This is a genomic window from Comamonas sp. FG99 (assembly GCF_057808605.1).
Window position 1 is genome coordinate 1 of the sequence record NZ_JBMDII010000039.1, and the last position, 53253, is coordinate 53253.

Consider the following 53253-nt stretch of genomic DNA (forward strand, 5'->3'; position numbering starts at 1 on the left):
ACGCTTGCTCACTGCGTGTAGCCGCTGCCCCCTACGCCGGGCGCCCCCGAGGGGGTGCTTTTTGCCTTGGGGCGGCCCGGCGGAAAAAAAGCCCGCGAGCGGGCTTTTGTGCAGAGTTTTGTGCGCGGGGCGGCTTACTGGAAGCTGGCGCGGTCCAACATCTGCTGCACCTTGCCCATGTTGGTGCCGACGGCGCTGATCGGGATGGTTTCGCTCTTGAAGGGCTTGTCTTGCGTCATCGCCTTGAGCGCCGGGTTGTCGGTCTGCACGCCCTTGGCGACCGGCCATTCGTTGTTGCCGTTGGCAAAGTAGTTCTGCGCCGCGGGGCTGGCCAGGTATTCGAGGAACTTGACGGCGTTCTCCGGATGCTTGGCATGGCGGGCCACCGCGCCGCCGGCGATGTTCATGTGCGTGCCCCAGCTGCCCTGGTTGGGGAAGACCACGCCCACCTTCTCGGTGACGGCCACGTCCGCGGGGTTGCTCGAGCGCATCAGGCGCGCATAGTAGTAGCTGTTGGTGATGGCGATGTCGCACTCGCCGGCGGCCACGGCCTTGATCTGGTCGGTGTCGCCGCCCTTGGGCGGGCGGGCCAGGTTGTCCTTCACGCCCTGGATCCACTGCTGGGCCTTGGCCTCGCCCATGTGCTCGGTGATGGCGCCGAACAGGCTCAGGTTGTAGGGGTGCGAGCCCGAGCGGATGCAGATCTTGCCCTTGTTCCCGGGGGCGGCCAACTGCTCGTAGGTCTGCACGTCTTGCGGCTTCACGCGCTCCTTGCTGTAGGCGATGACGCGCGCGCGGGTGGAGAAGCCGAACCACGAGATGCCGCCGTCGGCCGTGGGCTGGCTGCGCAGGTTGGCGGGAATGGCGTCTTCCAGCGCCTTGGAGCGGATGGGCTTGAACAGCTCGTCCTTTTCGCCCCGGTACAGGCGGGCCGCATCCACCATCAGGATCACGTCGGCGGGCGAGGCCGAGCCTTCGGCCTTGAGCCGGGCCACGATGCCGGCGTCGTCCGAGTCCACGCGGTTGATCTTGATGCCGGTGGCCTGGGTGAAGTTGTTGTACAGCGCCTCGTCGGTCGCGTAGTGGCGTGCCGAGTAGAGGTTGAGAACGGCTTCTTCCGCCTGGACGGCGGCGGCGGAGAGCAGGGCGCATGCCAGCGCGATGGCTTTGAATGAAGAGGTCATGAACGGATGTAAAGAAGGTTGAATGTGCCGGGATGATAGCCTGATTGAGAATAATTCCCAATTGCAGAAGGCCGATAGTCATCCAGCCGGTGTGTAGGCAGGCGTTCCCGGGCGGACAGGATCAGTAAAAAAGTGAGCTGTTAGCGTTTGTGTTGATTGGCTTTCCGATATGAATCATATTGAAATTCATATATGGAAAGGGCTGATTGCTATGTTTTTTTGTTAAGTGAATCGCCGGCCACGGCCCAGTGGTTGTCCATGCGGGCATCCGAGAGCAGGCCGGCGTGTGCGTGGCTGGTGGGGGCGGCGGCTTGCGCATGCTGCAGCGAGCGGCCCAGGCCGGCGGCCCACAGCTGCTGGCTGCTGACCGCCAGCGCGCAGACTTCGGGCAGCGGCACCAGGGCCTGCCATTCGCCCTGCGGCGTGAAGGTGGCGATGCCGTCCGCGCGCGGGCAGCTCACCGCCCAGCCTGCGGCCGTGGCCGCCATGCTGCCGCCGTAGCCGCGTACGCGGGCGGCGATGGCCGCTGGCGCAGCCACGCTGCGCAGGCCGCTGCCGTCGAACAGCGCGAGGATCGGGGCTGCATTCTTGTCGGCGGCGTTGTCGTGCTCGGCCTGCAGCGCGATGCCGAGCACCGTGCGGGCGGGGTTCCAGGCCAGGTGGCGCAGGCTCAGGCGCTGGTCGGGCAGGCGCCATTGGCCCAGGAGTTCGCCGCTGCGGCCGTCGAGCCGGACGATGGAGGAGTCCATGGTGTGCAGCTCGCGCTTGACCCGCCCGGTCTCCGGCGCGGTGGGCACGCCGCCGTTGGCGACGATCAGCGTGGGCTGGCCGCCGCGGCGCGTGGCGCTGTCCCAGATGAGTTCGTGCGCATCGATGCCGTGCGTGGGCCATTCGGCCTCGGTCTCCAGGCTGCGCGCGTTGCGCCGCGCCACCAGGCTGGCGCCGGTGTCGATATCGGTTTCGGTGGTGTAGATGTGGTCCCCGCCGGGGCTGGCGAGCACATGGCCGTTGAACGAGCGCGTGGCATCCACCCAGTGCCACACCGGCGCTTCGGCGCCGCCGGGGCGCCAGCGCACCAGCCAGTCGCCGGGGCGGCGCGCGGTGGCGAGGATGCTGCCATCGGGCAGCGGCTGCAGGCCGTGCGCGCGCGTGGGCACTTCGAGCGCGTGCAGCACGCGCAGCGGGCCGGCGCCGCCCAGCGGCGCCGCCAGCAGGCCAATGTGGTAGCTGCCATCGGCTTGTTGCCATGCGGCGGCCAGCCGCAGCGTGGCGGCTGGCGTGGCGACGGCCGCGGCACAGGGCAGGGCGGCCAGGCCGCCCAGCAGGATCAGCGCCTGGCGGCGCGGCAGGCGTTCAGTCACCATCGGCATCCGAGAATCCTATGCTCACCTGCAGCGCGGGCGCGATCTCGGCCTCGGCCAGCCGCTTGAGCGCGGACAGGGCGCGCGCCGCCTGCTGCACCTGGGCGCCGTGGTTCTTGCCGGCCTTGCCAAGCGCGGCGAAGGCGGCGTCCACGGCCTGCGCGCTGTGCACCAGCTGGTCCGCCAGCGGGTTCAGGCCGCGGCCGCGCAAATAGGTCTCCAGCGGCACCAGCGCCTGGCCGGGCGCCGGCATGGCCACCTCGGCTGGCAGCACCGCAAGAGTGCGCAGCGCGCTCCACTCTGCGGCCCAGGCGGCGGCGGTCTGGCCGCTGGCGGCGCGCGGGTAGTCGGGTGCGCGCGTGCCTTGGGCGGCGCGCAGCGGTTTTTCCATATGGGCCCAGCGCAGCCGCTCGATGCCGCCCACCCATTGGTTGATGAATTCGGCCATGGCCTGGGCGGAGCGCTCCTGCTCGTCCTCGGCCGCCCAGTCGGTGGCGGCGGCCTGGTCGAAGGCGCCATGCAGCGCGCTGGCTTCGCGCTCCACGTCGAGCGCGGCTTCCACCGCGTAGCCGCAGGCGGGCGATGCGGGCTGGACGGGCTGCGTCCACAGCAGCCATTCGAGGGCGGGCAGGCCCTTGGCGGGGGTGCCGATGCGCTCGAAGGCTTTGGCGCCCTGGGGCTGGGCCTTGACGGCGCGCTCGATGAGCTGCGGCCGCGCGGGGGCGAAATCGATCTGCCGCTGCGAGCGTCGCGCGATCACCGGGCCCACGGCCACGGCTGCGAGGCTTTCCCAGGCGAGCATGGCGCCGCGCCAGGCGCTGCGCGCGCCGTCGAGCGCGGCTGCGCCCTGCGCGGGCTGGGCAGCGCACAGCGTGCGCAGCGCGGGCGCCAGCGCCCTGGCGGCCTGGTCGAAATCGGCTGCGCGCGGCAGGCCCCAGTGCTGGTACAGGCTCTGCAGCGCATGCGTGGTGTCATAGAAAGGCACGGCTTCGCGCCGCCAGTCGTGCTGGGCATGGGCAGCGGGCGCCAGCAGGGCCGAGGCCAGCAGCGCGGCCTGCAGCAGGGTACGGGAACAGGTCATAGCGACTCCACGAACTTGACCAGGGCCTCGCGCTCGGCCTGGTTCATTTGCAATACATTTTGCTTGGCCGCTTCGGCTTCGCCGCCGTGCCAGAGCGCGGCCTCCAGCACGCCCCGGGCGCGGCCGTCGTGCAGCAGCCGGGTGTGGCCGTTCACATCCTTGATCAGGCCTATGCCCCACAGCGGCGGCGTGCGCCACTGGCGGCCGTTGGCCAGGAAGTCGGGACGGTTGTCGGCCAGGGCCGCGCCCATGTCGTGCAGCAGCATGTCGGTGTAGGGCCAGATGCGCTGGCCCGACAGGGCCTTGCTCGTCAGGCGCGGGAAGGGGCCTTCCTTGGTCACATAGCTGGGGCGGTGGCAGGTGGCGCACTGGGCCTGGGCAAAGAGCGCCTGGCCGCGCAGCACCTGCGCGTCGCTGGCATCGCGGCGCGCGGGCGGCGCCAGCGTTGCCTGGTAGAAGACCACTTCGTCGAAGGTCTTGTCGTCGATCTCCACGCCGGGCTGCCCCAGCGCGCCGGCGCTCCTGCCGCTGGGCGCGGCCAGGCAGTCGTGCTGCGCGGGCGTGCAGGTCTCGTGCGGAAAATGGCGCGAGGTGATGCCCATGTCGCCCTGGAAGGCGCCGCCGGTCTGGTGGGCGATGGTGGCCACGTTGGCCTTCCAGCCGAAGCGCCCGAGCAGGGTGCGGCCCGAGGGCGCATCCCACACGCGGTTGGGCACGCCCTTGATCGGGCCGGGCGCGGCGGCCTGGCTGGCGGCATTGGCCAGGATGTCGGCCTCGCCGATGGCTTCGAGCAGCCCCACGCCGATGAGTTGCGGCGCAATGCGCGGGCTGAGCATGAGCTGCGGGTGCATGGGGCCGTAGCCCAGGTCGGCAAAGCCGTACCGCGGGGCTTGCAGCGTGTAGGGCGTGCCGTCGGCGAACCGGCCCTGGAGCGTCTCGTAGCGCAGCGTGACGCGGCCTTCGGGCTTGACGCCGGCGATGGCCGCATTGTTGAACTGGTCGCCGTACACCGGCTCGTGCCTGGGGCCGCCGTGGGCATCCTTGCCGGGGATGGACAGCCGGATCAGCAGCGCCACCGTCGGGTCCTTGGTGTCGCCCAGGCGGTTGAAGATCTCCGGCGGCTCGCCGCGGCCGTCCTGCACGTGGCAGCCGCCGCACGAGCGCGCGATGAAGTGCGGCCCCAGGCCGTCGCGCGCCTTGGTGGAGGCGGGTGCCTCCACCCAGTTGCGGCGGAAGAACGAGTTGCCGATCACGAAGCGCGTGCGCTCCGCGTCCTCCAGGTTGGCGGCCGGAAACGAAAACGCGTTGCGGCCGGTGGCGTACACCGTGGTGTCGCCGCCGGTTTTCTCGCCCAGCGGATCGGGGTTGGGCTCGGCCCCGAGCACGCCCACGGCCAGTGCGCCTACGGCCAGCAGGCCCGCGCCGGCTGCCGCAAGAGGCCAGCCGTGCCTGCGACCCATGGCTTGCGGCAATCGGCTCAAGGCTGCACCAGGGTCAGCTTGGTGATGCCGATCGCATTGGCGGCGGCGACCAGATCCTTGCTTTGCTGGGTGAGGCTGTCGATGGTCTTCTGGATGCGCTGGCGGCCCGGCGCATCGCTGGCACCGATGATCTCGCGGTCGAACGGCGCCTGGATGCCCTCGGCGGCGGCCACCGAGGCGGCGATCTGGCGGCTGGTCTTCTCGGCCAGCGGCGCGTCTGCGGCGGCCACCAGATCGCGCAGCGAGGCGCCCTGGAGCGTGCTGCCGTCGGCGCGCTGGTAGCGGCCCAGCCAGACGTTCTGGATGCCCAGGGCGTTGGTCACCGCGTCGCGGTGCGTGTTGTCGGAAAAGCAGGAGTGCTCGTCCTCCTGGTCCTGGCTGTGCAGCGCCACTTCCAGGCGCTCGCCAGCGAGCTCGCCGCGCGACAGCGAGCCCAGGCCCACCAGCATCTTGCGCACCGACTCCATGCCGCCGCGGCTGAACTTGGCGCGGTAGTTGTTCGCGGCCTTCGGCTCCCAGGCCTTGACGAGGAAGTTCAGATCGTCGATCAGCAGTTCGGTGGCGACGTTCAGGTACTGGCGGCGGCGGTCGGCGTTCTTGGCGGTGGTGAAGTCCTCGACGCTGCGGTTGCCGGGGCCGGTCTCCGACAGGTCCTGCCCCCACAGGAAGAACTCGATCGCATGCCAGCCCGTGGCGATGTTCTCTTCGCCGCCGCGCTCGTTCTGCGCCGCCAGGTTCTTCTTGTTGATGACGAACTTGCGGTCGTTGACCAGGCCCGAGCCGGGCTTGCCCTCGACGCTGTCCACGTAGGACTCGTCCATGGGCCAGGCGTTGAGCTGGCCTTCCGGGCCGTTGTCGTCATCGATGGGGCCGCCGTAGAAGCGGAAGGCCTCGGTCTGGCCGTAGAACTCGCGCGCGGCGAGCCAGGTCTTGCGCGCTTCGGCCAGCGTCTGCTGCGACGGCTTGGCGGTGAACGCCTTGATCGCCGCCTGCATGGTCTTGGCTGCGGCCAGCGTGTCTTCGTAGTTGGCGTGCACCAGGGCGGCGTACTGGACCACTACCGCATTCGCCGATGCCGCGGCGGCCGGTGCCGCCGCACCCGCCGTGTCCTTGGCGCCAGCCTGCGCAAAGGCTGGCGAGCCCTGGCTGTATGCCGCGGCCAGCATGGCCGCCAGTGCGGCGGTTCGGAAGGTGGTGGACCTCATGTGCTCTCCTCCTGAGATGGAAACGAAAAATGGACGATGCTCCGCGGCCGGCAAGGCCGTGGAGATGCTGGAAGCGGGGATGCCGCCGCCGCCACGAAGCGAGGGCCATGCGGCCAATGTGTCGATTATATGAATGAGACGTATTTTTATTTAATTAAATCAATGGAGATGCAGGGGAATTCGAAGGCAAAGCATGCGGAAGGCTGCTGAAGAGTGGGTGGCCGGGGATGCGGGCACGCACGCATGCTTTTGCGTCCAGCATGTTGTCGCGTCGCAACAAAAAAGCGGAATCTGTTAAATTTTGGTGAAACTAATAATGAGAATCGTTATTATTAATAAATCCCGTGTGGCCAACTGTTGCGAGCTGGATTGGATCTTTTCAATTCAGCTCAATTGGCCTGTGCGCGCCGTTTTCGTTCACTCCGCCTCCTTCTTCCATGACTAATCCCAATAGATATATCAAAAGTCGCAAACATGCCGCCGCCGGCCGCGCCTCTTCGGCCGGCCTGGTGGCTGCAACCGCCATCGCAGCGCTGGGCCTGCCGGCGCAGGCGCAAAATGCGCCTGCGCCCACGGCCACGCTCAAGGAAGTGACGGTCGAGGCAGCACGCGACACCGGCTATGAACCGGGCCAGGTGGCTTCGCCCAAGTTCACCCAGCCGCTGGTCAACACCACCCAGACCATCTCCGTGATCAAGGAGCAGGTCATGCGCGAGCAGGCCGCCACCACGCTGACCGAGGCGCTGCGCAACGTGCCCGGCGTCGGTACCTTCTACGCCGGCGAAAACGGCAACACCAGCACCGGCGACGCCATCTACATGCGCGGCTTCGACACCTCGAACAGCATCTACGTGGATGGCGTGCGCGACGTCGGCGCGCTGTCGCGCGACGTGTTCAACACCGAGCAGGTGGAAGTCACCAAGGGCCCGGCCAGCACCGACTACGGCCGCAGCGCGCCCACGGGCGCCATCAACATGGTGACCAAGCAGCCGAGCATGACCGACGGCTTCGCCGGCTCGGTGGGCTTTGGCAGCGGCAGCTACAAGCGCTCCACCATCGACCTGAACCGCGGCCTCAGCCACGACAACGGCACTGCCTTCCGCCTCAACGCCATGGTGCAGGACTCCGGCGTGGCCGGGCGCGACCAGGTCAAGAACGACCGCTGGGGCCTGGCGCCTTCATTCGCCTTCGGCCTGAACACCGATACGCGCGTGTTCCTGAACCTGCTGCACGTCAAGCAGAGCAATGTGCCCGATGGCGGCGTGATGACCATGGGCCTGCCGGGCTACAGCTCGCCAGACAATGCCAAATACCCCGGCTACCGCGGTTTCCTGACGAACGCGGCGCGGGTGAACAGCAGCAATTTCTACGGCACCGCGTCGGACCACGACGATGTGACCGCCGACATGGCCACGCTGCGCGTCGAGCGCGACATTGCGCCGGGCACCACGCTGCGCAACACCACCCGCTGGGGCCAGACCAAGCAGAACTACCTGCTGTCCGCATTCATGGCCACCGGCTACTCGCAGAACGCCACCACCGGCGCCTGGTCGGCCGGCTCGCTGGTGACCCCCAATCCCAGCGATCCATCCACCTGGACCATGTCGCGCCTGATCAACACCCGCGACCAGGTCAACCGCATCCTCACCAACCAGACCAATCTGAACACCAGTTTCGCCACCGGCTCGGTGAAGCACGAGCTGAGCACCGGCCTGGAACTGTCCCGCGAAGAGCAGCGCAACTACGGCCTGGCCACCACCGGTACCGTGCCCAGCGTGAGCATCTACAACCCGGACTCCAGCGTCTCGCTGCCGGCTTACACGCGCAATGGCGCAGACAGCAAGGGCACCACCGACACCGTTGCGCTGTATGCCTTCGACACGCTCAAGCTCAGCGAGCAATGGCAGGCCAACGTGGGCCTGCGCTGGGACCACTACAAGACCAAGTACAACGCCAGCGCAGTCTGCACCGCCACGTCCACCACGCAGCCCTGCGGCTCCAACCCCACCGGCACGGTGGTGCCCACCACCTCCGACGGCCTCAGCGCCTCGGGCAACCTGCTGAGCTGGAAGATCGGCGCGCTGTACAAGCCCGCGCCCAATGGCAGCATCTACGTGAACTACGCGCTGTCGCAGCAGCCGCCGGGCGGCAGCAACTTCACGCTGTCCGCGGCCACCAATGCTTCCGGCAATTTCAACAATGCCAACAACCCCAACATGGACCCGCAAAAGGCCAAGACCGCCGAGCTGGGCACCAAGTGGGAACTGCTGGACAAGCGCGTGCTGCTGACCGGCGCGTTGTTCCGCACCGAGATTACCAACGAGATCGTCACCAACCCCGACGGCACCGTGGGCCAGACCGGCAAGAAGGTGGTGCAGGGCGTGGAGCTGGGCGCCACCGGCCAGATCACCCCGGCCTGGGGCGTGACCGCCGGCTACACCATCCAGGACACCAAGGTGGACACTGGCGCCAATGTGGCGCAGGACGGCACCAATGGCCTGACCTACACGCCGAAGAACGCGTTCTCGCTGTGGAGCAGCTACCAGTTCTCCTCCGGCCTGACGATCGGCGGCGGCGCGCGCTACTCGGGCGGCCTCAAGCGCGGCACCGACGGCGCGGTGGGCACGCCCAACTACACCGACGCCTACTGGGTGTTCGACGCCATGGCCAGCTATCGCATCAACAAGAACGTGGATATCCAGCTCAATATCTACAATCTGTTCGACAAGGACTATGTGGCGGCGATCAACAAGAGCGGCTATCGCTACTTCCCGGGCATTCCGCGCTCGGCGCGCCTGACCGCCAACTTCCGCTTCTGATCCTGGCGTTTGCCAAGCCGCTGCGGCCCGGGCCGCGGCGGCCATGACACCATGCCCCGCCTTTGCCGGGGCTTTTTCCATGGAGGGACTCCAAGCATGATGCTGCACATCCCCAACGTACTCACGCGGGATGAGGTGGCCGCGATGCGCGCCGCCATCGATGCCGCCGACTGGATCGACGGCCGCGCCACCGCCGGCAGCCAGGGCGCGCAGGTCAAGCGCAACCGGCAGCTGCCCGAAACCTCGCCGGTGGCATTGGAGCAGGGGCGCATCATCCAGCGGGCGCTGGCGGCCAACCCGCTGTTCTTCCAGGCCGCGCTGCCGGCGCGCACCATGGCGCCGCTGTTCAACCGCTATGCCGAAAGCGAAACCTATGGCCTGCATGTGGACGGCGCGGCGCGGCGCGAGCCAGGCATGGCGCAATGGCTGCGCACCGACGTCTCGTCCACGCTGTTCCTGTGCGATCCCGAAGACTACGACGGCGGCGAGCTGGTGGTGGTCGACACCTATGGCATGCACGAAGTGAAGCTGCCCGCGGGCGACCTGATCCTCTATCCATCCTCCAGCCTGCACCGGGTGGAGCCAGTCACGCGCGGCGAGCGGGTGTGCTCATTCTTCTGGACCCAGAGCCTGGTGCGCGACGATGCGCGGCGCGCGCTGCTGTTCGAGCTGGACCAGACCATCCAGCGGCTGCGCGCCCAGCTCGGCGAAACCGAGGAGACCGTCTCCCTCACCGGGCAATACCACAACCTGCTGCGCATGTGGGCCGAGCCCTGATACCCGCCTGCGCAGGCCCATGAAGTTATGTAAATTATTGTTGCCAGGTAAAGTATTTGAAAATGAGATTCATTCTTGTTTTCGCTCATTACAATCCGAGTTTTCCCCAGGTCCGCGCTGGCCAGCGCCGGGCGCAGGGGCACTGCATGCCGCTCCATGAAAGCCACCGCGTCTTCCTCTTCGCAACGAGCCTACTGGCTCAAGACCTTGCATGAATGGCACTGGGTCAGCTCCGCCATCTGCCTGGTCGGCATGCTGTTGTTTGCGCTGACGGGGTTCACGCTCAACCATGCGGGGCAGATCGAGGCCAAGCCCGCCGTGGTCTCGCGCGAGGGTGAATTGCCCGGGCCGCTGCTGCAGGGCCTGCAGCAGGCCGCTGCGCGCCACAAGCAGGCGGCAGGCGGCAGCGAGGCCCTGCCCGCCGCCGTGCAGGATTGGCTGCGCGCCGAATTCGGCGCCGACACCCGCCAGCGCGCGGTGGAGTGGAACGACGACGAGGCCTATGTGGCCATGCCCAGGCCGGGTGGCGATGCCTGGGTGCGCATCGGGCTCAGGGACGGGTTGGCCGAGTTCGAATCCACCGACCGCGGCTGGATCTCGTACTTCAACGATTTGCACAAGGGCCGCCATGCCGGTGTGGCCTGGAGCTGGTTCATCGATATTTTTGCCGGCGCCTGCCTGGTGTTCTGCATCACCGGCCTGTTCATCCTGCAGATGCACGCCGGCCGCCGCCCCATGACATGGCCCATGGTGGGCCTGGGGCTGCTGCTGCCCGCGCTGCTGGCGCTTTTGCTGGTGCACTGAAGCCGATCCGACCCCTTCTTTTACCTGAGGAGAGCACATGACAAGAACCGTTTCCCGATTCACCGTTGCCCTGGGCGCGGTCGCAGGCCTGCCGGCCGTGGCGGCCGGGCTGAATGTGGGCGTGGAGGTGCCGCGCCTGGACGTGGCCGAATACCACCGCCCCTACGTGGCCATGTGGCTGGAGCGTGCCGACGGCTCGGTGGCGGCCAACCTGTCGGTCTGGTACGACGTGAAAAAGCGCGACGCCGAAGGCGCGAAATGGCTCAAGGACATGCGCCAGTGGTGGCGCCGCACCGGCCGCGAGCTGAGCGTGCCCATCGACGGCGTGACCCAGCCGACCAAGCCGGTGGGCAAGCATGCGCTGTCGTTCGCCGAAGGCAGCAATCCGCTGCCCAAGCTGGCGCCGGGCCAGTACAAGCTGCAGGTGGAGGCCGCGCGCGAAGTGGGCGGCCGCGAACTGGTGAGCATACCGTTCGAATGGCCCGCCAAGCAAGCCGCCAGCCTGTCCGCCAAGGGCAAGAGCGAGCTGGGCGAGGTTACGCTCGAACTCAAGCCCTGATCCGCTGGCCACGCCAATTTCGAGCAACACACTTTCGAGGAGATTCACCATGTTTTCTGCCACCCGCATCGCCGCCGCCCTGGCCCTGGCCTGCGCCGCCGTTGGCGCACAGGCCCACAGCGTCTGGATGAAGCCTTCCAGCACCGTGCTGTCCAAGGCCGACTGGGTCACCGTGGACGCCGCGGTTTCCAACGACATGTTCTTCTTCAACCACCGCCCGCTGGCGGTGGACAAGCTGGTGATTACCGCACCCGATGGCAGCACCGTGGAGCCCAAGAACGTGCACAAGGGCGAGCTGCGCAGCGTGTTCGATCTCAAGCCCGAGCAGCAGGGCACCTACCAGCTGGCCCTCGTGAACAGCGGCATCATGGGCTCGTACAAGGACGCGGCCGGCCAGATGAAGCGCCTGCGCGGCAGCGCCGAAGAGATCAGCAAGCAGATCCCGGCCGACGCCAAGGACGTGCGCGTGGTCGAGAGCGCCAGCCGCATCGAGACCTTCGTCACCATGGGCAAGCCCAGCGCGCTGCGCCTGAGCGGCAAGGGCCTGGAGCTGGCGCCGGTCACCCACCCCAACGACCTGGTCGTGGGCGAGGAAGCCACCTTCGCGTTCCACATCGACGGCAAGCCCGCCGCGGACGTCGAAGTGGTGCTGGTGCCCGACGGCAAGCGCTACCGCGACTCGGTCAACGAGATCAAGCTCAAGACCGACGCGCAAGGCCGGTTCAAGGTCAAGTTCCCCACCGCCGGCATGTACTGGCTGGATGCGGATGCCAAGGATGACAAAACCTCCAGCCCCATCGCCAAGGAACGCCGCCTGGCCTATGTGGCCACGCTGGAAGTGCTGCCTTGACGGACCATCGGTGCAGGTGAGGCAGGCACTGGCGGCCATCGGGCCGAAAGCGGGGTCGGCATGAGCACGGCCCCGCGCGTACGCTATGGCGCCGGCATCTGGCAAATACAGGCACGGGAGCAAGGCATGCCGGCCATGGCCGGCCGCACCTTTGCGCCCGCCGCCTGGCGGGCCCCGGCCATGCATGCGCGCCAGGACGGCGGCCTGCACAGCCTGGGCGGCGCCACCATGGGCACCACCTGGTCGCTGCGGCTGGCCAACCCCGGCTACGCGCCGCTGGCGCCGGTGCAGGAGTTGGTGCAGCAGACGCTGGACGCGGTCATCGCCCAGATGAGCAACTGGGAGGCAGGCTCCTGCCTCTCGCGTTTCAATGCCGCCGCCGCGGGCTCCTGGCACCAGCTGCCGCCACAGCTGGCGGCGGTGCTGGATGCCGCGCTGCACTGGGCGCGGGCCTGCGACGGCGCCTGGGACCCGACGGTGGGCGCGCTGGTGTCGCTGTGGGGCTTTGGCCCGCGTGCCGACCCGCAGGCGCCGCACAGCGGCCAGCCGCCCGCGCAGGCCGAGATCGACCGCGCGCTGCGCGCCTGCGGCCACCAGCGGCTGCAATGGCAGCCGCAGCAGCGCCGCCTGCTGCAGCCTGGCGGCCTGCAGCTGGACCTGAGCGGCATCGCCAAGGGCTATGCGGTGGACTGGGTGGCCCAGCGCCTGCGCGAGGCCGGCTGGGAGCATGCGCTGCTGGAGATTGGCGGCGAACTGCGCGCCTGGGGCCAGCGGCCCGGCGGCCAGCCCTGGCGCGTGGCCGTGGCGGGTGTGGCCGGCGATGGCGAGCCGCTGGCCGTAGCCTTGCTGGATGGCGCCTTGGCCACCTCGGGCGACCACTGGCATGTCTTCACGCATGGCGGGCGGCGCTATTCGCATACGCTGGAGCCGCGCACCGGCTGGCCGGTGGCGCATGCGCTGACCAGCGTCACGGTCTTCCATGCCGAATGCATGCATGCCGATGCGCTGGCCACCGCGCTCACCGTGCTCGGCCCGCAGGCCGGCTGGGACTTCGCACTGCGCCAGCGCGTGGCCGCGGTCTTCCACAGCCACCCCGATGCGGCGCGGCCGCAGGGCCTGCGGCGCTGCACGCCGGCCTGGCAAGAGCGCTTTGCGCCGGAATCCTCGGGAGGGTAGGTGCTATGGAAGTCTTTGGCCGACGAGGAATGACGCTAAACCCATGATCGACTGGATATTGAGCCCGGCCCGCCTGGGCGGGGCGGGCGCCTTGCTGGCCGGTTATGCCGCGCTGTGCGCCGGCGTGGCGCGGCGCCTGTGGCGCGAACGCCAGACGGAGCGCCGCGAACGGCAGGCGCTGCAGGCGGGGCCGCGGGACGGGCCGCAGGTGCTGGTGGCCTATGCCAGCCAGACCGGCCAGGCCGAGGCCCTGGCGCGCGAGAGCGCGCGCGTGCTGCATGCGGGCGGCTGCGCGGTGCGCCTGCTGCCGGTGCAGGCGCTGGCGCTGGCCGACCTGCAGGCCTGCTCGCACAGCCTGTGGGCGCTGTCCACCACCGGGGAGGGCGACGCGCCCGACCATGCGCTGCCCTTTGTGCGGCAGGTGCTGGAGCGCGCGGCGGCGCTGCCGGGGCACATGGCCCAGGTGCTGGCGCTGGGCGACCGCGAATATGCGCAGTTCTGCGCCTTCGGCCTGCGCGTGCAGCAATGGCTGCAGGCCCAGGGCGCCAAGGCCGACGTGGTGTGCATGGACAACGGCGATGCGGCCGCGCTGCGCACCTGGCAGGCCGAGGTGGCCGAGCTGCTGCAGGCGCTGACCGGCCGCAGCGCCGAAGGCTGGCGCGAGCCCGAACCCGCGCGGCCCTGGGTGCTGCGCCGGCGCACGCGGCTGAACCCCGGCAGCCAGGGCGGCGCGGTATATCTGCTCGAATGGGTGCCGCAGGCAGGCGCGCTGCCGCATTGGGAGTCGGGCGACCTGGTATCGCTGGCGGTGCCGGCCGATCCGCAGCGCACGCGCGACTATTCGATTGCCTCGGTACCGCAGGACGGCAGCCTGCAGCTGCTGGTGCGCCAGAGCCTGCGCGCCGACGGCTCGCCCGGCCTGGCCTCGGGCTGGCTGTGCGAGGGCATGGCGGTGGGCGCTGCCCTGCCGCTGGGCCTGCGCGCGCACGGCGGCTTCAGGCTGGGCGACAACGCGGCGCGGCCCTTGCTGCTGATCGGCAACGGCACCGGCCTGGCCGGCCTGTGCAGCCATATCCGCGCCCGGGTTGCGCAGGGGCGTTCGGACCAGTGGCTGGTGTTCGGCGAGCGCAGCCCCGAGCACGATGCGCTGCTGGACGGGCAGCTGCAGCAGTGGCTGGCCGAGGGGCGGCTGCAGCGGCTCGACCGCGCCTGGTCGCGCGATGCGGCCGATCCCTGCTATGTGCAGCAGCTGCTGCAGCGCCAGCCGCAGCAGCTGCGCGACTGGGTGGCGCACGGCGCCGCCATCTATGTGTGCGGCAGCCAGCAGGGCATGGCCCAGGGCGTGGATGTGGTGCTGCGCGAGGTGCTGGGCGAGGCCGAGGTCGAGGCGCTGGCGCTGGCCGGGCGCTACCGGCGCGACGTGTATTGAGCGATTGAGCGCCAGCCCACCAAGGCCCGGCTACGGTTGCAGGCCGGTTGTTGGTTTTATGCCAATGCAGGCGCATGCCTTGGGGGTAGAAGCGCCATTTGCATTTCTTTATGTATAGAATAATAACGATTCTTATTTTTAATAAGTTTTACATTTCGTTCTTCCGTATCGCATAACAAGACATTTCAGCGCGCATTGCACGGATTTCCGTTTCTCTGTTTGCCAGGAGTGTTTTGCATGCTGCATTCTTTTTCCCGCCCAACCCTGACTTCGCTCGCCGCTGCAGCGGCCGCGCTGTGCGCCGCAGGCTCCGTCGCGGCCCAGACCGGCGATGCCGCCGTCCATGAGCTGCGCGAGGTGGTGGTATCAGCCTCGGGCTTCGAGCAGGACATCAAGGAGGCGCCGGCCTCCATCACCGTCATCACCCGCAAGCAGCTGGAGCAAAAGCGCTTCAGCAGCCTGGCGCAGGCGCTGGACGATGTGGAGGGGGTGGACACCGCTGGCGCCTCCGACAAGACCGGCGGCCTGAACATCAGCATCCGCGGCATGCCCAGCGAGTACACGCTGGTGCTGATCGACGGGCGGCGCCAGAATGCGGCCGGCAACGTCACGCCCAACGACTTCGGCGGCACCCAGACCAGCTTTTTGCCGCCGGTGTCGGCCATCGAGCGCATCGAGGTCATCCGCGGCCCCATGTCCACGCTCTATGGCTCCGATGCCATGGGGGGCGTTGTCAACATCATCACCCGCAAGCCGGGCAAGACCTGGACCGGTTCGGTGGGCGTGGACTACACGCTGCAGCAGGAGTCCGAGTTCGGCGACACCCGCTCCGGCCGCTTCTACCTGAGCGGGCCGCTCAAGCAGGATCTGCTGGGCCTGACCCTGCGCGGCAGCGCCTTCCGCCGCGATGCCGCCGACATCCGCTACCTGGGGGCCGACGGCAAGGATGTGACGCCCATCATGGGCGCCAATCCGGTGAAGTCGGACGTCGACAACCTGGGCGCGCGCCTGCTGCTCACGCCCAACCGCTACAACGACCTGGTGCTCGATGTGGATCTGGGCCGCCAGACCTACGACAACTCGCGCGGCCAGCTGGGCACGCTGGGCACCCAGGGCGGCTATGGCCCCGAGCAGAAATACAACCGCGATCAGTGGACCATTGCCCATACCGGACGCTATGGCTTCGGCACCTGGGATACGAGCTACATGGTCAACCGCACCGAAACCATAGGCCGCACCATTCCGCCCGGCACCCCGGGCGCGGTGGCGGGCGGCGCGCGCACGCTGGAGGTGCAGAGCAAGGTGCTCGACTCCAAGCTGATGCTGCCCTGGGGCAGCCACCTGACCACCATCGGCGGCCAGTGGTGGGATGCCGAGATGAAGGATGGCGTGGCGCCCGGCAAGTTCAGCTTCACGCAGAAGGCGCTGTTCGCCGAGGACGAGTGGGGCCTGACCGATGCCTTCAAGCTCACGCTGGGCGCGCGCTACGACCGCCACAGCATCTTCGGCGGCAAGCTCAGCCCGCGCGTCTACGGCGTGTGGAACGCGGCGCCGCAGTGGACGCTCAAGGGCGGCGTGAGCAATGGCTACAAGACGCCGCGCGTGGAGCAGCTGGTGCCCGGCATCAATGGCTTCGGCGGCCAGGGCACGATCCCGCTGGTGGGCAGCCCCGGGCTCAAGCCCGAGACCAGCCGCAGCACCGAGTTTGGGGTGTACTTTGACGACGCGCAGGGCTTTGCCGCCAATGCCACGCTGTTCAACAACCAGTTCAAGAACAAGATCACCAGCGGCGTCGGCCTGCCGAACTGCTCGTTCTCCGGCGCGCCGAACCGCCCCGGCTGCGTGAACTTCGGCGACTGGCCCAATGTGGATACCTTCGGCCAGCAGACCAACGTGGACCAGGCCGTCACTCGCGGCTTGGAGCTGAACGCGCGCTACGCCATCAACAAGCAGTGGGCAACCAGCGCCAACTACACCTTCACCAAGAGCGAGCAAAAGAGCGGGCTGAACCAGGGCAAGCCGCTGGCCGACACGCCCAGGCACGCGCTGAACGCGCGCCTGGAGTGGACGCCGTCCGAGCAGTGGGATCTCTGGCTGCGCGCCGAGTACCGCAGCGCCCGCTTCCGCGACCCGGGCACTTCCGTCTCCAATATCGCCGCCGCGGCGGCGCTGGGCGACTACAAGTCCTATGCCCAGTTCCACCTGGGCGGCAGCTACCGGGTGACGCCGAAATTCACCGTCAGCGCCGCGGTCTACAACCTGTTCAACAAGAGCTTCATCGACTACCAGCCGTACTCGTACGCCAGCCGGCCGGGCCAGGCGCCTACGGTGGCCTATGGCAACCGCTACCGCAACCCGCAGGACGGGCGGCGCCTGTGGATTTCGGCCAACTACGACTTCTGAGACGCCGCCTCGGCCATGCGCACCAGCACCAGCAGCGCCTGGTTGACCGGCGTGGCCACGCCCAGCGCCTTGCCGCGGCGCACCACGTAGCCGTTCAGGTGCTCGATCTCGGTGGGCTTGGCCAGCGCCAGGTCCTGGGCGGTGGACGAGCGCTGGCCCGGCATGCTGGCGGCGATGCCGCGCACCGCGGCGTGGATGTCGCCGGGCAGCTGCACGCCGTCCGCGCGCGCCACGGCCAGGCACTCGGCCACCAGGTCGGCGATCACCTCGGTGCAGCCGGGCTGCTGCACCAGCCAGCCATAGGGCTGCTGCACCAGCGCCGACAGCGCGTTGTAGGCGCAGTTGATGATGAGCTTGGCCCACAGCTCGCCGCGCACCTGGCCCGACACCTGGGTGGGTATGCCGGCCGCGCCCAGCTCGCGCGCCACCCGCTCGCTCAGCGGCGATGGCGCGATCACCAGCTCGCCGCGGCCGAAGTGCCGCACATGGCCGGGCCCGGCCATGGCGGTGGCCACGTAGACCACCGCGGCGGCCACCGGCTGCGCGGGGCCGAGCAGCGCGCGCACGCGCTCGTCGTTGTCCACGCCGTTTTGCAGCGTCAGCACCAGCGCGCCGGGCGCCAGGTGCGGCTGCAGCTGCCGCGCGGCGTCTTCGGTGGCGGTGGATTTCACGCACAGCAGCACCAGCTCGGCGCCCTGGGCGGCGCTGGCCTCGGTGCTGGCGGCCAGCGGCACCTGGCTGTCTTCGGCGGCGGTCTGCAGGCGCAGGCCGTGGGCGGCGATGGCCTGCACATGCGCGGGCCGGGCAATCAGTGTGACTTCGTGGCCGGCGCGCGCCAGCAGGGCGCCAAAATAGCAGCCCACGGCGCCCGCGCCCATGACGGCAATGCGCAGGCGCGCGGGGGCGCTCGGGGTGATGGTGCCGGTCATGGCTGGGGTGCCTGGAGTGCCTGGGGTACTTGGACAGGGCGGATCGCGCTCTTGGGGCGGAAGGCCTTGCACACTTCGGCGCGGGTCTCCAGGTAGGGGCCGCCGATCAGGTCGATGCAGTAGGGCACGGCGGCGAAGATGCCGGGCACCAGCTGCTGGCCCTGCGCGTCCTTCAGGCCTTCCAGCGTTTCGGCGATGGCCTTGGGCTGGCCGGGCAGGTTGATGATCAGGCAGCCGCCGCGGATCACCGCGACCTGGCGCGAGAGGATGGCCGTGGGCACGAAGCGCAGGCTGATCTGGCGCATCTGCTCGCCAAAGCCGGGCATTTCCTTGTCGGCCACGGCCAGCGTGGCCTCGGGCGTCACGTCGCGCCGCGCGGGGCCGGTGCCGCCGGTGGTCAGCACCAGGTGGCAGCCGGCATCCACCAGCTCGATCAGGGTGCTGCTGATCAGCGCCTGCTCGTCGGCGATCAGGCGCGGCTCGAAGGCCAGGGGGTTGTGCAGCGCGCGGCCGAGCCAGTCCTGCAGCGCGGGCAGGCCCTGGTCCTGGTAGACGCCGCTGCTGGCGCGGTCGCTGATGGAGACGAGGCCGATCTTGGCGCTATCGAGGTGATCGAGGTTCATGGCTGGGAGTCTGGTTCGGCGCCAGGGGTGTCGCCGCGGCGGGCGTGGGCGGCATCGAGCTGCTCGCGCACCAGCTGGAACAGCTCGCGGTAGGCGCGGCCCTTGCGCGGCGCAAGGCCCTGTGATTCAGCGGCCTTGTCGGGCGGCGGCGCATCCTTGCGCGCCTGGCGCACCAGCGCGCGCAGCTGCTGGATGTCGGTCTGCGCGAACTCGTTGATCCACAGCGACACCGCCTCGTCGTGCACGATCATGCGGTCGCGCCACTGCTCGGCCACGTGCAGCAGCATCTTCTCGGCGGCCGAGCCGTCGCGCTGCTCGGCCAGCGCGGCCTGGATGGCCTCGACCTGCTCGTCCTCGAGCTTGCGCATCAGCTTGCCGATGAACTGCATCTGGCGGCGCTTGCCCTCGAAGTTGGTGATGCGCTTGGCTTCGGCCAGCGCGTCTTGCAGCTTGTCGGGCAGCTGCAGGCGCTCGAACAGGTCGGCGCGCAGCGTGAGCAAGTCCTTGCCCAGCTCCTGCAGCGCATCCATCTCGCGCTTGAGATCGGTCTTGCTGGATTCGGTCGTGCCCTTGAGCTCGGCCTTGAGCTCGAGGTCGAGCTCGCTGCCCTCGGCAACGAAGTGGCCTTTGACGAAATAGCCTTTTTTGGGTTTTCTTGACATGGGTGAGGCGAAAAAACAAACTGGCAGCCGTCCCGGGGGGAGGTGCCGCAGTTCAGTATCATAGCGGCCAGTATGACCAAGACCCGAACCCGTTCCCCGCGCCCGGCCGCGCCCGCGGCGCAAACCGGCTTCAGCTACAGCCGCGCATTCTTTCAAGACCTGGTGGAGCAGGCCCTGGCGCATGCCAAGCACCTGGGCGCCAGCGACGCGGGAGCCGATGCCTCGGAGGGCGCGGGCCTGTCGGTCAGCGTGCGCAAGGGCGAGCTCGAAACCGTGGAGCGCAACCGCGACAAGTCGCTGGGCGTGACCGTGTACCTCGGCCAGCGCCGCGGCAATGCCAGCACCTCGGACTTCTCGCCCGAGGCGGTCAAGCGCACGGTGCAGGCGGCCTACGACATTGCCCGCTTCACCGCCGAAGACCCGATGGCCGGCCTGCCCGACGCGGCCGACATCGTGGCCGCCGGCGAGCAGCGCGACCTGGAGCTGTTCCACCCCTGGAGCATCGACAGCGAGGCCGCCGCCAAGCTGGCGCTGGAGTGCGAGGCCGCGGCGTTCTCGACCGATGCGCGCATCACCAACAGCGAGGGCGCGGGCGTGTCGGCCCAGCAAAGCCATTTCTACAGCGCGCATACGCGGGGCTTCGCGGGCGGCTATGCCAGCTCGCGGCACAGCGTTTCGGTGGCTCCGATCGCAGGCTCAGGCGCCGACATGCAGCGCGATGCCTGGTATTCATCCATGCGTAACGCCAAGGATCTGGCGCCGCCGCAGGTGGTGGGCCGCTACGCCGCCGAGCGCGCGCTCAGCCGGCTCAATGCGCGCAAGATCCCCACCACCGTATGCCCGGTGCTGTTCGAGGCGCCGTTGGCCGCGGGGCTGATCGGCAGCTTCGTGCAGGCCATCAGCGGCGGCGCGCTGTACCGCCACAGCTCGTTCCTGATGAATTCGCTGGGCAAGCGCGTGTTTCCCAAGCACATCCACCTGCTCGAAGATCCGTTCATCGTCGGCGGCAAGGGCAGCGCGCCCTATGACGACGAAGGCGTGCGCGTGCGCCCGCGCAGCGTGGTCGAGGACGGGCGGGTGCAGGGCTATTTCCTGTCGACCTACTCGGCGCGCAAGCTGGGCATGAAGACCACCGGCAATGCCGGCGGCGCGCACAACCTGGTCTTCAGCTCCAGCAAGACCCGGCCCGGCGACGACCTGGCCGCGATGCTGCGCAAGCTCGACACCGGCCTGTTCGTGATCGAGCTGATGGGCCAGGGCGTGAACCCGGTCACCGGCGATTATTCGCGCGGCGCCAGCGGCTTCTGGGTCGAGAAGGGGCAGATCGCCTTCCCGGTGCAGGAGATCACCATCGCCGGCAACCTCAAGGACATGTTCAAGGGCATCGAGGCCGTGGGCGCCGACGTGTACGACGCGGGCTCGCGCGCGGTGGGCTCGATCCTGGTCAACCGCATGAAGCTGGCTGGCAGCTAAAACCATAGCTGCTGGCGCTTTCTGTATAAGGTTTTCAGATATAAAAGTATTTGAAAACATTATAGGTAAAGCGCTGGAAGCTATCAAATTTACAGGGTTCATCCATGTTCACCGGCATCATCCAGGCGGTGGCGCGCATTGCCGCGGTGCGCGACGCCAAGGGCCTGAGGACCTTCGAGGTCGAATTTCCCGCGGGCTTCTGCCAGGATCTGGCGATAGGCGCGAGCGTGTCGCACGACGGCGTCTGCCTCACCGTGACCGAGCTGCTCGGCGAGCGCCGCGCCACGTTCGACGTGATGCAGCAAAGCCTGAACATCACCACGCTGGGCGGCCTGCAGGTGGGCTCGGGCGTCAACGTCGAGCGCGCCGCCAAGGATGGCGCCGAGATCGGCGGCCATCCGCTGTCGGGCCATGTGGACTTCACCGGCACGCTTTGCGCGGTGCGCGAGTTCGACAACAACTATGTGATGCGCATCTCGGTGCCCGAACCGTTTCGCAAATACGTGTTCGCCAAGGGCTATATCGCGATCAACGGCGCGAGCCTGACGGTGGCCGAGGTCAACCGGCGCGAAGGCTGGTTCGAGGTCTGGCTGATACCCGAGACCCGGCGCATGACGGTGTTCGAATCCAAGCGCGTGGGCGATGGGCTGAACATCGAGATCGAGCGCGGCACCCAGGTGGTGGTGGACACGGTGCGCGAGGCGGTGGATGAAAGCCTGGGCGCGCTCAAGCCGGTGCTTGAAGCGCTGCTGCGCGAGAAGGGCCTGTCGCTGGACGAGCTGCTCCAGCCGCCGCAGCTGCCCAGGGGCTGAATCGCCAATTGCTCAGGGCTTGCGCGCGACCCAGCCCCTGAAGGTGAAGGCGCAATAGAAAAGCTCGATGTCCGTGAATCCGGCCGCGCGCAGCAGATCGGCATCCTGGCGGGGTGAAAGTGCCGGTAGCTGTTCCTTGATCGCCGCGATGCTGCCTTCGGCCTGGGCCGCAGGCACGCCGCAGGCCACCGCGAATGCCGCATTGCGCGCAAGCCATCTGCTCCTGGCGGGATCTTCGCTGGCAAAGCTGTGATGCGCCACGACCAGGGGCGCCCCGGGCCTGAGCCGCACGAGCATCTGCTGCAAGGTCCGCAGGCGCTCGGCTGGCGGCAGGAAATGCAGCATCAGCAGGCAGGCCGCGCCATCGAAAGGCCCCGTGGGCGCGCTGTCGATATAGCCTTGGTGCAGGTGCGCGCGGGGCGCCAGGGGGCCGAGGGTGGTGCGGGCGAGTTCGAGCATCTCGGCGGATGGATCGATGCCGTCGAAGCGCCAGCCCGGCTGCATCTCGGCGAAGGCCTTCAGCTCCAGGCCGCCGCCGGCGCCGAGCACCAGCATGCGGGCGTCGCCAGGGGCCTGCTCGGCCAGCAGCACGCCCGCCATCCGGTGCAAGTCCCGCAGGCCGGGCACGAGCCGCGCGACTCTCTCGGCGTAGCCCGATATGGCTGCGGGGGTGGAGAACGGGGTCATCGCGGGCGGCCTTGCGCCGGCACGGCAGCGGTGGTCGTGGGCCAAGGCCGGCATTGCATGCTCAATTCCTCTTGCGTCGTGCAGCCGCCGCCTGCCGCCGTGCACTGTCGGCGGCCAGATCGGCCAGGGTGATTTCCGCGAAGCGCCGCAGCAGCAATGCCTCGGCCTCGGCAATCGCGCCTTGGAGCGCGGCATTCACCGATTGCTCGACCAGACACTCGGGCGCTTCGTTGCGGTTGCTGATGGCAAACATGGCCGGCTCGCCCAGCGCCGCGTGCAGCTGGCGCAGCGTGACGGTGGCGAGGTCTGCCTGGATGCGCCAGCCACCCGCGTGGCCACGGTCCGAGGCGGCGATGCCCGCCTCGCGCAGATACCCCATGGTGCGCCGGACGACGACCGGGTTGGTGCCCAGGCATTGCGCCAGGGCCTCCGAGGTGACGGGGCCGTCCTGCCCGGCCATGTGCAGCAGGGCGTGGAGGACGGAGGACAGGCGGCTGTCGCATTTCATGTAACTAATGATGTTGCATATAGGGGTGCCTGTCAACACCGGTCCGGAGTCCGCCAGGCTATCAGCCTAGCTATCGGCCTAGCGCGTCGCCACGAGGAACAGGCGCGGAAACGGCAGCAGCACCGTGCCGTTGGGCAGGGCGGGATAGGCCTCGCGTATGGCCGCCAGGTACTCGGCCAGGAACTGGGCGCGCTCGTGCTCGCCCAGCGGGGCGAGATAGGGGCGCAGCGCCGATCCCTTGAACCATTCGACCACCGCCTGGTGGTTCTCCAGCGGGTGCATGTAGGTGGTGCGCCATGCATCCACCGTGCTGCACACCGGCTGCAGCAGCGCGTAGTACCAGGCGATGTCGTGCCGCTCGGGATGGCGAACCTGCCCTAGGCGGCCGGCCCAGGGGCCGCTCGCCGCCACCTGGCGCGCCAGCGCGTGGGCGGGCTCTTGCAGATTGTCTGGCGTCTGTATGGCCAGGCTGCCGCCGGCGCGCAGCTGCCGCACCAGGTGCGGGTAGAGGCTGGCATGGTCGGGCAGCCATTGCAGGCTGGCATTGGCCAGGATCACGTCCACCGGCTGCCCGGCGCTCCAGCGGCCGATGTCGGCCAGCTCGAACACGGTCTGCGGCAGGCGTTCGCGGGCCGCGCGCACCATGTCCTCGTCGTTGTCGAGGCCGGTCACCGCGGCCGCGGGGTAGCGCTGCTGCAGCACCTCGGTGGAATTGCCGGGGCCGCAGCCCAGGTCGATGCCGGTATGCACCTCGGTATGGGGAATGGCGGCTACCAGATCGCGCACCGGGCGGGTGCGTTCGGCTTCAAAGCGGCTGTATTGCCGGGCGGACCAGGTCATCGTGTTGCTCCTGTGGTGGGTTCGGGCTGCACTGTAGTGCGCTTTATCCATGCCGACAAATGCGATATAAAAACCATATCCATACTTTTGAGGTATTTCTATATGGAATTGCGGCAGCTGCGTGCTTTCCTGGCCATTGCCGGCTGTGCCAACCTGACCCGGGCCGCGCAGCAGCTGGGCATGCAGCAGCCACCGCTCACGCGCCTGCTGCAGCAGCTGGAGGCGGAGTTCGGCACCAGCCTGATGGAGCGCTTGCCGCGCGGCATGCGGCCCACCGCGGCGGGCCTGGCGCTGGCCGACGAGGCGCGCATCGTGCTGGCGCGCATCGACGGCATCGCCGCGGTGGTGCAGGATGCCGCCCTGGGCGGCAGCGGCCATCTGGCCATAGGCTTCACCAGCTCGGCTGCGCTGCACCCGTTCGTGGCCGAGATGCTCAAGGCCTTCCGTGCGCAGTGGCCGCGCGTCAAGGTCACGCTGGAGGAAGCCGGCTCCGGCGAATTGCTGCAGGCCTTGCTGCAGCAGCGCCTGCATGCCGCCTTCGTGCGCTCGGCCTGGGAGGCCCAGCCCAGCCTGCACAGCCGCAAGCTGCTGGCCGAGCCGATGGTGGTGGCCGGCCCGGCCGAGCATGCGCTGATGCGCTCAACGCGTCCGCTACCGCTGGCACAACTGCGCGGCCAGCCGCTGGTGCTGTACAGGCGGCCCTCCGGCCCGGGCTTGCACGACGGCATCGTGGCGGCCTGCGTTGGCGCCGGCTTTCATCCGCAGGTGGTGCAGGAAGCGCCTCGCCTGACCGCCACGCTGAGCCTGGTGGCTGCCGGGCTGGGGCTGAGCATCATCCCCGCATCGATGCGGCACCTGCGCACCGATGGCCTGGCCTACCGCCGCCTGAGCGGCGCGCCTGGCCTGGTGGCGCCGCTGATCCTGGTCAGCCAGCGCCGCCCCGAGGCCCAGGCAGGCGTGCTGCTGCAGCATCTGGGCAGCATCCTCGATGGCCAGCTGCGCGCGGGCCGTGCTGGCGTTCGCGGCTCTTAGGCGCCCTGCTGCCGCAGCCGCGTGGGCAGCCTGAGCGACACCGCGGCGGCCACGCCCAGCAGCACGGCCGCCGCGCCGAACGCGATCCAGTGCGTGCCGAAGCGCTCGTAGGCCCAGCCGCCGAGCCAGCTGCTGATCATCGCGCCGATCTGGTGGCCCACATAGGCCCAGCCGTAGAGCAGGCCCACCAGCCGGATGCCGTACAGGTCGGCCAGTATGGCCGACGACGAAGCGATCGAGCCCGCCCACACGATGCCGCCGATGGCCGCCACCGCATACAGCTGCCAGTGGTGCACCACCGCCGCCAGCCCCACGAAGCCCAGGCCGCGCACCAGGTAGATCACCGCCAGGATGTAGCGGCGCGGCACCCGGTCGGAGAGCTTGCCCAGCCCCAGCGTGCTGAAGATGGCCACCAGACCGATCAGCCCGATGCCGCCGGCGCTGCTGCCGGCGTCGAAGCCGTGGTCCATCAGCATCGGCACGCCGTGCGTGCCCAGCAGGTTCATGCTGAAGCCGCAGGCGAACAGGCCCAGGAAGATCTGCCAGAACGGCAGCGTGGCCACCGCCTGCGCAAAGCGCAGCGTGGCGCTGGCCGGCATGGCGGCGGTTGCGGCCGACTGGGCCTGGCGGGCCGCGATCTGCTGCGGCAGCAGGTCGGTGTGTTCGGGCGCCTCGTCGCGCACCACCCAGAAGGCCATCGCGGCGACGATGACGGCAAACACCGCGGCAAAGCCCAGCAGCGTGTGCTGCCAGCCCGCATGGCCGATGCTGTAGGTGAACACCGGCGTCATCACCGCGATGCCGGCCATCGAGCCGGTGGACAGGCAAAACAGCGCCATGCCGCGCTGGCGCGTGAACCAGCGGCTGATCATCGGCGTGACCGCCACCGGGCTGGTGAAGGCCAGGCCCAGCGACAGCGCCACGCCATAGGCCCAGAAAAAATTCCACGGCGTGCGCGCGTAGATCGTCCAGATGCAGGCCAGCACCACCGCCACCGCGCCGAACAGCAGCACCGCGCGCGTGCCCCAGCGCGCCACCGACCAGCCGGCCACCGGCATGCCCAGGCCGTAGCACAGCATGCCGATGGCCACGATGGACGACAGCAGGCTGCGGCTGAAGCCCAGGTCTTGCGCCATCGGCAGCATGAACGGGCCTATGCCCATGCGCATGCCGACGGTCAACAGCGTCAGCACCGTGGACGCGGCCACGATGACCCAGCCGAAGTACAGGCCGCCCGCAGGCTGCGGCGCCTGCGGCGATGGGGAGGCGGAGGAGCCCGAGGGCGCGGCAATGGACGTCATGGCGCAGGAGGCGGTGTGGGGGTGGGCATGGGCGAATCGTGGCCGGCGCGGGCTCGGCGAATGGCCTGGATGATAGGCCTGCGGGGCGTGCGCCCCTGTCCCGCGGGCATCAGTGCACACCGGCGTGAGAAGGCCTGGGAGGGGCCGGCCTCTACCATTTTCTTCGTAAATTGCTGCGCAGAATGCAGGGGTCTTACCACTTTTCAGGAAAGAAACCATGCCGGTATTCCCCAGCTTTCGCATTGCCTGCCTGCGTTGCGCGCAGGTGCTGATATTTGCCTCCCTGGCCGCAGCCGCCGCCAGCCATGCCCAGGGCCGTGGCAACCCGCCGCCACCGCCGCCCGAAGCCTATACCGCCTGCCAGGGCAAGACCGAGGGCGCCAGCGTGACGCTGACCATGCCCGACGGCAAGACGATGCAAGGCATCTGCCGCACGCTCAATGGCCAGCTGGTGGCCACGCCCGCGCAGGGCCCAGGAGCCGGCGGCCCGCCGCCCGGGCAGCAGAACTGATCGGTATAGTGCTGCCGTGATCCACCCAGCCACCGCCTTCACCCATCCGCCATGCCGCGACTGAAGCTGCAGAGCAAGGCCTTTCTCGCGCTGGCGGCGCTGCTGGTGGCGCTGCTGCTGCTGTTCATCGGCTTTTCGCGCCTGGGGCTGCAGCGCGGGCTGGGGCCCTACATGGCCGAGGTCGAGCTCGCCGGCATGGACTGGCTGGCCGAGCGGCTGTCGCTCTACCATGCCAAGCAGGGCGGATGGGAGGCGCTGCGCACCAGCCCCGGCGGCTGGCACGAGCTGCTGCGCCCCGGGGGCGGCCCGGCCCCGGGCCCCGAACCTCGGCCACCGGATTTTGGCGCCGAGGCCGATGCGCTGGATGCGCCCGGCGGCCCGCCCGGCCGGCCCCCCTTGGGGCCGCCGCCGGGCGAGGCCCGTGCGCCGCCGCCGGACCGCCAGTTCGGCGGCCCCATGGCGCGCCTGGCGCTGCTCGACACCCAGGGGCGACTCGTGGCCGGCATGGCGCAGCAGCCAGGCGCGGCGCGCCGGCCACTGCGCTCGGCCGATGGCCGGGCCATCGGCACCCTGGTGCTGTCGCCGGCGCAGAACCTGCAAAGCGAACTGGACCGCGCCTTCCTGGCGCAGCAGATGGGCTTCATCGCCTGGACCGGACTGGCCGGGCTGGCGCTGGCGCTGCTGCTCTCGGCATGGCTCACCCGGCGCTGGCTCAAGCCGCTGGGCGCCTTTGTGGACGGCCTGCGCGGCATTGCCGCGGGGCGGCTCGACACCCGCGTGGCCATCGAGGGCGACCAAGAGCTGGCGCGCCTGGCGGACACCTTCAACGACATGGCGGTGCAGCTGGCCGGTATGGAGGCTTCGCGCCAGCGCTGGCTGGCCGACGTGGCGCACGAGCTGCGCACCCCCTTGTCCACCATGCGCGCCGAAGTCGAGGCGGTGCAGGACGGCGTACACCCCATGGACGAGCGCATCGCGCAGCGCCTGCACCGGCAGATCATGCGCCTGATCCGGCTGGTGAGCGACCTGAGGGTGAGTCTGGGCGAGGCGGATGCCGCGCGCGCCGCCAACCATGTGCCGGTGCATCCGCTCGCGCTGCTGGCCGAGGCGCTGGACGGCGTGGTGCCGAGCTTCGAGCAGGCCGGCATCGGCCTGGAGTACGCCAGCGTGGACCGGCTGGGCGCGCTGCAGCCGGCGCCGCTGGTGCTGGGCGATGCGCACCAGCTGCAGCAGCTGTTTTCCAACCTGCTGGAAAACAGCCTGCGCTACACCGCCGCGGGCGGCCGGCTGGAAGTAGCGGCAGAGCTGCTCAGGGAGCAGGGCGGCGGCGTGCTGCAGCTGCGCTGGGACGACACGCCGCCCGGCGTGGCCGAGCGCCACCTGCCGCGCCTGTTCGATCGCCTGTACCGTGTCGATGCCTCGCGTGTGCGCGACGGCGACGGCCTGGGCGGCTCGGGCCTGGGGCTGGCGATCTGCCGCGCCATCGTGCAGGCGCATGGCGGCCGCATCGAGGCATCGGCATCGCCGCTGGGCGGCCTGCGCATCACGCTGCGGCTGCCGCTGCTGGAGAATCCCGCGGCATGAATCCGGCCCGCATCCTCGTGGTCGAAGACGAGACCGACATGGCGGTCATCGTCATCGACTATCTGCGCCATGCCGGCTTCGAGGTCGAGCACCTTCGCCACGGCGGCGAGGCGCTGGCGCGCATGCTGCGCGCGCCGCCGCAGCTCACGCTGCTCGACCTCATGCTGCCGGGCATGGACGGGCTCGACGTGCTGCGCGAAGTGCGCCGCCACAGCGCCTGCCCGGTGATCCTGCTGACTGCGCGCGTCGAGGAGATGGACCGCCTGCTCGGCCTGGAGCTGGGGGCCGACGACTACATCTGCAAGCCCTTCGCGCCGCGCGAAGTGGTGGCCCGCGTCAAGGCCGTGCTGCGCCGCAGCGCCGCCCCCGCGCACGAGCCGCGCCTGGTGCTGCTGCCGCAGCAGGGCCGCGCCGCGCTGGGCGGCCAGGTGCTGCCGCTGACCAAGCGCGAGCTGAGCCTGCTGCAGGCGCTCATGAAGCAGCCGGGCCGGGTGTTTTCCCGGGCCCAGCTGCTGGACCTGGCCTGCGCCGATACGCTGGATGTGAACGAGCGCGCCATCGACAGCCACATCAAGAACCTGCGCAAGAAAATCAAGGCGCTGGACCCCAGCCACGAATGGATCCGCTCCGTGTATGGCATCGGCTTCGCCTTCGAGCCCGAGGGCGGTGGGTGATGGGGGCCCTCGGGGGCAGCGGTCTCAGGATCCGCCAAACAGCCGCTTGATGCGTCCCAGCAAGACACTCCAGGCCAATGCCAAGGCGTTGAGCTTTGCCGCAGGTAGCGGTTCGTCGGCGCTGCGATCGGGGTCCATGCGCAGGCCCACGTTCTTGCCGAATTCCTGGATCAGGCGGCCGACGAAGTCCTTCACCAGGCCCGAGCGCGAGAACTGGGCCAGCGGGCCTTGCAGGCTGAAGCCCAGATTGACGGAGACCCGTGTGCGCCCGGCGTCGAGCGGCTGCACCACATAGGCGATATTGCCGCTGGCGCGCGACTGGCTGAGCGAATCCGTGCCTGCGCCCTTGAGCACGGCGGCGCGATGGGCCTCGTCGCGCTGCAGTCTGGCCGCGCCGTTGAAGGCGGCCGCCATGGGGCCAAACTTGATCGCGACCCGGCCTTTGATGCGCTCGCCTCCGTCGGCTTGCCGCTCGTGCTCGGCCAGTTCCGCGCCCGGCAGACAGGCTGCGACGGCAGGCAGGTCAGCCATGAATGCCCAGACCTGCTCGGCCGGGTAGTCCACGGTAAAGCCGCCTGCGATCACGGTGTCGCCTTCGACCTTGGAGCCAAGGGCGCCAAAGGCATCGCTGCCGAGGGGAGGCTGAGCGGCGTCCGTATCAATCGCATCGGCCGCAATGCCGGTGTCTTGCGGCTCGAAGGTGACGAAGTCGGCCGGGGCTGTGTCTGCCGTAGGCCAGCACTGGCGGCCTGCGCATGCAGCCTGGCGCAGGGCGGCGACCGCAGGCTGCGCGGCGCTGTTCCCGCACTGGCCAAGCACATCCAGAATCGCCGCAACAATGCCTTTGTAGCCGGTACAGCGGCAGAGGTTGCCCGAGAGTTCAAGGCGAACCCTGGCTTCATCCGCATCGGGAAAGCGCAGCACGATATCGCGGGCTGTGGCCAGCATGCCGGGCGTGCAGTATCCGCATTGCAGGCCGTGGTGCCTGGAAAACGCGGGCCGCAGCAATGCCATGACCGGGTCGTCCTGGTAGCCCTCCACCGAGGTGACGGACTTGCCTTCGCAGGCGGGTGCGAACGATAGGCACGAGCGCACCGGCGCGCCGTCCACCAGCACCGTGCAGGCACCGCATACGCCATGCTCGCAGCCCAGGTGGGTGCCGGTCTGGCGGCCTTCTTCGCGTATGAAGTCGCCCAGGTGCGTGCGGTCCTGCACGTCGCGACGCAGGTTGACACCATTCAACTGGATGGTTACTACGCTCATGCGCGTTGCTCCTTTTGTTGGATCGTGGCTGCGGGCGCCCCCAGGGCCTGTTGCAGGCTGCGTGTCACCACGGCCAGCTGCATCTGCTGCTTGACCGGGTCGCCGCCCAGGGGAGCCAGCGCTGCTGCAATCGCATTGCTGCCAGGAATCTTGCCAGAGGATGCGACGAGCCTCGCCAGCTCGGGCAGGGGCCTGGGAGCGCCATCGAGCGCCCCGACCATGATGCGCGCGCGCTTGCGCCGCGGGTCGAAAACGCAGGCACAGCTTGCCTCGGCGAACTCGCCGGTCTTGCGGCAGAACTTGTAGTAGCCCCAGCGGGCGCTCGCGTCGAGCTGTGCAACGGTGATGGCGGCGATGATTTCGCCCTCCTGCAATTCGGTGGTGTACGCGCCCAGCATGAACGAATCCATGGGCACACTGCGCGTTGTGCTGGCCGAGCGCAGTTCGATCTCGGCCGCAAGCGCCGACAGCGCCAGCACCCAGTCGGCGGCGGGATCTGCGTGGGCCAGGCTGCCGCCGATGGTGCCGCGATTGCGCACCGCGCGATAGGCGATGCCGCCTGCCACGTACTGCAGCATCGAGCCGCGCAGCGCCTCGTGGATGCCGTCCTCGATCTCGGCATGGGTGACCGCGGCGCCGATGCGGATGCTGTCCCCTTGGACCTGAACGTCGCGCAGCTCGGGCAGTTGCGAGACATCCACCACCCGGGCCGGGCGTGTGAGCCTCAGGTTCAGCATCGGCCCCAGCGACTGGCTGCCGCCCATGGCCTTGACGGTGCCTTGCCGGTCTGTGGAGCCGGCCAGTGCGTGCAGCGCTGCGTTCAATTGCCCGGGTTGGTGGTAGTCGAATTTGGCGGCCTTCATGCTGCAACTCCTTCCTGCGCCTGGGGGGCCGGCATACTGCGCTGGCTTTGCCTGGCCTCGTGCATGGCCTGCAGCAGCTTGTGCGGTGTGAGCGGCGTGCTGTTCATCTCCACGCCCAGATGGGCGAGCGCATCGTTGACCGCATTGAAGATCACCGCCGGAGGCGCAATGGCGCCGCCTTCGCCCATGCCCTTGATCCCGAACTCCGTGTTCGGCGATGGCGTGACGAAGTGATGGATCTGCATCTGCGGCACCTCGGTCGCCCCGGGCAGCACGTAGTCGGCCAAAGTGGATGCAAGGGGCTGGCCGTTGGAGTCGTAGCGCATCTCTTCATACAGCGCGGTGCCGATTCCCTGCGCGACACCGCCGAAGGTCTGGCCCTCCACCACCAGCGGATTGACCATGACGCCACAGTCTTCCACGATCGCATAGTCGAGGATGTGCACCTGTCCTGTCATGCCATCCACCTCCACCACCACGGCATGGCTGGCATAGGTGAAGGAGCCGGTATCCACCTTGGGCTTGTAGCCCGCGGTGGCTTCCAGGCCGGCGCGATCCACATCGTCGGGCAGCAGCTGCGGGCGCAGGTACCAAGCATTCGCCACGTCGGACAGCGCCAGGCTCTGGCCCGTACTGGCGGCGGTAATCTTGCCTGCGCCGAGGCGGACGTCTTCCACGCCCGTTTTGAGCATGTGCGCCGCAATCGCAAGAATGCGCGGCACCAGCACCTTGCAGGCGCGCGATACCGCGCCGCCCGCATAGACGATGGAGCGCGAGGCATAGGTGCCGGTGGAGAATGGCGTGAATGAGGTGTCGCCGTGAACCACCTTGGTGCGGTAGATGTCCACGCCAAGGATTTCATGGGCGATCTGCGCCAGCGTGGTCTCCATGCCCTGGCCATGCGAATGCACGCCCACGCGGATTTCCGCACCACCATCGGGTGTGAGGCGCACCGTGGCCGAGTCGAAGCCGGGAATCACCGGGGTGCCCCAGGCGGCAAAGACCGAGGTGCCGTGCGCCGACTGTTCCACATAGGAGGCAAAGCCCAGGCCAATGAGCCTGCCTTGGCCTGCCGGCGCATCCGGCGCTGCGCGCGCCTTGCGCTGGCGCTCGCGGATCTCGTCGAATCGGATCATGTCTTTCACCTTGAGCAGGCTGGCGGGATAGTCGCCGCCGTCAAAGTGCTTGTTGGTCACGTTCACATAGGGCATCTGCTGCGCAGTGACCAGGTTTTCCTTGCGCACCAGCCATGCCTCGCGGCCCACTTCGCGGGCGATGGCATCCATCAGCAGTTCGATCGCGAAGCACACGCCGGTACGAGCCACGCCGCGATAGGGAACAAAGCCCGGCTTGTTGGTGGCGACGGCTTCCGTCACGCAGCGATAGCCGCGCAAGGCATAGGGGCCAGGCAGGTTGCCGAGGGCTTGCCCTGGCTCCAGGCCGATGGTGAAGGGCCAGACCGAATAGGCGCCGCCATCGATGGTGATGCTGGCATCGAGCGCCAGCAGCTTGCCGCTGTCGTCCACGTAGGCATGGAGGTCGTAGTGGTGCTCGCGCGAGTTGGCGCCGGCAATCAGGTGCTCGCGGCGGTCTTCGATGAAGCGAAATGGCTTGCGAAAGCGCTTGGCGAGCCATGCCACACAGAGCTCTTCCTGCTGCAGCACGCATTTGTAGCCGAAGGCGCCGCCCACGTCCGGAGCGATCACCCGCACCTGATCCTGCGAGAGATGCAGGCACTCGGCAAGAATGGTGCGGATCATGTGCGGCACCTGCGAGGCGGTGTAGACGACCAGCTGGTCGGCGCGTTCGTCCCAGTAGGCCAGCACTGCCTTGCCTTCCATGGGTACCATGCATTGGCGTGCGAGGTGCATCTTGCGGTGCACGACCCTGGTGCTGCGGGCTGCGAGCTCTTCGAAGCCGATATCGGCCTTGAGGGTGAGAAAGTGATTGCTTGCCCAGTCGTCATGAACGAAGTGCCCTTGTTGCGCACCCGCCTTGGCCGCATCGGTGGTGGCGAAGACCGGCAGGTCGGCATACTCGATCTGCACCAGTTCCGCCAGGTCTTCCGCTTCGGCGCGACTTGCGGCCGCGACCATTGCCACCGGCTCGCCCACGAAACGCACCTTGCCTTTGGCGAGCGGTGGCTGGGCCGAGCGCTGGTAGGTTGGCAGCGTGGAGTCGGCCAGCACGTCGAGTGCATCATCCATGTCCTCACGTACAAACACCCACCGCGCCTCGGGTTGATCCCCGCACGGGCGCTGAATGCCGGCAATGCGCGCATGCGCCATGGCGCTGCGCACAAAGGCCACCTCGCGCAGCTGCGGCATGCTCATGTCGGCGATGAAATTGCCGCGTCCGTTCAGGTGGCGTTCGTCCTCCTTGCGCAGTACGCGCGCACCGACGCCTTGGCCCGGGCGGTCGGCGTGGTCCATATCGGTTGTGATCTGATTGCTTTGCATGGGATTCGCTCCTTCAAGCAGGTTTCTTGCCAGGGGCTTCAGGCCCCTGTCCGGTCAATCGGGGTAGCCGTCCCCCGAGCCAGGATCGCCCGGGTAGCCGTCTCGTATTCCGGACCGGGCGTCGCCACGGGCGCCTTCGACCTGGATTTGGATCTTGTTGAGGTCGAAGTCCTTGACCTTGTGCACATTCGCCGTCACCAGTTGCGGCAGGGCGATCACGAGCACGACCATCAGGATCTGTATTCCAACGAACGGAATCGCGCCACGGTAAATGTCCGAGGTCTTGACCGATTTCGGAGCCACCGAACGCAGGTAGAACAGGGAGAAGCCGAACGGCGGATGCATGAACGAAGTCTGCATGTTGATGGCCAGCAGCACTCCGAACCACACCAGGTCGATGCCCAGCTTGTGGGCAACCGGCGCGAGCAGCGGAACGATGATGAACGCAAGCTCGAAGAAATCCAGGAAAAACGCGAGTACGAACACCATGGCGTTCACCGCTAGCAGGAAGCCAAGCTGGCCGCCTGGCAGATTGATCAGCAGGTGCTCGACCCACACGTCGCCATCGAGCGAGCGGAATACGAGGCCGAATACCGTGGCGCCGATCAGGATGAAGATCGCGAAGCAGGTGAGCTTGGCGGTCTTGTCCATGGCCTGGTTCAACAGGCCGAAGGTCAGGCGGCGGCGGATCAGCGCTAGGATGAGCGCGCCTGTGGCGCCCATCGCGCCTCCTTCGGTCGGTGTCGCGATGCCCATGAAGATCGTGCCCAGCACCAGGAAGATCAGCACCAGTGGCGGCACCAGCGAGGTCAGCACCCGGCCCATGAGTGCCGCGCCATGCAAGGTCCGGGCCTCGGGAGGCAAGGCCGGCGCGCAGGCGGGCTGGAGGATGGACTTGATCAGGACATAGGCTATGTACAGGCCGGTGAGCGTCAGGCCCGGGAGCAGCGCGCCGGCGTACAGGTCACCCACCGAACGGCCGAGCTGGTCGGCCAGCACGATCAGCACCAGAGAAGGCGGGATGATCTGAGCCAGCGTTCCGGATGCCGCAATCACGCCTGCGGCCAGGCGCTTGTCATAGCCATAGCGCAGCATGATGGGCAGCGAGATCAGGCCCATGGATATCACCGAGGCGGCCACCACGCCGGTGGTTGCGGCAAGCAGGGCGCCTACGAAAACCACGGCATAGGCGAGGCCGCCACGGATCGAGCCGAAGAGCTGGCCGATGGTGTCGAGCAACTCCTCGGCCATGCCGCTGCGCTCCAGTATCAGGCCCATGAAGGTAAAGAACGGTATGGCTAGCAATGTTTCGTTGAACATGATGCCAAACACGCGCTCCGGCAATGCCTGGAAGATGGAGGGCTCGATCAGCCCCAGGCCCATGCCGATGATGCCGAAGAGCAGGCCGTTGGCGGCAATGGAGAATGCCACCGGATATCCGATGAGCAGCAGAAGCACCATGCATGCGAACATGATGGGCGCCATATACGCGGTCAGAAACTCAATCATGGGAAGTTCTTATGAAATGGTTTGACGGCACGCGGCCTCAATGGCGCTGGCCGGAGGCGATGCTGGCGGCCAGCTCCTCGGCCATTTCTGCATGTGCTTCACTGCCTATTCCTGGCTGATGGCCTGCGGGGAGACGGCGCAGCTCGTGCAGGTCCTTGATCAGCTCGGACAGTCCCTGCAGCAGCAGCAGTGCGAAGCCGATGGGTATCAGCAGCTTTACCGGCCAGCGGATCAGGCCGCCCGCATTGGCCGATACCTCGCCGCTTTGAAACGCATGCATGAAGGGCGGCCAGGAAAGCACCAGAATCAGCGTGACCACCGGGAGGAGGAACAGTACCGCGCCGATGATTTCCACCCATAGCTGTCTGCGGCGGCTCATGCGCGAATAGAACAAGTCCACCCGTACGTGTTCGCGGTTGAGCAGCGTGTAGCCGGCGCAGAGCAGGAAGACGGCGGCGAAAAGATACCACTGGATTTCCAGCATTGCATTGGAGCTCAGGTTCCAGGCCTTGCGCGAGACGGCATTGCCGGCGCTGATCAGCACGGCCAGCAATACCAGCCAGTAGGCGATTTTTCCCACGAAGCGATTAAGCGCGTCGATGGCATGCGCAATGCGCATGGGCAGCCTGTCAGGCTCGCCGCCGGAGACCGGCGAATGGGGAGGGGCTGTGTGCACGTCTTCTCCTCAGGGGCTGGTCTTGCCATTGGCATTGCCATTGGCGGCCTGGACGGCATGGAAGGTGAAGTTGTCGAGCGGTGTATCCGCCACCTTGAACCAGCTCGCCTCCATCTCACGGAAGGCCTTCCATTGGGGGTAGATCGCCCGGAAGGACTCGCTCTTGCTGGCCAGCTCTTGCATGGTTTCCTCTGCTGCCTTGAACGCCGCGTTCATGACATCGCGTGGGAAATACGACAGCTTCGCCCCTTCGCCGATGAGCTTCTTCAGCGCCGTGGGATTGCGAGAATCGTAATCCGCCAGCATCTTCAGCGTCTGTTCGGTGGCCGCGCATTCAAAAGCAGCCTGGTATGCCTTGGGGAGCGCCTTCCACGCATCTGCGTTCACCATCGCGGTGATGGATGCGCTGCCCTCCCACCAGCCGGGCGTGTAGTAGTGCTGTGCCACGCGGTGCAGGCCGAGTTTTTCGTCGTCGTAGGGGCCGATCCATTCGGCTGCATCGATGGTGCCTTTCTCGAGCGAGGAATAGATATCGGCGGGCGGAATCTGCTGCGGCACCGCACCCAGCTTGGCCAGTACCATGCCGCCAATGCCGCCGATGCGCATCTTCAGGCCCTGCAAGTCGGCGACCGACTGGATCGGCTTGCGGTAGAAGCCCCCCATCTGCACGCCGACGTTGCCGCAGGTGATGTTGACGACGTTGTACTTGGCGTACATCGCGCGCAGCATCCCCAGGCCTCCGCCAAACAGCATCCAGGCGTTGTGCTGACGCGAGTTCAGGCCGAAGGGCAGGCCGGTGTCGAAGCCCACCGCGGGCTCCTTGCCCACGAACATGCTTGCCAGCACATGATTGCATTCCACCGTGCCGTTGCTGACGGCATCGAAGTTCTGCGCCGGCGGCACGATGTCGCCGCCGGCGAAGGCCCGGATCTGGAACTTGTTGCCGGTGAGCTCCGCCACGCGTGCACACAGGTGCTCCGCCGAGCCGTACATCGTGTCCAGGCTCTTGGGCCAACTGGTGGACATGCGCCATTTGACGGCCGGTGAGTCTTGCGCTGCCGCCGCGTGCGCACCTGCTGCTCCCAGAACGGTCAGCGGTGCTGCAAAGCCAACAAACCCTCTTCGTTTCATCCCAGATCCCCTTCGTTGGTTAAGACAAGCTGGAAGCTCGCGCCTGCTGTGGCGCAGCTATGGGAAGTGCATGAATTGCACATAAAAATAGTCAGTATTAGGATTATATTTTTCCATAGGTATTCCACATCAGGGTAAGCACTTAAGTAGTGTATTTCCGTATCCTGTTGATATGTTGTATCAATTCATTGATGCCTGGCAATCCTTGGTTGTTATGGATTCGGGTAATTACTAGTTTTTAGGAGAATTATTGTCAGTACACTGAATATTAAATCAACTCTAGCTGACGAGTCATGACCTGGAAAACCATCGCGACAGTCCACGATGTCGGTGACGATGAGGCATTGGCCTTCGAGCACGGCGGTGCAAAGCTCGCGCTGTTCAAGAGTGCCGGCGCGCTACATGTGACAGACAACATTTGCACGCACCAGTACGCCTTGCTCTCGGAGGGCTACATCGAAGATGGCTGCGTGGAGTGCCCGCTCCATCAAGGGCTCTTCGACCTGGCCACCGGGGAGGCGAAGTGTGCTCCGGCCACGCAGCCGATCCGCGTCTACGCGGTTCGCATGCACGGCGACGAGGTGCAGGCGGACCTGCCATGACAGCTATCGATGCAATGCCTGCACAGCAGGGTGTGCTCATCATCGGCGCGGGGCAGGCCGGAGCAAGCGCTGCCTGCGCCTTGCGCCAGCTTGGCTTCGAAGGCTTGATCACGCTGGTCGGCGAAGAGGATGTCGCGCCCTATGAGCGGCCTCCGCTTTCGAAGGCGGTGCTGCTCGATCCGGCCAGGGAGGCTGAAGCCTTCCTCCATCCCGCAGCCCACTACGCAGAGCGTGGCATTACCCTGCGGCTTGGCGCCAGGGTGGTGGAGCTCGACCCCAAGCGCCACCGCGCGGTGTTGGCAGGCGGCAGGGCTTTGGGCTATTCGAAATGCCTGCTGGCCACAGGCGGGAGGGCGCGCGAACTGACGGGCCATCCTTCGGGGCGATCAGAGCGCCTGCATTACATCCGCACGCTTGCAGATGCTCGTGCGCTGCGCGCGCAACTGCATGCGTTGGCAGCCAGTCCGGCGGCGGCGGATGTTCAGTTGCTGGTGCTGGGGGCGGGATTTCTGGGGCTGGAGCTTGCTTCCACCGCGCTGCAGCTGGGCGTGAAGGCGGTGGTGGTGGAGCCGGGAGCCAGGCTACTGGCGCGCGCGGTCCCGCCCGGGTTCTCCGACTGGCTGGCGCGTGCCATACAAGGCACTGGCGTCGACCTTCGGCTGGGAGTCGGTTGCGATGCGCTTGTGGACTGCGAGCTGGGGATGCAGGCCAGCCTGACCGATGGGGCACGGATCGCCGCCGCCTGTGTCGTGGCTGCGGTTGGCCAAGTGGCCAACACCGCGCTGGCCAGTGAGGCCGGGCTGCAGCTGTGCCCACAGACCGGCGGCATCGTCATCGATGCGCTGGGCCGCACCAGCGCTCCCGATATCTATGCGGCGGGCGATTGCACGACGCAGATGCAGCCGCTGTTGGGCAGGGCGGTGCGCCTGGAATCATGGCACAGCGCCAATGAGCAGGCGCGCATTGCTGCCGCGGCCATGCTCGGCAAAGAGGCGGAGCCCGCCGCGCCCCCCTGGTTCTGGACGGATATGTTCGGCTTGAACATCCAGATGATGGGCATGCCCCAGCCGGGCCTGACCTATTCCTTGCGAGGCGTGATGCCGGAGCCCGGGAGGACCGCTGCAGATGGCGCCGGTCCGCCCAAGTTCCTGATGTTCGGCCTGGACCCTTTGCAGCGTTTGCGCTATGCGCTGGCGGTCAATGCCGGAGGGGAACTGCGTGCGCTGCGTCCGCTGTTCACCGGTGCGGCCACGTGCAGCGGCGACAGCCTTTGCGACGATTCGCGGTCTCTGCGCGACATTGCCCGGCAATTGCAAGCCATGGCGGCCAGTTGATTCCCGGCGCCAGGAAACACCCATATTCCAAGGAGCACTCATGTTCAGTACCCAAGCTGTCATCAACATCACGCCGCTTTCCAAGGATGGCGGTATCCAGGACTGCAAATGGCCCGAAGACGGCCTGCACTACATACCCGATTGGATCTACACCAACCAGGAAGTCTATGAACGCGAGATGAGCCGCATTTTCCGCGGCAGGAGCTGGAACTACGTGGCTTTGGAGGCGGAGATCCCCGGCGCTGGCGACTATAAGCGCTCCTATGTGGGCGACACCCCGGTGGTGGTCTCGCGCGCAGAGGATGGCAGCATCCATGTCTTCGAGAACCGCTGTGCGCATCGCGGTGCCGAATTCTGCCGCCACAGCCGCGGCAACAACACCGAGTTTGTGTGTCCTTACCACCAGTGGTCCTACGACCTCAAGGGCAACCTCCAGGGGGTGCCGTTCAAGCGCGGCGTGAACAAGACGGGTGGAATGCCCAGGGATTTCAAGAATGCCGAGCACGGTCTCAAGAAGCTCTTTGTCACCACGCTCAACGGCGTGATCTTCGCGTCCTACAGCGCCGACATGGAGCCGATCGAAGAGTATCTCGGTCCCGAAATCAAGAAGGATTTCGATGTGGTCTTCAGCGGCAGGAAGCCCAAGATCCTCGGCTACTACAAGAACGAGCTGCCCTGCAACTGGAAGATGTACCACGAGAACCTGAAGGATCCATACCATGCGACGCTGCTGCACTCCTTCCTCGTGGTGTTTGGCCTGCTGGTGGCGGGCAACGACGCCGCGATGATCGCCGACGAGCGGCATGGCCGCCACGGCACCATGGCATCCGCCAAGAAGGAAGACAAGTACGCCGCTGTCAGCGAGGAAAACAAGAAGGAGATGCGCTCCTTCCACGAAGGCATGCGCCTGAAGGATGAGCGCTTCCTGGACTTCATCAAGGAATTCGATTCGCCCTGGTCTGTGACCATGCAGACCATCTGGCCCAACATGGTGGTGCAGCGTGAGATGAACACGCTGGGTGTGCGCCACATCGTGCCCAACGGCCCCAACAGCATGATCATGCTCTGGACCATGTTCGGCTACGAAGACGATACCGAGGAGATGACGCAGCACCGCCTGCGCCAGGGCAATCTGATGGGGCCGTCGGGTTTTCTTGGCCTCGAAGACAACGAAGCCATGAAATTCGCGCAAGAGGGCGTGCGCCGCTCCAGCAGCGAGGTCAACGTGATCAAGCTCGACGCCGATACCGTGGGCACCTCGAAGGGGCTGATCTCCGAGGCCGCCATCCGCGCGATGTACCGGTACTACCGTAAGGAGATGGGGTTCTGATTCGCACGCAGCCGTCTTTTCCCGCCGCTTTTCCTCATGCATGACAACTTAGCTGAACCATGATTGCCGACGTTCAATCCCTCTTCAGGCCCTGCCGCCTGCCTGCCGCCCGCGCCCTTGCCCTGCGCGCCGAGATCGAGCAGTTCAATGCCGAATACTGCGCTGTCCTCGACGCGGGGGATATCGAGCACTGGCCGGATTTCTTCACCAGCGATGCCGTCTATCTCATCACGGCCCGCGAGAACGCCGACCAGGGGTTGCCGGTGGGGCTGGTGTATGCGCAAGGGCGCAACATGATGCACGACCGGGCCGTGGCGATTGCGCGAACGCAGATGTTTGCGCCGCGCTATTGCCTGCACCTGGTGGCCAATACGCGCGTAACCCATGAGTCCGAAGGTGGGGAGATCGAGGCGCAGGCCAACTTTGTGCTCTTGCAAACCCTTGTCGAGGGTGCGACCACGGTCCATATGGCGGGAACCTACTACGACCGCTTTATGCGCGCGGATGGACAACTGCTGCTCAAGGAGCGCAAAGCCATCTACGACTCCAGCCTGATCGCCAACGACCTGGTCTATCCGCTGTGAAAGCCGAGGCTTCGCGCATCATGCATCCCTCCATCGCCGGGACGCAGCGTCTGCACCGCAATTGGCATCGCAGGCTGGCGCAGACCTCAAAACGCGCGCATCGGGCTGCCGTACTGCTGGTTCGCGTCGACAAGAATGGTCATCAGATCCATGAACATGACCTGTTCGGCCGGGCGCAGCGGCTGCAGCAGGCGCTCCTGCGCGCGTGCCATGCCGGAGCGCAGCGCGGAGATCACCACCGAGCCTTCCCCGGTGACGTAGAGCTGCCACATACGTTTGTCGGCAGGGTGCACCTGGCGCCGCAGCAGCCCGCGTTCTTCAAGGCGCTTGACCACGTCGGCGGTCGTGGTGCGATCCAGGCCGATCTCCTTGCCCAAAGAGGTCTGGTCCAGCCCGGGCTGGGACTCGACGACGGAAAGAATGCCGAACTGGATGGGCGTGACCTTGCGGGTCTGGCACTCCTCGAAAAACATCGCGTAGTGGATCTGGTGCAGCCGACGGATCAGGAAGCCCGGGCGCGAAGCCAGGCGCGTGAAGCTGTGATCAATGTCAGCCCCCCCCACGGCAAACAGCGGATCTGTAGCTGCGCCGCCTTGCGCAGCGCCACGGCCGCGAGCTCTGGAGTCACTGGACTCATCTTTGGATTTCTTGGAAGTCGTCATGGCTCCGGAATCTGGCTAATAAAAATATGAGGCCGAAGATGCAGGTATTTCCCCGGCTGACTTATTTCATTCTACGGCCAAAAAGTTAGGCATACAACCTCAATTTTATATGTGCATTTGTCTTTTGCTGTGTGTCTAGCCTCTGAGTTGAGGTATGGCTATATTCGCCGATGAGTTCGATTGGGGAGTCGATTCCGGGATGGAGCAGCCCCATTGGGCTGAGTCATGTAGTTGGTGGTCATTCATGTCTGGTGTGCAGCCAGGATGTGGTGCACGTGGATTTCATTAAAACCCAGGAGAGTCAATGAATACGAAAATACGGAAAATCGCCCTTGAAGAACATTTCATGGCGCCAGGTTTTGAGATTTATTCAAAAGCATTCATTCAACATATTCCGCCAGAGCAGCGTGATAAGTTGTCGGCGGAGCTTGGTGATATTGATGAAATGCGCTTGACGCAAATGGATGCTGCTGGAATTGATTATGTGGTCCTGTCCCAAACAGGCCCTGCTGTTCAGGCAGAAAAAACCATTGATGGCGCAATTTCTCGGGCTCGGGAGAACAACGATTATCTGGCTGGAAAAATATCCAGGCATCCCGCACGATTTGGTGGATTTGCGGTATTGCCGATGCAAGATCCTGAGGCCGCGGCCACGGAACTGGAGCGAGCCGTGCTGGAACTCGGTTTCAAGGGTGCCCTGGTCAACGGGCATACCCATGGCGTGTACTACGACGATCCCCGGTTCGATCCGTTCTGGGAACGCCTGCAGGCGCTGGACGTGCCGTTTTACCTGCACCCGATCGACATGCTGGCCTTGCCGCCGTCGTTTGCGCAGCATCCCGAGCTCAACGGCGCAACCTGGGGCTGGGGAGTGGAAACCGGCACCCATGCGCTGCGCCTGTTGTTTGGCGGCGTGTTCGATCGCTTTCCCAGGGTGAGGGTTATCGTCGGGCACATGGGAGAGGGGCTGCCTTTTCTTCGTTGGCGCTTTGACAGCCGGTTTGCGGCCTATCCGCACGGGGTCAGGCTGGCGCGCAAGCCGTCCGAGTATTTCGGCAGCAATCTGCTCATCACCACGTCTGGCGTGTGCTCGCACCCCGCGCTGATGGGGGCCATCGGAGAGATGGGGGCCGAAGGCGTGATGTTCTCGGTGGACTATCCCTATGAGTCGACAGCGGCCGCAGCCCAATTCATCGACTCCGCGCCCATGGACGACGCCACTCGCGCACTCGTGTGCTACGGCAATGCCGCCCGCTTGCTCAAGCTCGACGCCCGGTGATGCTTCGTACGCCGGCCTTTTCCCACTTTTCTTGGATCCACGCACCATGTCCCACTTCTCCACAGCCTATCGCATCGGCCAAATCGTCCCCAGCTCCAACACGACGATGGAAACCGAGATTCCCGCCATGCTGATGGCACGCCAAGCGATCCGGCCCGAGCGCTTTACCTTCCATTCCAGCCGCATGCGCATGAAGCATGTGAAAAAGGAGGAATTGGCGGCCATGGACAAGGAGTCCGACCGCTGCGCGCTCGAATTGAGCGATGCCAGGGTGGATGTGCTGGGCTATGCCTGCCTGGTGGCCATCATGTCCATGGGCCTCGGCTACCACCGGGAATCGCAAGGCCGGCTGCGCGCGGTGACCGCGGCGAACGATGCCGATGCTCCCGTGGTCTCCAGCGCCGGCGCACTCGTCGATGCGCTGAAGGTGATGGGCGCGAAGAAGATCGCCATCGTCTGTCCCTACATGAAGCCGTTGACCGAATTGGTGGTGGACTACATCCGCCACGAGGGTTTCGAGGTGCTGGACTACTGCGCGCTCGAGATTGCGGACAACCTCGAAGTGGGCCGCCACGATCCGGCGAAACTGCCCGAGATCGTCTCATGTCTGAATACCGAGGATGCCGATGTGATCGTGCTGTCCGCCTGTGTGCAGATGCCCTCGCTGCCTGCTGTTCCCAAGGTGGAGGCGCTTACCGGCAAGCCGGTGGTGACCGCCTCGATAGCCACCACCTACGCCATGCTCAAGGCACTGAATCTGGAGGCGACCGTGCCAGGAGCGGGCCGGCTTCTCTCCGGCGCCTATTGAATTCGGAGGCCGCGGCGATGAGCAATTTTCAGTATGGAATCAACCTGCATGCCAATGGCATTCGCCAGCACGTGCTGCGCTATGGCGGCGCAGGCCGATGCGACGGAGCCCCGATCATTCTCGTTCCGGGCATCACCAGCCCCGCGGTGACTTGGGGCTTTGTCGCAGAGGTTTTGGGCCTGCATTTCGACACTTACGTGCTGGATGTGCGCGGCCGGGGGCTTTCGCAAGGCTCGGACGACATGGATTACAGCTTGGAGGCGTATGCCGACGACCTTCAGGGGCTGGCTGGCGCGCTGGGGCTGGAGCGATATTCCGTGATCGGCCACTCCATGGGGGCACGCATCGGCGCATGCCTGGCAGCCCGCCAGCCCGCGGGGATGGAGCGCCTGGTCATGGTGGATCCGCCTGTTTCGGGGCCAGGCCGGCGCGCCTACCCGTCCAAGCTGCCGTGGTACCTGGGTTCCATCGCCTTGGCGTCCAAGGGCTGCACAGCCGAAGACATGCGCGCGTTCTGCCCCACATGGACCGAGGAGCAGCTGCGGTTGCGCGCCGAATGGCTGCATACCTGCAATGCCCGCGCCGTCGCCGCCACGTTCAACAACTTCCACGATGAAGACTTCCACCAGTACCTGGGTCGGATCCAGGTGCCTTCCTTGCTGATGGTCGCAGGCCGTGGCGACGTGATCCGTGCCGAAGACGAGGTGGAAATGCATGGACTGCTGAAGGACCTGCAGCTCTCGCGTGTACCCAATGCCGGCCACATGATTCCTTGGGACGATGAGGCCGGCTTCTATGCCGCGCTGGGCGACTTTCTTGGCGCCCGCGTGGCAAGGTCCGCTTGAGCGGATTTCCCGTTTTCTGGGTGGCTCCCTTCGCCGCAATATCCACTTCTCTGGAGGACACCATGCCTGTCAGCGACCATCAACTCGTTCAAGCCTGGCGCCAGGTGCTCAGGCTCTCGAAGCTGGAGCAGGGCCAGACGGTGACCGTGCTCACCAGCGCGGCCACCCATCCGCAAAACCTCGCCTGCGCAATGATTGCAGCGCAGGATCTGGGTGCTATCGTCAATCGGCTGGATCTTCCACCGGTCAATGCCGAAAAGGCCTTGAGCCGCGACAGCCTGGCCTACCTGGGCACCACGCCGCTGAGCGGCAACCCGGCCGCCATCGCCGCTCTCAAGGCCAGCGATCTGGTGCTGGACCTGATGACGCTGCTGTTCTCGCCCGAGCAGCACGAGATCCTTGCCGCAGGCACCAAGATCCTGCTTGCAGTGGAGCCGCCGGAGATCCTGGTGCGCATGGTGCCGACGGAGTCCGACCGCGCGCGGGTGCTTGCAGCCACCGACAAGATATCCAGGGCCAAGACCATGCATGTGGCTTCGGCCGCGGGTACTGAGCTGGATTGCCCGCTCGGCGAATTCCCTGCCATTGCCGAGTACGGCTATGTGGATCAAAAGGGGCGCTGGGACCATTGGCCCAGCGGCTTCGCGCTGACCTGGCCCAACGAGGGGCAGGCGCAGGGCACGATCGTCATCGACAAGGGCGACATCCTGCTGCCACAGAAATGCTACGTCAGCGAACCCATCACGCTGACCGTCAAGAATGGCTTTGCGGTCAACATCGAAGGCGGCATGCATGCCGAGCTGCTGGCGCAATACATGGCGTCGTTCAAGGATCCGCAGGCGTACGCGATCTCCCATATTGGCTGGGGGCTGCAGCCGCGCGCCAGCTGGACCGCGCTGGGCCTGTACGACCGGGAGGCCACCATTGGCATGGATGCCCGCGCCTTCGAGGGCAACTTCCTGTTTTCGCTCGGCCCCAACAACGAAGCCGGCGGCAAGCGCACCACGGCCTGCCATATCGACATCCCGCTGCGCCGCTGCTCGGTGCATCTTGACGGGCAGATGGTGGTCCGTGATGGCCAGGTGCTTGATGGCCTCGGCACAAGGTAGGCCATGCTGGCCTGCCATCTGTTTCAACTGAATGCACACCACCGACCATGAGCCACACAGAAACCACTTCCCAAGACAGCCATGCGTACAGCCGCCAGGGCTTTGGCAGGCCGCTGCCGCTCAAGCCCCCGTTCGGCCTGCTGATCGTCGATTTCGTGAACGGCTTTGCCGACCCCGATGCCTTTGGCGGCGGCAATATCCGCCCGGCCATCGAGCGCACCGTGCCGGTGCTCGGGCTGGCGCGCGCGAAGGGCTGGCCAGTGGCGCACACCCGCATCGTGTTCCAGGACGATGATGCCGACCAGAACGTCTTTGCGCTTAAAGTCCCGACCCTGCTGGGGCTGAAGGAGCATCTGCGATCCAGCCAGATCGTCGATGAGCTCACGCCCGTTGCCGGAGAGCTGGTCGTGCGCAAGACCGTGCCGTCCGGCTTCTTTGGCACCAGCCTGGCCGCTTGGCTCAGCTTCCAGGGCGTGCAGACCTTGCTGGTGGCTGGCGCAGTCACCAGCGGCTGCGTGCGCGCCAGCGTTTGCGATGCCATGTGCCACGGCTTTCGCCCGCTCGTGCTTTCGGATTGCGTGGGTGACCGGGCCATCGCCCCGCATGAGGCCAACCTGTTCGACATGGCCCAGAAGTACGCCGCGGTGATGCCGCGCAACGACGCGCTGAAGGCGATTGCCGAGGCAGAGCGGGCCGCGGCAGCCGCGCCAAGCTAGCGCGGGCGCAGGTCTGCCCCCAAGCCGGCTGGGGGCACGGACCACTTCATGAAGCAAACATACGCGCAGCGGCGCGTGAAGCTGCCGCATTGCCATTTGCACAGGCGGTGCCGATCCGCACAAGCATCGTTCACGACACCACATCAGGAGACCAGCACCATGAACACCCTTGATCATGCGCAGCGCAGCGGCGCGCCAGATGCCTCGCCCGGCATGAGCCGGGAGGAGAGGAAAGTCATTCTTGCATCATCATTCGGCGCACTCATGGAGTGGTACGACTTCTATATCTATGCTGCGCTGGCCGCGGTCTTTGGCGCCTTGTTCTTTCCTTCCGGCAACAGCACGGTTGCCTTCCTGGCCAGCCTGGCGACCTTTGGCGCCGGGTTCCTCATACGCCCGGTAGGCGCGCTGCTGTTCGGCCGCCTGGGGGACATCATTGGCCGCAAATACACCTTCCTGGTCACCATCTTGCTGATGGGTATCTCCACCGTCGGCGTAGGCCTGCTGCCCACGTTCGAGCATATCGGCATCGCGGCCACCATTGCACTGGTTGCTCTCAGGCTATTGCAGGGCCTGGCGCTGGGAGGAGAAATCGGCGGCGCCCTGACCTATGTCGCCGAGCATTCGCCGATCCAGCGGCGCGGCCTCTACACCAGCTCGATTCAGACCACGGCTACGCTGGGGTTGCTGCTCTCGCTCATAACCGTGGCGCTGGTGAAGTATTGCGTCACCGATGCACAATTCCTTGCCTGGGGCTGGCGCATTCCTTTCATCGTTTCTCTGCTGATGCTCGTCGTGTCGGTCCATGTGCGCAGCAAACTGCATGAGTCGCCGGTATTCCTGGCGATGAAGAGCCGCAAGCTCATGTCGAATGCCCCCATACGCGACAGCTTCCTGAAATGGGGCAACTTGCGCTACGTACTACTGCTGTTCGTGATTTGCGCGGGCCTTGGCGCAATCTTTGGCACCGGGCACTTCTATGTAATGTTCTTTCTGAACAAGACGCTGCACATTCCGCAATCGACCGTGCACTGGATCATGGGCGGCGTGCTGGCGGTGGCAACGCCCTGCTATCTGCTCTTCGGCTGGCTCTCGGACCGCATCGGCCGCAAGTACATCCTCGTTGGCGCCTGTGTGCTGGCCGCATGCACCATCATTCCGATCTTCAAGGCACTCACCAGCTATGCCACCCCTGAGTTGCAGCAGTTCAATCAAGCCACGCAGGTAAGCATCGTGGCCGATGATTGCCATTTTTCACTGTTCGCCGCACCGGTCACGGCTTGCGACAAGGCCAAGGGCTACCTTACCGATCTGGGCGTGAGCTATGAGCTTCAGGTTCAGCCTGGTGCCGCGCAAGCCGTCATCCGCATTGGCGATGCAGAGATCATCGGCTTTGATCCTTCGGCCATCAGGAAGAGCCTGATGGCTGCAGGATGGCCGCAGGCCGCCAATCCGGGCAGCATGAATCTGCCTGCCGTCCTAGGGCTGGTGCTTCTGCTGGTGCTTTACCTCACGATGATCTATGGCCCGATGGGCGCCATGATGGTGGAGCTGTTTCCCGCGCGCATCCGCTACACATCGCTGTCGCTGCCGTTCAACCTGGGGGCGGGCTGGGTTGGCGGGATGCTGCCGTTCACCGTGTCTGCCATCAATGTAGCCGAAGGCAATGTGTATGCAGGGCTTTGGTATCCGGTGGCGGTTTGCACTCTGGCTGCCATCGTGGGCCTTGTCTTTCTTCCTGAGACCAGGAGCCGGAGCCTGGAAGACTAGGGCGTGCCATCAATTAAATCCCGCGGCGCTGGAGCGGCCATGCGGATGGATGCGCGAAGCGCGGCGCGGCCCATAGTCACCTTGGGGCCCGCTTTAGCCGGCTGTGGCGCGGTCCGGCAACGTTGCGGATTGGAGGCGGCGCAAAAAAGCGCTGCGGCTCGCGCAGCGCCAGGATGGGGTGGGGGAGGGTGAATGCCTACTTCTTCAGGCAATCGCTCATGAAGGCCTTGCGCTCGTCGCCCTTCTTGCCGGCGGCGTCGACGTTGCAGGCCTTCATGCGCTCCTGCTGGCGCTTCTTGCCGTCCGACAGGCAGGAGCTCATGAATTGTTTGCGCTCGTCGCCCTTTTTGCCGGTGGCTTCGGCGTTGCAGGTCTTCATCAGGTTCTGCTGGGCAGACGGCGCCTTGTCGGCGGCAAACGACAGGCTGGTGGCGAAGGCCAGCACGGTGACAGCAAGCAGTTTCTTCATGGTGATGCTATGGGTTAGCGCCGAAGGCCAGCGCGAGCCGATTGAAGCATAGATTGCAGCCGATTTCCAGATGCCGCGATGCAAAGGGTTCGCGCAGCCCTGAGGAGCACATTCTTACTTGAGCAACCGCACTGTGCCCGACAGGCTGACCGACACTTCGGTCTTGCCCGGCTCCAGCGTGACCGGGGCGGCGCTGTCGCTCGAATACATTTCCGCCTTGGCCGCCATCATGCCGCCGCGCGGCATGGGCATGGAGTTGCCGCTTTGCTGCAGCGCGACACTGCCGTATTCGAAGCGCGCAAAGCCCATGGCGGTGGCGGCCACCCTGGCCTTGGCCTCGAACTCCTTGACCGCATCGGCGATCAGCTGGTCCTGCGCCTTCTTGCGTGCCGCGGTGGACAGCGAGAAGCCCGAGCCGGACAGGCGCGCCTTGTCCATCAGCGCGGACATGGCCTGCGCGACCTGGGCGGTGTCGGTGGACTCGATGCGCAGCGTGAAATGCGTGCGCCAGTTGGTGATCTTGCCGTTCTTGTCGTAGTTGGGGCTGGTGAACAGGCTGTCGGTGCTGACTTGCAGCTGCGGGTATTGCTTGGCCAGCGCGCTCAGCTCGCCCAGCGTTGCGCGGCCGCTTTGCTGGGCCTGGGCCTGGTCGCGCGATTCCTTCTCCACGCTGAAGGTGGCCCAGGCGGTATCTTCGGACACGCGCTGCGAGGCGGCGGCCTCCAGGTTCAGCGTGGGGCCGCCGTCCTTGCCGTGCGGGCCGTCGCCCGGGTTCTGCGCCAGCGCGCCGGCGGACAGCGCCAGTGCGGCGAAGCCGGCCAGGACGGTGCGGGAAATGCGAAAAGGCGGGCGGGCAATGCGCATGCGGTCACTCCAGATCGATGAGAAGCCCGCATGGTAGCGCCTGATGCGGCGGCCCGGCCGATCCCGCCCCCGTGCAGATGCAGGCGTTGCTTTCCGTTGCGTCTGAAGCGAGCGGTTTCAGCCAGCCGCCCGCAGCTCGCGCAGCCGGGCGATCTCGTCGGCGCCATAGCCCAGCGTGGCCAGCACGGCCTCGGTGTGTTCGCCTAGGCGCGGCGGATGCCGGCGCACGCCCAGGCGCTGGCCGGCCATGCGCAGCGGCAGCAAGGTGGTGCGGGCGCTTGCGCCGGCGCGCTCGCCATCGGTGAGGGTGATCTCGGCCAGGCCGCCGGTGGCGCTCAGGTGCGGGTCGTCGAACAGCTGCTCGGGCTTGTTGATCGGCGCGTAGGGCAGGCCGTTGTCCTCGAAGATCCTGGCCACCTTCTTGCTGCTGTAGTGCAGCAGCCGCTCGCGCAGCAGCGGCAGCAGCCGGGGGCGGGCGCGCACGCGGTCGTTGTTGGTGGCAAAGCCCGGGTCGTACTGCAGGTCGGCCCAGCCGAAGGCCAGGCACAGCGTGTTCCACTGCGCGTCGCTGACCGCGGCGAGAAACATCTGCTCGCCGTCCTTGAGCGTGAATACGTCGTACACCGCCCACGACGAGATGCGCTCGGGCATGGGGGCGGCGGCCTCGCCGGTGACGGCGTACTGCATCATGTGCTGGCCGACCAGGAAGACATTGTTCTCGAACAGGGCCGAGTCCACCTCCTGGCCGCGGCCGGTGGCGGCGCGCTGCATCAGCGCGGCCATGGCGCCGATCGCGCCGAACATGCCGCCCATGATGTCGTTGACGCTGGTGCCCGCGCGCAGCGGGTCGCCGGGGCGGCCGGTCATGTAGGCCAGCCCGCCCATCATCTGCACCACCTCGTCGAGCGCGGTGCGGTGCTCGTAGGGCCCGGGCAGGAAGCCGGTGTGGTTCACATAGATCAGCCGCTCGTTGAGCCGCGACAGGGCCTCGTAGCCCAGGCCGTATTTCTTCATCACGCCGGGCTTGAAGTTCTGCGCCACCACATCGGCGCTGCTGGCCAGGCGGATCGCGGCCTCCAGCCCGCGCGGGTGGCGCAGGTCCAGCGCAATGCTTTTCTTGTTGCGGTTGAACATCGGGAAAAAACCCGCGCCCGCGCCCAGCAGCTGGCGGGTGCGGTCGCCGCCCAGCGGCTCGACCTTGATGACTTCGGCGCCCAGGTCGGCCAGCACCATGCCGCAGGTGGGGCCCATCACCATGTGGGTGAACTCGACGACGCGGATGCCCGCCAGCGGCAGCGGCGGGGTGGAAGATTCGGCAGTGCTCATAAAAGATGTGCGGGTCAGTGCGGGTCAGTGGGGGGCAAGGGGCTCTGGCGCCCGGCGTGCCGATTGCCGGGCTGCAACATTTGCCATCATACGGAGCCGCTGGGTTTACGGTTGTTTTGCACAGGAGGCGCTCAAAGGCAACATGGTTTGCATAGCATCGGGCTATCACCGGCCGAGGTGAGGGAGCTTTGCCGCCGAGCCAGCAGGATTTGCAGCTACAGTGGCAGCACCTGGGCCAGATGCCACCTGGATCGACCATGAACGAATCGAATAACAATCCTTCCCCCTCGTCTTCCTCAACCCAGAGCCCCGCGAGACCCTCGCGCAGCCGCCGCTGGCTGGGCTCGCTGGTGGCCGTGGCCGTGGTGGCCGCGCTCGCCGGTGGCGCCTGGTACCTGGTGCAGCGCGGCAAGACGCCCGCCAGCGGCCAGGCCGGGCTCGCGGGCCCGGGCGGGCCAGGAGGGCCCGGCGGTGCGCCCGGCGCCATGGGGGGCCGCGGCATGCAGGTCACCGTGGGCCAGGCGGTGGTGCGGCGCCAGACGCTGCCGCTCACGCTCAATGCCATGGGCACCGTGGTGCCGGTGACCACGGTGACGCTCACCTCGCAGGTCTCGGGCGTGCTCAGCGAGGTGCTGTTCACCGAGGGCCAGATGGTGAAGAAGGGCCAGAAGCTGGCGCAGATCGATCCGCGGCCCTTCGAGCAGGCGCTGATGCAGGCGCGCGGCACGCTCGCCCGGGACCAGGCCCAGCTCAATGCGGCGCGGGTCACGCTCAAGCGCTACGAGACGCTGTGGGCGCAGGACTCGATCGCCCGCCAGGACCTGGACACCCAGGCCGCGCTGGCCAAGCAGCTCGAAGGCACGGTGCTGGGCGACCAGGCGCAGGTCAAGAGCGCCGAGCTGAACCTGGGCTATACCCGCATCACCGCGCCGGTGGATGGCCGCATCGGCCTGCGCAGCATCGACCCGGGCAACTATGTGTCCACCGGCGGCGCCACGGGTATCGCGGTCATCACCCAGGTGGCGCCGATCAACGTCAGCTTCACGGTGCCGCAGGACCAGATCCCGGCGGTGCTGGAGGCGCAGAAAACGCAGAAGGCCGGTGGCAGCGGTGGCCTGCAGGTGCTGGCGCTGGACCGCGCGGGGCTCAAGACGCTGGCCACCGGCGTGTTCAGCACGCTCGACAACCAGGTGGACACCACCACCGGCACCATCAAGGCCAAGGCCCGTTTCGCCAACGCCGACGGCGCCCTGTTTCCCAACCAGTTCGTCAACGTGCGGCTCACGCTCAAGGACGAGACCGCGCTGGTGGTGCCGGTCACCGCGATCCGCACCGGCGGCAACGGCGATTTCGTCTACGTGATCAAGGACGACCGCACGGTGGCCCAGCGCACCGTGATCCGCGGCATGTCCACGGTGGATTGGGTCACCATCACCAATGGCCTGAAAGAGGGCGAGCGCGTGGTGACCGAGGGCGCCGACCGCCTCAAGGACGGCGCCAGCGTGCAGCTGCAGGGCGAGACGCCGGGCATGGGCGGCGCATCCGCTGCGGGCGGCCGCGGCAGCCACGGCGGCAGGGGCCGCCGCGGGCAGGGCGGCGATGCCGCCGCGGCCGGGGCCGGGAGCGCCTCTGCAGCGGCCACAACGCCAGCCGCACCTGCTGCGCCTGCCGCACCCGCCGCACCCGCTGCCACACCCGCTGCCGCCGGCGCGGCGCACTGACGCGGGGCTGCACCGATGAGTCCGTCCCGTCCGTTCATCGAGCGGCCTGTCGCCACCGCGCTGCTGATGCTGGCCATCGTGCTGGCAGGCCTGGTGGGCTTCAGGCTGCTGCCCCTGTCGGCGCTGCCCGAGGTCGACTACCCCACGATCCAGGTGCAGACGCTGTACCCCGGCGCCAGCCCCGAGGTGATGAGCCGCACCGTCAGCGCGCCGCTGGAGCGCCAGTTCGGCCAGATGGCCGGGCTCGACCGCATGGCCTCCACCAGCGCCGCGGGCGTGTCCATCGTCACGCTGCAGTTCCAGCTGGGCCTGTCGCTGGATGTGGCCGAGCAGGAGGTGCAGGCGGCCATCAACGCCAGCAGCGCGCTGCTGCCCACCGACCTGCCGGCGCCGCCGATCTACGCCAAGGTCAACCCGGCCGATGCGCCGGTGCTCACGCTCGCGGTCACCTCCAAGGAGCTGCCGCTGACCGAGGTGCAGAACATCGTCAACACGCGCCTGGCGCAGAAGATGAGCCAGGTCGGCGGCGTGGGCCTGGTCACGCTCGACGGCGGCCAGAAGCCCGCGATGCGCATCCAGGCCAACACGCAGGCGCTGGCGGCCAACGGCATCAGCCTGAGCACGCTGCGCACCGCCATCAGCGCGGCCAACGCCAACAGCGCCAAGGGCAGCTTCGACGGCCCCAAGCGCGCCTACGCCATCAACTCCAACGACCAGCTGCTGACGGTGGACGACTACCTGAACCTGGTCGTGGCCTGGAAGAATGGCGCGCCGGTCAGGCTGTCGAACGTGGCTCGCGTGGTGGCCAGCGCCGAGAACAACCGGCTGGGCGCCTGGGCGGGCAGCGAAGCACGCGAAGCGGGGGGGGCGGGGGCTGCGGAGGCCGCACTCGTGCCGGCGATCATCCTGAACGTGCACCGCCAGCCGGGCGCCAACGTGATCGCCACGGTGGATGCGATCCGCGCGCGGCTGCCCGAGCTGCAGGCCTCGCTGCCGGCGTCCATCGACGTGCAGGTGCTGGCCGACCGCACCAGCGGCATCCGCGCCTCGGTGGAGCATGTGGAGATGGAGCTGGCGCTGGCCGTGGCGATGGTGGTGCTGGTGATCTTCTTCTTCCTGCACAGCCTGCGCGCCACGGTGATCGCCAGCCTGGCGGTGCCGATCTCGC

General features: G+C 66.9%; 48 protein-coding genes. 26 read left to right on the forward strand and 22 right to left on the reverse strand.

Annotated elements, in window-relative coordinates:
* Positions 1-134: 134 nt before the first annotated feature.
* From ACODRX_RS21090 to ACODRX_RS21110, 5 genes are all read right to left on the reverse strand, one after another.
* On the reverse strand, positions 135-1184 hold the full coding sequence (locus ACODRX_RS21090; RefSeq protein ID WP_488873500.1) for an extracellular solute-binding protein: 1050 nt from the start codon (positions 1182-1184) through the stop codon (positions 135-137).
* Between the two features lie 209 nt (positions 1185-1393).
* Positions 1394-2548 carry a DUF1513 domain-containing protein gene (locus tag ACODRX_RS21095; protein WP_488873501.1) on the reverse strand — a complete coding sequence of 385 codons (1155 nt, stop codon included), beginning with the start codon at positions 2546-2548 and terminating at the stop codon, positions 1394-1396.
* Positions 2538-3626: an imelysin family protein gene (locus ACODRX_RS21100; RefSeq protein ID WP_488873502.1), complete on the reverse strand. Its 1089-nt coding sequence runs from the start codon at positions 3624-3626 to the stop codon at positions 2538-2540. Before ACODRX_RS21100 ends, ACODRX_RS21095 begins: the two co-directional genes overlap by 11 nt.
* Positions 3623-5086: a di-heme oxidoreductase family protein gene (locus ACODRX_RS21105; protein WP_488873503.1), complete on the reverse strand. Its 1464-nt coding sequence runs from the start codon at positions 5084-5086 to the stop codon at positions 3623-3625. The genes ACODRX_RS21100 and ACODRX_RS21105 overlap by 4 nt, the downstream gene beginning before the upstream one ends.
* Positions 5087-5103: 17 nt before the next feature.
* Positions 5104-6312: an imelysin family protein gene (locus ACODRX_RS21110; protein ID WP_488873504.1), complete on the reverse strand. Its 1209-nt coding sequence runs from the start codon at positions 6310-6312 to the stop codon at positions 5104-5106.
* A 437-nt stretch (positions 6313-6749) separates the two neighbouring features.
* On the opposite strand from ACODRX_RS21110, the gene ACODRX_RS21115 reads away from it, so the two are divergent.
* From ACODRX_RS21115 to ACODRX_RS21150, 8 genes are all read left to right on the forward strand, one after another.
* Entirely contained in the window at positions 6750-9131 is a 2382-nt protein-coding gene (locus ACODRX_RS21115) for a catecholate siderophore receptor Fiu (protein ID WP_488873505.1), read from the forward strand.
* A 96-nt stretch (positions 9132-9227) separates the two neighbouring features.
* Positions 9228-9908, forward strand: coding sequence for a Fe2+-dependent dioxygenase (locus ACODRX_RS21120; protein WP_488873506.1), 681 nt, complete (start codon positions 9228-9230; stop codon positions 9906-9908).
* 156 nt (positions 9909-10064) lie between these two features.
* The gene (locus ACODRX_RS21125; RefSeq protein WP_488873507.1) at positions 10065-10712 is read left to right on the forward strand and encodes a PepSY-associated TM helix domain-containing protein; all 648 of its coding nucleotides are present in this window, start codon (positions 10065-10067) and stop codon (positions 10710-10712) included.
* A gap of 37 nt (positions 10713-10749) precedes the next feature.
* On the forward strand, positions 10750-11271 hold the full coding sequence (locus tag ACODRX_RS21130) for a DUF2271 domain-containing protein (protein WP_488873508.1): 522 nt from the start codon (positions 10750-10752) through the stop codon (positions 11269-11271).
* 49 nt (positions 11272-11320) lie between these two features.
* Positions 11321-12121 (forward strand): DUF4198 domain-containing protein, encoded by an 801-nt coding sequence (locus tag ACODRX_RS21135; RefSeq protein WP_488873509.1) that lies wholly within the window; start codon positions 11321-11323, stop codon positions 12119-12121.
* 60 nt (positions 12122-12181) lie between these two features.
* Positions 12182-13297 carry an FAD:protein FMN transferase gene (locus ACODRX_RS21140; protein WP_488873510.1) on the forward strand — a complete coding sequence of 372 codons (1116 nt, stop codon included), beginning with the start codon at positions 12182-12184 and terminating at the stop codon, positions 13295-13297.
* Between the two features lie 43 nt (positions 13298-13340).
* Complete coding sequence (locus ACODRX_RS21145) at positions 13341-14726, forward strand: sulfite reductase subunit alpha (RefSeq protein ID WP_488873511.1); 1386 nt, start codon at positions 13341-13343, stop codon at positions 14724-14726.
* Positions 14727-14963: 237 nt separating this feature from the next.
* Positions 14964-17129: a TonB-dependent receptor domain-containing protein gene (locus tag ACODRX_RS21150; RefSeq protein WP_488873512.1), complete on the forward strand. Its 2166-nt coding sequence runs from the start codon at positions 14964-14966 to the stop codon at positions 17127-17129.
* Here ACODRX_RS21150 and ACODRX_RS21155 read toward each other — a convergent pair.
* The 3 genes from ACODRX_RS21155 to yjgA are packed head-to-tail and all read right to left on the reverse strand — an operon-like array spanning position 17117 to position 19343.
* Entirely contained in the window at positions 17117-18058 is a 942-nt protein-coding gene (locus tag ACODRX_RS21155; protein WP_488873513.1) for a ketopantoate reductase family protein, read from the reverse strand. The genes ACODRX_RS21150 and ACODRX_RS21155 overlap by 13 nt on opposite strands.
* On the reverse strand, positions 18055-18681 hold the full coding sequence (mog, locus tag ACODRX_RS21160; protein WP_488873514.1) for a molybdopterin adenylyltransferase: 627 nt from the start codon (positions 18679-18681) through the stop codon (positions 18055-18057). Before mog ends, ACODRX_RS21155 begins: the two co-directional genes overlap by 4 nt.
* Positions 18678-19343, reverse strand: a complete 666-nt coding sequence (gene yjgA / locus ACODRX_RS21165; RefSeq protein WP_488873515.1) for a ribosome biogenesis factor YjgA — start codon at positions 19341-19343, stop codon at positions 18678-18680. The genes mog and yjgA overlap by 4 nt, the downstream gene beginning before the upstream one ends.
* 72 nt (positions 19344-19415) lie before the next feature.
* On the opposite strand from yjgA, the gene pmbA reads away from it, so the two are divergent.
* Together pmbA and ACODRX_RS21175 are read left to right on the forward strand one after the other, a co-directional pair.
* Positions 19416-20816 carry a metalloprotease PmbA gene (gene pmbA / locus ACODRX_RS21170; protein ID WP_488873516.1) on the forward strand — a complete coding sequence of 467 codons (1401 nt, stop codon included), beginning with the start codon at positions 19416-19418 and terminating at the stop codon, positions 20814-20816.
* Positions 20817-20920: 104 nt separating this feature from the next.
* On the forward strand, positions 20921-21628 hold the full coding sequence (locus ACODRX_RS21175) for a riboflavin synthase subunit alpha (RefSeq protein ID WP_488873517.1): 708 nt from the start codon (positions 20921-20923) through the stop codon (positions 21626-21628).
* A gap of 12 nt (positions 21629-21640) precedes the next feature.
* Here the strand turns inward: ACODRX_RS21175 and ACODRX_RS21180 are convergent, their stop codons facing one another.
* From ACODRX_RS21180 to tam, 3 genes are all read right to left on the reverse strand, one after another.
* Complete coding sequence (locus tag ACODRX_RS21180) at positions 21641-22315, reverse strand: class I SAM-dependent methyltransferase (RefSeq protein WP_488873546.1); 675 nt, start codon at positions 22313-22315, stop codon at positions 21641-21643.
* Between the two features lie 61 nt (positions 22316-22376).
* Positions 22377-22823: an Rrf2 family transcriptional regulator gene (locus tag ACODRX_RS21185; RefSeq protein WP_488873518.1), complete on the reverse strand. Its 447-nt coding sequence runs from the start codon at positions 22821-22823 to the stop codon at positions 22377-22379.
* 78 nt (positions 22824-22901) lie between these two features.
* Entirely contained in the window at positions 22902-23663 is a 762-nt protein-coding gene (tam, locus tag ACODRX_RS21190) for a trans-aconitate 2-methyltransferase (RefSeq protein ID WP_488873519.1), read from the reverse strand.
* A 102-nt stretch (positions 23664-23765) separates the two neighbouring features.
* On the opposite strand from tam, the gene ACODRX_RS21195 reads away from it, so the two are divergent.
* Positions 23766-24695, forward strand: a complete 930-nt coding sequence (locus ACODRX_RS21195; RefSeq protein ID WP_488873520.1) for a LysR family transcriptional regulator — start codon at positions 23766-23768, stop codon at positions 24693-24695.
* On the opposite strand, the gene ACODRX_RS21200 is transcribed toward ACODRX_RS21195, so the two are convergent.
* Positions 24692-25996, reverse strand: a complete 1305-nt coding sequence (locus ACODRX_RS21200; RefSeq protein ID WP_488873521.1) for an MFS transporter — start codon at positions 25994-25996, stop codon at positions 24692-24694. The genes ACODRX_RS21195 and ACODRX_RS21200 overlap by 4 nt on opposite strands.
* A gap of 217 nt (positions 25997-26213) precedes the next feature.
* Between ACODRX_RS21200 and ACODRX_RS21205 the strand changes: the two genes are divergently transcribed.
* From ACODRX_RS21205 to ACODRX_RS21215, 3 genes are read left to right on the forward strand one after another with little or no spacing between them, the layout of a single operon-like run.
* Positions 26214-26507 (forward strand): hypothetical protein, encoded by a 294-nt coding sequence (locus ACODRX_RS21205; RefSeq protein WP_488873522.1) that lies wholly within the window; start codon positions 26214-26216, stop codon positions 26505-26507.
* Positions 26508-26558: 51 nt separating this feature from the next.
* Positions 26559-28091 (forward strand): ATP-binding protein, encoded by a 1533-nt coding sequence (locus tag ACODRX_RS21210; RefSeq protein WP_488873523.1) that lies wholly within the window; start codon positions 26559-26561, stop codon positions 28089-28091.
* Complete coding sequence (locus ACODRX_RS21215; protein ID WP_488873524.1) at positions 28088-28765, forward strand: response regulator; 678 nt, start codon at positions 28088-28090, stop codon at positions 28763-28765. Before ACODRX_RS21210 ends, ACODRX_RS21215 begins: the two co-directional genes overlap by 4 nt.
* Positions 28766-28789: 24 nt before the next feature.
* Here the strand turns inward: ACODRX_RS21215 and ACODRX_RS21220 are convergent, their stop codons facing one another.
* The 6 genes from ACODRX_RS21220 to ACODRX_RS21245 all read right to left on the reverse strand — a co-directional run bounded on the left by ACODRX_RS21220 (position 28790) and on the right by ACODRX_RS21245 (position 36666).
* The gene (locus ACODRX_RS21220; protein ID WP_488873525.1) at positions 28790-30028 is read right to left on the reverse strand and encodes a xanthine dehydrogenase family Fe-S subunit; all 1239 of its coding nucleotides are present in this window, start codon (positions 30026-30028) and stop codon (positions 28790-28792) included.
* On the reverse strand, positions 30025-30891 hold the full coding sequence (locus ACODRX_RS21225; RefSeq protein ID WP_488873526.1) for an FAD binding domain-containing protein: 867 nt from the start codon (positions 30889-30891) through the stop codon (positions 30025-30027). The genes ACODRX_RS21220 and ACODRX_RS21225 overlap by 4 nt, the downstream gene beginning before the upstream one ends.
* The gene (locus ACODRX_RS21230) at positions 30888-33350 is read right to left on the reverse strand and encodes a xanthine dehydrogenase family protein molybdopterin-binding subunit (protein WP_488873527.1); all 2463 of its coding nucleotides are present in this window, start codon (positions 33348-33350) and stop codon (positions 30888-30890) included. Before ACODRX_RS21230 ends, ACODRX_RS21225 begins: the two co-directional genes overlap by 4 nt.
* 54 nt (positions 33351-33404) lie before the next feature.
* On the reverse strand, positions 33405-34859 hold the full coding sequence (locus tag ACODRX_RS21235) for a TRAP transporter large permease (RefSeq protein WP_488873528.1): 1455 nt from the start codon (positions 34857-34859) through the stop codon (positions 33405-33407).
* A 37-nt stretch (positions 34860-34896) separates the two neighbouring features.
* Positions 34897-35478: a TRAP transporter small permease subunit gene (locus ACODRX_RS21240; RefSeq protein WP_488873529.1), complete on the reverse strand. Its 582-nt coding sequence runs from the start codon at positions 35476-35478 to the stop codon at positions 34897-34899.
* Between the two features lie 66 nt (positions 35479-35544).
* Positions 35545-36666: a TRAP transporter substrate-binding protein gene (locus ACODRX_RS21245; RefSeq protein ID WP_488873530.1), complete on the reverse strand. Its 1122-nt coding sequence runs from the start codon at positions 36664-36666 to the stop codon at positions 35545-35547.
* Between the two features lie 293 nt (positions 36667-36959).
* Here ACODRX_RS21245 and ACODRX_RS21250 point away from each other — a divergent pair, with 293 nt between their 5' ends.
* Genes ACODRX_RS21250 through ACODRX_RS21265 form a run of 4 tightly spaced genes read left to right on the forward strand, consistent with a single transcriptional unit; the run spans position 36960 to position 40516 of the window.
* A complete protein-coding gene (locus tag ACODRX_RS21250; protein WP_488873531.1) occupies positions 36960-37268 on the forward strand; it encodes a non-heme iron oxygenase ferredoxin subunit in 309 nt (102 codons plus the stop codon).
* Positions 37269-37282: 14 nt separating this feature from the next.
* On the forward strand, positions 37283-38602 hold the full coding sequence (locus ACODRX_RS21255) for an NAD(P)/FAD-dependent oxidoreductase (protein WP_488873547.1): 1320 nt from the start codon (positions 37283-37285) through the stop codon (positions 38600-38602).
* Between the two features lie 40 nt (positions 38603-38642).
* Complete coding sequence (locus ACODRX_RS21260; protein ID WP_488873532.1) at positions 38643-39932, forward strand: aromatic ring-hydroxylating dioxygenase subunit alpha; 1290 nt, start codon at positions 38643-38645, stop codon at positions 39930-39932.
* 59 nt (positions 39933-39991) lie between these two features.
* Positions 39992-40516: an aromatic-ring-hydroxylating dioxygenase subunit beta gene (locus ACODRX_RS21265; RefSeq protein ID WP_488873533.1), complete on the forward strand. Its 525-nt coding sequence runs from the start codon at positions 39992-39994 to the stop codon at positions 40514-40516.
* An 86-nt stretch (positions 40517-40602) separates the two neighbouring features.
* Here ACODRX_RS21265 and ACODRX_RS21270 read toward each other — a convergent pair whose 3' ends face one another.
* On the reverse strand, positions 40603-41178 hold the full coding sequence (locus ACODRX_RS21270) for a MarR family winged helix-turn-helix transcriptional regulator (RefSeq protein ID WP_488873534.1): 576 nt from the start codon (positions 41176-41178) through the stop codon (positions 40603-40605).
* Positions 41179-41482: 304 nt separating this feature from the next.
* Between ACODRX_RS21270 and ACODRX_RS21275 the strand changes: the two genes are divergently transcribed.
* From ACODRX_RS21275 to ACODRX_RS21300, 6 genes are all read left to right on the forward strand, one after another.
* Complete coding sequence (locus ACODRX_RS21275) at positions 41483-42457, forward strand: amidohydrolase family protein (RefSeq protein WP_488873535.1); 975 nt, start codon at positions 41483-41485, stop codon at positions 42455-42457.
* Between the two features lie 46 nt (positions 42458-42503).
* Positions 42504-43265, forward strand: a complete 762-nt coding sequence (locus tag ACODRX_RS21280) for a maleate cis-trans isomerase family protein (RefSeq protein ID WP_488873536.1) — start codon at positions 42504-42506, stop codon at positions 43263-43265.
* A gap of 17 nt (positions 43266-43282) precedes the next feature.
* Positions 43283-44110 carry an alpha/beta fold hydrolase gene (locus ACODRX_RS21285; RefSeq protein WP_488873537.1) on the forward strand — a complete coding sequence of 276 codons (828 nt, stop codon included), beginning with the start codon at positions 43283-43285 and terminating at the stop codon, positions 44108-44110.
* Between the two features lie 62 nt (positions 44111-44172).
* Positions 44173-45219, forward strand: coding sequence for a 2,5-dihydroxypyridine 5,6-dioxygenase NicX family protein (locus ACODRX_RS21290; protein ID WP_488873538.1), 1047 nt, complete (start codon positions 44173-44175; stop codon positions 45217-45219).
* Positions 45220-45266: 47 nt separating this feature from the next.
* Positions 45267-45935 (forward strand): isochorismatase family protein, encoded by a 669-nt coding sequence (locus ACODRX_RS21295; RefSeq protein ID WP_488873539.1) that lies wholly within the window; start codon positions 45267-45269, stop codon positions 45933-45935.
* A 159-nt stretch (positions 45936-46094) separates the two neighbouring features.
* Positions 46095-47705, forward strand: a complete 1611-nt coding sequence (locus tag ACODRX_RS21300) for an MFS transporter (RefSeq protein WP_488873540.1) — start codon at positions 46095-46097, stop codon at positions 47703-47705.
* Between the two features lie 196 nt (positions 47706-47901).
* Here ACODRX_RS21300 and ACODRX_RS21305 read toward each other — a convergent pair whose 3' ends face one another.
* The 3 genes from ACODRX_RS21305 to ACODRX_RS21315 all read right to left on the reverse strand — a co-directional run bounded on the left by ACODRX_RS21305 (position 47902) and on the right by ACODRX_RS21315 (position 50364).
* Complete coding sequence (locus ACODRX_RS21305) at positions 47902-48174, reverse strand: PsiF family protein (protein WP_488873541.1); 273 nt, start codon at positions 48172-48174, stop codon at positions 47902-47904.
* 114 nt (positions 48175-48288) lie between these two features.
* On the reverse strand, positions 48289-49038 hold the full coding sequence (locus tag ACODRX_RS21310; protein WP_488873542.1) for an SIMPL domain-containing protein: 750 nt from the start codon (positions 49036-49038) through the stop codon (positions 48289-48291).
* A 117-nt stretch (positions 49039-49155) separates the two neighbouring features.
* Positions 49156-50364: a CaiB/BaiF CoA transferase family protein gene (locus tag ACODRX_RS21315; protein WP_488873543.1), complete on the reverse strand. Its 1209-nt coding sequence runs from the start codon at positions 50362-50364 to the stop codon at positions 49156-49158.
* Between the two features lie 257 nt (positions 50365-50621).
* On the opposite strand from ACODRX_RS21315, the gene ACODRX_RS21320 reads away from it, so the two are divergent.
* Positions 50622-52085: an efflux RND transporter periplasmic adaptor subunit gene (locus ACODRX_RS21320; protein ID WP_488873544.1), complete on the forward strand. Its 1464-nt coding sequence runs from the start codon at positions 50622-50624 to the stop codon at positions 52083-52085.
* A 15-nt stretch (positions 52086-52100) separates the two neighbouring features.
* Positions 52101-53253: efflux RND transporter permease subunit (locus tag ACODRX_RS21325; RefSeq protein WP_488873545.1), on the forward strand; the 1153-nt coding region annotated here is incomplete at its 3' end.

Bases quoted from the DNA above. Each gene is read 5' to 3' on its own strand.
- ACODRX_RS21090 (WP_488873500.1), bottom strand. From the start codon at position 1,184: ATGACCTCTTCATTCAAAGCCATCGCGCTGGCATGCGCCCTGCTCTCC.
- ACODRX_RS21095 (WP_488873501.1), bottom strand. From the start codon at position 2,548: ATGGTGACTGAACGCCTGCCGCGCCGCCAGGCGCTGATCCTGCTGGGC.
- ACODRX_RS21100 (WP_488873502.1), bottom strand. From the start codon at position 3,626: ATGACCTGTTCCCGTACCCTGCTGCAGGCCGCGCTGCTGGCCTCGGCC.
- ACODRX_RS21105 (WP_488873503.1), bottom strand. From the start codon at position 5,086: ATGGGTCGCAGGCACGGCTGGCCTCTTGCGGCAGCCGGCGCGGGCCTG.
- ACODRX_RS21110 (WP_488873504.1), bottom strand. From the start codon at position 6,312: ATGAGGTCCACCACCTTCCGAACCGCCGCACTGGCGGCCATGCTGGCC.
- ACODRX_RS21115 (WP_488873505.1), top strand. From the start codon at position 6,750: ATGACTAATCCCAATAGATATATCAAAAGTCGCAAACATGCCGCCGCC.
- ACODRX_RS21120 (WP_488873506.1), top strand. From the start codon at position 9,228: ATGATGCTGCACATCCCCAACGTACTCACGCGGGATGAGGTGGCCGCG.
- ACODRX_RS21125 (WP_488873507.1), top strand. From the start codon at position 10,065: ATGAAAGCCACCGCGTCTTCCTCTTCGCAACGAGCCTACTGGCTCAAG.
- ACODRX_RS21130 (WP_488873508.1), top strand. From the start codon at position 10,750: ATGACAAGAACCGTTTCCCGATTCACCGTTGCCCTGGGCGCGGTCGCA.
- ACODRX_RS21135 (WP_488873509.1), top strand. From the start codon at position 11,321: ATGTTTTCTGCCACCCGCATCGCCGCCGCCCTGGCCCTGGCCTGCGCC.
- ACODRX_RS21140 (WP_488873510.1), top strand. From the start codon at position 12,182: ATGAGCACGGCCCCGCGCGTACGCTATGGCGCCGGCATCTGGCAAATA.
- ACODRX_RS21145 (WP_488873511.1), top strand. From the start codon at position 13,341: ATGATCGACTGGATATTGAGCCCGGCCCGCCTGGGCGGGGCGGGCGCC.
- ACODRX_RS21150 (WP_488873512.1), top strand. From the start codon at position 14,964: ATGCTGCATTCTTTTTCCCGCCCAACCCTGACTTCGCTCGCCGCTGCA.
- ACODRX_RS21155 (WP_488873513.1), bottom strand. From the start codon at position 18,058: ATGACCGGCACCATCACCCCGAGCGCCCCCGCGCGCCTGCGCATTGCC.
- mog (WP_488873514.1), bottom strand. From the start codon at position 18,681: ATGAACCTCGATCACCTCGATAGCGCCAAGATCGGCCTCGTCTCCATC.
- yjgA (WP_488873515.1), bottom strand. From the start codon at position 19,343: ATGTCAAGAAAACCCAAAAAAGGCTATTTCGTCAAAGGCCACTTCGTT.
- pmbA (WP_488873516.1), top strand. From the start codon at position 19,416: ATGACCAAGACCCGAACCCGTTCCCCGCGCCCGGCCGCGCCCGCGGCG.
- ACODRX_RS21175 (WP_488873517.1), top strand. From the start codon at position 20,921: ATGTTCACCGGCATCATCCAGGCGGTGGCGCGCATTGCCGCGGTGCGC.
- ACODRX_RS21180 (WP_488873546.1), bottom strand. From the start codon at position 22,315: ATGACCCCGTTCTCCACCCCCGCAGCCATATCGGGCTACGCCGAGAGA.
- ACODRX_RS21185 (WP_488873518.1), bottom strand. From the start codon at position 22,823: ATGAAATGCGACAGCCGCCTGTCCTCCGTCCTCCACGCCCTGCTGCAC.
- tam (WP_488873519.1), bottom strand. From the start codon at position 23,663: ATGACCTGGTCCGCCCGGCAATACAGCCGCTTTGAAGCCGAACGCACC.
- ACODRX_RS21195 (WP_488873520.1), top strand. From the start codon at position 23,766: ATGGAATTGCGGCAGCTGCGTGCTTTCCTGGCCATTGCCGGCTGTGCC.
- ACODRX_RS21200 (WP_488873521.1), bottom strand. From the start codon at position 25,996: ATGACGTCCATTGCCGCGCCCTCGGGCTCCTCCGCCTCCCCATCGCCG.
- ACODRX_RS21205 (WP_488873522.1), top strand. From the start codon at position 26,214: ATGCCGGTATTCCCCAGCTTTCGCATTGCCTGCCTGCGTTGCGCGCAG.
- ACODRX_RS21210 (WP_488873523.1), top strand. From the start codon at position 26,559: ATGCCGCGACTGAAGCTGCAGAGCAAGGCCTTTCTCGCGCTGGCGGCG.
- ACODRX_RS21215 (WP_488873524.1), top strand. From the start codon at position 28,088: ATGAATCCGGCCCGCATCCTCGTGGTCGAAGACGAGACCGACATGGCG.
- ACODRX_RS21220 (WP_488873525.1), bottom strand. From the start codon at position 30,028: ATGAGCGTAGTAACCATCCAGTTGAATGGTGTCAACCTGCGTCGCGAC.
- ACODRX_RS21225 (WP_488873526.1), bottom strand. From the start codon at position 30,891: ATGAAGGCCGCCAAATTCGACTACCACCAACCCGGGCAATTGAACGCA.
- ACODRX_RS21230 (WP_488873527.1), bottom strand. From the start codon at position 33,350: ATGCAAAGCAATCAGATCACAACCGATATGGACCACGCCGACCGCCCG.
- ACODRX_RS21235 (WP_488873528.1), bottom strand. From the start codon at position 34,859: ATGATTGAGTTTCTGACCGCGTATATGGCGCCCATCATGTTCGCATGC.
- ACODRX_RS21240 (WP_488873529.1), bottom strand. From the start codon at position 35,478: ATGCGCATTGCGCATGCCATCGACGCGCTTAATCGCTTCGTGGGAAAA.
- ACODRX_RS21245 (WP_488873530.1), bottom strand. From the start codon at position 36,666: ATGAAACGAAGAGGGTTTGTTGGCTTTGCAGCACCGCTGACCGTTCTG.
- ACODRX_RS21250 (WP_488873531.1), top strand. From the start codon at position 36,960: ATGACCTGGAAAACCATCGCGACAGTCCACGATGTCGGTGACGATGAG.
- ACODRX_RS21255 (WP_488873547.1), top strand. From the start codon at position 37,283: ATGCCTGCACAGCAGGGTGTGCTCATCATCGGCGCGGGGCAGGCCGGA.
- ACODRX_RS21260 (WP_488873532.1), top strand. From the start codon at position 38,643: ATGTTCAGTACCCAAGCTGTCATCAACATCACGCCGCTTTCCAAGGAT.
- ACODRX_RS21265 (WP_488873533.1), top strand. From the start codon at position 39,992: ATGATTGCCGACGTTCAATCCCTCTTCAGGCCCTGCCGCCTGCCTGCC.
- ACODRX_RS21270 (WP_488873534.1), bottom strand. From the start codon at position 41,178: ATGACGACTTCCAAGAAATCCAAAGATGAGTCCAGTGACTCCAGAGCT.
- ACODRX_RS21275 (WP_488873535.1), top strand. From the start codon at position 41,483: ATGAATACGAAAATACGGAAAATCGCCCTTGAAGAACATTTCATGGCG.
- ACODRX_RS21280 (WP_488873536.1), top strand. From the start codon at position 42,504: ATGTCCCACTTCTCCACAGCCTATCGCATCGGCCAAATCGTCCCCAGC.
- ACODRX_RS21285 (WP_488873537.1), top strand. From the start codon at position 43,283: ATGAGCAATTTTCAGTATGGAATCAACCTGCATGCCAATGGCATTCGC.
- ACODRX_RS21290 (WP_488873538.1), top strand. From the start codon at position 44,173: ATGCCTGTCAGCGACCATCAACTCGTTCAAGCCTGGCGCCAGGTGCTC.
- ACODRX_RS21295 (WP_488873539.1), top strand. From the start codon at position 45,267: ATGAGCCACACAGAAACCACTTCCCAAGACAGCCATGCGTACAGCCGC.
- ACODRX_RS21300 (WP_488873540.1), top strand. From the start codon at position 46,095: ATGAACACCCTTGATCATGCGCAGCGCAGCGGCGCGCCAGATGCCTCG.
- ACODRX_RS21305 (WP_488873541.1), bottom strand. From the start codon at position 48,174: ATGAAGAAACTGCTTGCTGTCACCGTGCTGGCCTTCGCCACCAGCCTG.
- ACODRX_RS21310 (WP_488873542.1), bottom strand. From the start codon at position 49,038: ATGCGCATTGCCCGCCCGCCTTTTCGCATTTCCCGCACCGTCCTGGCC.
- ACODRX_RS21315 (WP_488873543.1), bottom strand. From the start codon at position 50,364: ATGAGCACTGCCGAATCTTCCACCCCGCCGCTGCCGCTGGCGGGCATC.
- ACODRX_RS21320 (WP_488873544.1), top strand. From the start codon at position 50,622: ATGAACGAATCGAATAACAATCCTTCCCCCTCGTCTTCCTCAACCCAG.